We start from the raw sequence: 51,940 nt of genomic DNA on the forward strand, positions 1-51,940 counted from the left end.
TAAACTCGTAATAGAGGTCCGCTCCATTTAGCTTGAGGCGTTCGACCTCAGCGGCAATACGATCATAGAAAGGCTGCTCGGCGATATGGATCATGGGGATGAAATACAGGCTTCGCTCGCCATTGGTGAAGGTAAAGCGTTTTGCGCCACCTGCAGATCCATCGACAATGAAGTCTTCCTCGGTCAAGGTGCCAATGTCGCCAGGTGGACCCTCGGGTATAGGATCCCCCGCAGCGTTGTTCCCGATCACAGCTGCAGCCAATAGTGAGATGGCAAACGATGTTGACAACTTTTCTCTGAAAGATTTCGTTGCACTCCTCGCAGTGGCCGTGATTCTTGTAATGGTTGCCATTGTTGTGGGGACGCAAGAAAAAATGAATTGGGACGCGGACATGGATGTTTCTTACCTTCGCGGTACGCTGAAAAATGTGTAGCTGTTCGTCTGGGTCAGGATTGGCACACCAGTCTGTGCCATGAGTTCATCCATATCCGTCGAACCGGTTGAACACGCTACAAGATCGGCAGCGTCGTCTAGGAAATCGAGGGTAAAAGCGCTTTCGCCAACGAGGCGGCAATCATCAGCAGCGCTTCTGTAGCCGCGGACGAAGATCAATTCCGGATCAGGTTCGCTTATGGCAACCTCAGGAGTAGTTTCAATGCACCCCGAAACAGCCAGCACCGATGCGATAGTGCCGATATTGAGCATAATCATTTCGAGGTGTCGTTTCAAATACGCTACTCCCACTCTGCGCGCGTGCTGCGCCACACCTTTTCTTCTGCATCCCATACGCTGGCTACGATGCAGGGCGTTGGGTTGATACCTTCACACTGCGAGCCATGCACATCCGCCAGAAGCACCCGGAACGGGCCGATGTTCGCCATCTCCCAACCCTGATTGAGAAGCGAAAACGCACGATCCTCGATCAGGAAATGGGACATGCAACCGCCTGTACCACAATAGAGTGATGCAGCGGTCGAACACGAGAATCCACTTTCGTCCAGCCCCCAGTCCCGCTGGAGGTCTCCGTCCAGATCCACGCGGCGAACCGCACCGAACTCCAGGGCGAACTGTCCGTTCTCGAATTCAGAACAAGCCCTTTGGGCGGCTTCGACCTTTTCGGCCAACCGCGCCGGCAGCGCAGACCAATCTTGTGCAATTGCTGGACCAGTGTTGAATGCCGTCAAGATTGCACAGAGAAAGAACGCCCATTTCCGGGCATCGTCGCGGTTGCTCTTTCTGGCTATCTTAGTCTCCATTTTCGATTCTCCATCATGTACCTAAGGTTCCGCTGCATGGTTCGCCGGTGTTGTCACCGAATTCGATTTAGTTTCGTCACCATCACTGAAGACAAGGAATTTCGACCGTTCTTCGCCAAACAGCCCGAACTGGAACCCTGTCGGCGGCTGTGATCGAAAAAGCTGTGCGACGTCATCGCGCGAATGGTATCGCCATCAAAAGCAACGCTTACACTCCAAGGGTCGTCTGGCTCTCTCACGAAAGCGTTGTCGATGACCTTCTCTGCGGCACCATTTCCGCAGCAGACTATGCCTTCAGACGCTTCCATGATCCGAGATTTCGACACGCCGGAGTTGCAGGCTAAGCGCTGGGAATTGACCGCCGTGGACGAGCCTTTGAGCGTGGCGAAACCGATATCCAGTCCAACTTTCCGCACTTCCACCTTGGGGCTCCTTTCCCTGCAGAAGAGTACATCTGCAGTTCGCCGCGACGCGTGACAGTTGGGAGCAAACATCATCCGCGCAATCCATAATTCGAACACTGGCATTCGACAACTCGCTGCACTTTGCTTGAACGGCCGCTTTAAGCGCTTCGTCGCAGCAGACGGACGTAACTGGTGTGCTTTCTGCATGCGCGAATACTCCGGGCAGAGTTCTTGCAGTTTCGTGAGTAAATTCTATCGCGAGGCGAATAATCTTCAAGCGGCACTGTTGCACCGCGGCCCCCCATCAAAAACCATTTGCCATAGCGGTCTTTCATTCGAATATTTTTTTGTGCTCAAATATTCTCCGGATGATCGCAAAAGGTTGTGGCCGCGTTTGTGAAGTTAGTGGGGAGAGCTTATGGAAACAAAGGATCGAGTTCAGGCAAGCGTAGCGCCGTACGTTGATCGCGCACTTTTCACTAAGCTCACACTCGGAGCCTTGGCGTACTTCTTACTGCCCGGCATTGCCCAGGCCCAAAGTTCGCAATCTTGCGCTGAAGTTGGTGCTCCGCGTCAAGAATACACTGCTGGAACAGAGACCATTCTTAGCGGGCAGACGATATCTTCTACTGTTAAAACCTGCCTGCCAATTCCAAACGGGCCCATCACGGCGCTTCTGATTGGTAATTCCACCATAACGCCTTCTGGGGAAATTGAGCTGTATGTCCCGGGGCAGAGTCAAAATCCAGACAGAGCATCGGTACTGACTTTGTTGAACGTCGATGTCGCGGCAGGGAGCGGCGACTTTGTTTCACGGGAGGCCCTGACGACGCAAATCAACGGCAGACTACGAGTCAATATTGTAGGGACTTCGATAGGATCAGGACGGTCCATGACATTTGCGCCCGCAAATGGGAGTGATGTTGACCCAACCGAGGTATTTTTCCAATCAGACACGCCGTTAACTTACGATAATTTGACAGTAACAAACGCGACGGAAATCGCGTTTGGTGTGATCAACATTCAGACAAGAAGCGCTCAAGCGTCTGATTTTACACTGACCAACAGTTCAATGTCGGCCACCAGCAATATGGTGATCGGTGCTGGTTCAACACTTCGGCTTGACGCGTCCAGCAGCTTAACCACGGTCGATTTTGATAACTTTGGTACTCTGGCCGGCAACGGCACCGTGAACGCATTCAATTTCAACGTGAGAAATGGCGCTGTTCTTTCACCGGGCTCCTCGATTGGGACGTTGAATATTAATAGTGCAATTTCCTTCGCTGCGGGGTCGACGATTTTGTCGGAAGTCGACCCCGCAGCGGCACAAAAAGCGGATCTGGTTTCGTCAACAGACGCAGTCACTGGTATCAACAACGCCACCATACAAGTCGAAGCCGCTCGTCCAGGCTTGACTGCGCAGGACTATGCTGCTGGCAACGACTACACGGTTTTTCAAGCCTCGCGTTTCGATGGAAACTCCCCAACTCTTGTTGCCGGAGGATCTCTGCCCGCCCTATCCAGTCTGAGTATCTCAAACACGCCAACCGCAGACGGTAGAATTGATATTGCGTTTTCGACCCTCCCCGTTTCGAGTTTACCGCAACATCCATCAGTTGTTGGATCTCCCAATGCAAGCAACCTTGCTGGTGCGGTGGCCAACACCACAAACACGTCTCCAGGAACCAACCTGACCAACGGCACAACCTTGGGCAACACCGTTAACACGCTTACCAATTCAGGCCTGGCTGGGTTTAACCGTGTGCACGCAGAACCCTATTCCTCCAATTTGACCGTTGGGCTTGAGCAACTTGACCTGATAACCAACACTGTGCTGAGCCACGCTGACTGCCGCAAGTATCAAGCGGTTGGCTTCAGCAATGCGGATCAACCCGTTGCAGCAGGCGAAATCGACACGGCCCTGAGCCCGAGTGGCGCAATTGACTGCTCTGATCGGCGCTGGTGGATCGACACGGCCTATGTGAGCGGGGACGTTGATGGAAGTAACGGCCTTGGGACATTCGACTATTCGCTGGGCACCATTTTGGTTGGAGCGGACGTCGCAAGTACGGATCGAGGTGTGGTCGGCGTTTACGCAGGCTTCGGGACATCCTCCATGGATGAGCACGATCAAGTCGATCAGGACTTTTCGACCGACAGCTATCACGTGGGCGTCTATGGGCGTACGACAACCGGAACATGGGAGTTCTCTGGGCTGATCGGTTACATGTTCGGTGAAACCGACGCCAAGCGGCGAAACCCTTCTGTTGATGGCTTTACGGGCGGCGAAGCAAAGTCAGATTTGGACCAAGAGGGAATCCACGCCGGTATCCAGGCACGGAAGCTGTTTAGCCTGGACAACGGTGCTAGGGTTTCTACGGTTTTTGGATTGAACTACGGACGCATCAGACAAGGCTCAGGCACAGAAACCGGCGGTGGCGATTTCAACTATTCCATTGAAAAAGCGAACGCAGAGTCTCTGGTCGCTTCCATTGGAGTTGACTATCAACAGGACTTCTTGACAGCGAATGGCTTGCTAACCCCAATCGCCTTTGCCCGGTATGAATATGACTTCTTTGCCAACAAGGACAATGAGCACGAAATCACTGTAACAAGCCCGATATTTGGCACGTTCACGCAAGTCGGTCAAAACCGAGGAGCAAACGGCTTCGTTCTTGGTCTGGGGCTAGGGTATCAGATCTCTGATCTGGCCAGACTAACGGCAGGATATGGCTATTCAGTTCGCTCCAACGGCCAAGAACATGGCCTCGGTGCAAACTTAAGCGTTCGGTTCTGATTAGGGCGGACCGACGAAGAGGAGTGGTAAGCTAGCTGCAACAACTTGCGGAAGCTATCGTGGCGGTGTGAACTTCATTCTCTAGCGATCAAAATTTGGGGATATTAAAAACATAAAGCCGCGATTTCTTGGCATCGTCTGTCAGGATATAGAGAAGCCCTTTGGTCTCATCGAGAGCGATTCCTTCGGGATGTTTAACTTCCTTTTGTTTGCCATCTTCTGTGAACGTCAAACTGATAGACTTTACGGACTTGAACTCTGGATTGTAGATGAAGATTTGACGTCCTTTGTCGCTCAAAATCCAAAGAGAACGTGAGGACGGGGACCAGGCTAAGCCGCTCAAATCCAGTTCATCGTCATTCACGCGATCAGACACAAAACCAGATTCGCGATACAAAGGGATGATTTCATCAATCTCAGTTAGCTCTGGTGACAATACTAACAACAGCCGCGGCTGCCCTTCGATAACCACGAATACTCGCCCTGAGCAGCCTCATCTGACTGGTCCAAGTTGATTGTTAGTGCATCGTCGGCCTGTAATCCATTGGGATAATGGTTTCAGGTGCTGGCGGGCGATAGCCCAATGCACTGTGGGGCCGCTTTGTGTTGTAGTGTCTCCTCCATTGTTCGATCAGAATTTGAGCTTCGCGTAGGCTGTAGAAGACTTCACCGTTGAGTAGCTCATCCCTGAACCTGCCATTGAAACTTTCACAGTATCCGTTCTCCCACGGGCTCCCAGGTTCAATGTAAGCCGTCTGGGCGCCAACTGCGGTGATCCAGTCTCGGACGGCCTGGGCGATGAATTCTGGCCCATTGTCTGAACGTATGAAGCGGGGTGCACCCCGCAGTATGAACAGATCCGTCAGGGCATCGATCACATCGACCGAGTTCAGCTTGCGCTTCACTCTAATCGCCAGGCACTCCCGGCTGTGCTCATCAATGATGTTCAGCGTCCGAAAAGCTTTGCCATCGTCAGTTCGACAATGAACGAAGTCATAGCTCCATACATGATTGCGATACTCCGGCCTCAGCCGAACACACGAGCCATCGTTCAGCCAGAGCCGTCCTTTCTTCGGTTGTTTCACTGGCACTTTCAGCCCCTCTCGTCGCCAAAGCCGTTCAATTCGCCCATCGCTGACAGACCATCCAGCCTCTCTCAGCAGTGCAGCGATCCTGCGATAGCCATATCGGCCATATTGACGGGTCAGCTCGATCATGTCGGCCACCAATCGGTCTTCGTCTGCGCGACCTTGTGGGACACGCCGTTGCGTGGACCGGTGTTGTCCAAGCACGCGGCAGGCGCGTCTCTCGGAAACGTTCAGCTGGTTGCGTACATGGTTAATACAAGCACGACGACGAGCGGGGCTCAGTAGTTTCCCTTGGCCGCCTCCGCGAGGATCAGTTTGTCCAAAGTCAGATCTGAAACCGCGCGTCTCAACCGCTCGTTCTCTTTCTGAAGCCGCTTGAGTTCTTTCAACTGATCTACACCCATTCCGCCGTACTTCTTTCGCCAGCGGTAATAGGTTTGTTCAACAACGCCGATCTGTCTGATCGCATCAAGACGGGACATGCCTTGCCCCATCAGAACTTCAACCTGCCGTAACTTCAAGACAATCTCTTCGGGCTTCGGTCTCTTGTCTGCCATTCTTAGTCCTCCGTTTCCTGAACATAACGGTGGACCCGTTCAGTTGGGGACGCTCAGATCGTCTCACTCAAAGCAGCATCCGCTAAAGAGCCCTGGAGTGCCAACGCTTGAGCGGCGAGTGTTCGGGCATTGGTAGAAAGCGAGGATTTAGAAACGAAGTTTCGTGCGAAATGGCGGGCGGCTTCCGCTCCAACTACCTCGATGTAAGCATTGGCATAGGCACCAAATGCTGCGCCTGCTTCATCAGATTGCTCGTCGAGACCACTTTTTAGAAGCGCGCCCCAATCGGAACCACCTGTCATACCCAGCATCAGAATTTGAATGGGTTGCAGATAAGGGTCGGAAAGTACCACCATTCTCAACATGATAGCTTCGACGGAAATATTGAGCTCAAGTTGGCGCAGTTGGGCGTAGTCGATCCGGTCTAGTTCACGGAGCGCAAGACGGTGAACCCGGATGTCCTGATGACCAAGTTTTGTTGCAAAATAAACCATCCTGTCCGCATCGTCGCCCGCTCGCCATCGGTCGAGGCGGGAGAGAATGTCATCGAAGACCTCTACCATGTCGCCATCGACATTGGCCATGCGAGTCCATTTCCCGTAGCTCTCGCGTGCAAAAAGAACGTAGCCGTCAGGGTTTTGGGAAAACTTCTCTATAGTCGCGGCGTCAACGCGCTGAGGGATTTCGACGTCCTCTAAATCCGACCCAATCGATGCAAGGGGGTCGTATCGCAACGCGTCGTCGAAAGTCGGATAGGCAAGTGCGATTTCCTCACTGGCTAGAAGTTGATCTACGACAGTGATCTGCGGTTCAAAATTGTGGAACGCGCAAGCGAGTGCGGTCGATGCACTCAGCGATGCTGCGAACAGCGTCAGCAGTGCACTCGAGAGCTTGCAAAACTTCATCATCGCGTTTTCCTTTACTTGGACCTAGCGTTAAACGTTCGACCTGATGGGCTAGCAAAGCAGGCCCGTCAGCTTGGTTCGAACATAAGGATTTAGGAAACGTCCTGCCTTTCGCCCTCAAGCCAAGTCTCGCTGACGACGATGTTCTCGATTTGCATCGGGTCAACTGCCGTAGGATCGTCTTCCAGTATTGTCAGATCGGCATATTTTCCCGTTTCCAGGCTTCCCGCGATATCGTCCATGTGAAGTTGCCAAGCCGCGTAAGTGGTCACACCTTTCAACGCCTCTTCGACAGGGATGCGCTGATCGGGAGCGAAGACCTCCCCGCCGTCTGCCATCACGCGTGTCACCATGTCCTGAACGCAGCGCAATGGCCCCAAAGGCGAAACGGAATAGTCGCTGTGCATCGAGAACGGTATTCCCATTTCCACCGCTGTTCCGGCAGCATCGTAATATTCGACACGTTCGGGACCTAAAAGGTCGTCGCGGAAGGCCTTGCCCCACCACCGGATGTGCCCGGACAGGTATGTCGGCGATACGCCAAGCTCTTTCATTTTGACATACTGGTCCGGGTGGCCGACGCTGCAATGCTCAATTCGGTGTCGGTGATCTTGGCGCGGGTTTTCTGTTAACACACGCTCATACACTTTCAGAACCAAATCGATAGCCGCATCGCCATTGCCATGAACGGCAAGCGAGAAGCCGTCACCGTGAGCGCGTTTGACCACTTCGTAAAGTTGATCCTCAGTGTAGTTGAGCGCCCCCTGACTATCGGTTCCAAGATAAGGTTCCCGCAAATAAGAACTGTATGCTTGGGTCGCACCGTCCGACCAAGCCTTCATTTTGGCGACACGGAATTTATCGTCTCCGTATCCCATTCCAATGCCATGTTCGGCCCACAGATCCATTTCAGTAGAAACGAGAAAAGCCCTATGACGGGTTGGAGCGCGGTCCCTGATACGTTCAAGCAGCCTGACATCTTCTAACCCCTTGTTTTGCCCTACACTCGGATCGCCGATGCAAGTGATACCCACCCGCGCCGCGGTGTTTAGCATTCGCAAGGTCCGCAATTCCATTTCTTCATCGGTGATTGTCTGCGCTAGATTGACCACCGGCGCGAATGCGCCTGCTTCTTCGAGACGTCCAGTTAACTCTCCGTTTTCATCCTTCACAAAACGCGACGCCACCGGATCTGGCGTATTCTTGTCAATACCAGCCAGCTGCAAGGCAATTGAGTTGACGTATGCAACGTGTCCGCTGCCTTCCAAGATTAAGAAGGGATTATTGGGCGCGATGCCGTCAAGGTCCTGAAGTGTAAATTGCCGGCCACCCGGAGTGACTACGCCGTCATAGTCGGCGGCAAGCAACCATTCGCCGTCCTGCAACTGAGCGGCTCCCTCGTTCAGCTTTTGCAGCACTTCATCAAAGGAACTCACTTCAGTTGGACTAATGACAATGTAGTCGTCTTTAACCACTGACCACGTATGTGCATGACTGTCGATCATGCCCGGCATGAGCGTACGACCATCCAGATCAATAACACGCGTGCTGTTCGAGATTAGAGCATCAACTTCTTCCTGAGCCCCAACCGCGACTATCTTTCCGCCGCGCACTGCGAGAGCGTCGGCGTTCGGCTTGGTCGCGTCCATAGTCAGGATTTTGCCCCCTGTGAAAACTGTGTCGGCGGCGTCTGACTGAGCCAAAGCCATTCGGTATGGCAACATCAAGCCACCCGCGGCAAGCGATCCGGACCTTATGACATCTCGTCTGCTTGGGCGCTTTGCGGAAAAACCTGTGCCGTATGTGTATTTCATTTTCCAAATCCTCAATTCGAAATGACAATGCGCACATGGTGCTTTTGGGGCTACCACGCTTGCCATGCAGGTTAATTGAGTCTTCGAAAATCTCGCGATAAAACAGTATTCGAATTATCCGGTTCTGAGGTATTAAACTGTAGATCTACTTTGGTTTTGCTACTTTGCACGGCATATCGTTTGGAGGACCTGATGCAGTTGAAACCGCTGAAGAGTTTCGCACAACACTTTGCGAGAGCGCCTGCCCGGGAGTTCGAACTTGTGCAGCTCGGGAGTGGTGATCTTTCTCTGAAGGATTGCTGGCTGTACGGCAACGACAGTTTTGTCAATCTCGCGTCGAGTAAGGCGCGATCTTCTTGGACTGTGCTCGGTGATCAAGACATGATGGCTCTTATGGTGCCTCTTTCTTGGACCGGTGACTACTGCGTAAATGGTTGGAGCTCAAATCCAGGCGATGTCTATTTGCTCAACGGTAAACATGATTACTGCAATATCGGCCAAGACCGAAGGGTGCTTTTTATCGCGTTTAATCGCGAAAGACTGACGGATGAAATTTGGTCTCTGAGCGGCGCAAGCATCGCTGAACTGCCCAACGCGCACAAAAAACTCAACGTTGGAACAAATCTCGCAAACGAACTCACATTTATGGTCAGTCGAGCTTTCGAGGCGGCAATGCCCTGGGACCAAGCTCATCGGCAATTTGCAATGACGCCATATGGTGAGTGCGCATTGTTTGCCGAGTTGGCGAAGTGGCTTATATCATTGGATCTGTTTTCGACCGGAAAGACAATTCAGGACAATGCAGCATTTCATTGTGTCAGATCTGCGAGAGAGGCATTCAGTGCGACCCCTATAGAGAAACTAACAATTTCGGAAATGTGTAAAGCGGCAGGTGTGGGGCGGAGCCAGCTTCATGAGAATTTCGTTGAGATATTCAAGGAGTCGCCGTGGCAATTCATTCTGAAGCGGCGCTTGACTTCTGTCCGTGAACACTTGCTCAGCTTCGAGGAACCCGCTGCATCTGTGAAGGATTCAGCACTTGCACACGGTTTTATTTCCGGAGGACATTTCGCCAAAGAATACCGGAAATTGTTTGGCGAACTACCTTCTCAGACTTTGAAACGAGCTCAGACGCAAGTTCCTTAGGTTCTTCAATATTGTGTCCCAAAGCGTTAAGCATGCGATTGCATTTGATGACGTCGATAAAGAGCGCTGCAAACAGTTAGATCGCGTTGATATTTGACGTACAGTGAAATCCAATACAACCGACAGGTTTGCCCCCAACTCATACGTCAGTTCTCCAAAACTCGCTGCGTATTGCATGAGCGGCCGCCTATTTTTCTGCGACGCAGCTGTTGGCCAGACTCGGAAAGGTTGCTGCATATGCGTGCTATTTTACTCAACTACTCCGGCTTTGGGCTCGCAGCCGACATCCGATCATTTCACTTAGACAATGACGGGCATCTAGGCGACCAAGGTCGACAATGCGCGGAGAGCAGACCAATGCACCCGCAGCACTCAGTTCTCATAGCAATCGCGGCTCCGGGCTCTTTCGATCTGTTGATGCCTACCGCAGAGACACGTCTTTCGGAAAATGCGCACCCTTAAATGAGGTCGTCACGGCCTGCTCCTGTCATATTCCAGTCCGCGTTAACAGAACTGCGTTCGATCTGACCGGTGGGGACAGAGTTTGCGACAGATCCGTTGGAGGCAAAGGGTTTGTCGAAAACTCGGGGTCGCAGATTTCATTACAAAACGTTTGAACCTAACGTCCCTACCTTCTTTACGTGCAAAAAGTTTGCTTTTTGCACGTTACTTTTGGCACTCGACTTAATCTCTATTACATCCGATAAGTATCCCTTATCAAGTATAATTGATTTTGCGGGAAAATGGGCGCAGAGTGGGCCGTATGAGCACCCCTGAGCCCTATCTCCCCGCCCCCTCCCCTGCCCTGTCGCAGTCTGACCAGGACGCCCTGACCGATCTCTATGTCCGCGGCACACCCGCCAACACGCTCAGGGCCTATGAGCGCGATTTGCTCTATGTAACGGCCTGGAAGGCAGCACGGTTCGGAGTGCCGTTGGACTGGCCCGAGAGCGAGGCCACAGCGCTGGCCTTCATTCTCGATCACGCCCGCGATCTGGGAGATGCCGCGCCCGAGGATGTCGCGCGTCAGAGTGCCGAGATGTTGATCGCGCAAGGGCTACGCAAGTCCCTCGCCTGCCCGGCCCCTTCTACGCTGGACCGGCGCATCGCCTCCTGGCTGGCCTTTCATCGAATGAAGAACCTGACCAGCCCTTTTGATGCGCCGCAGGTGAAGCAGGCCCGTGCCAAGGCGCGCCGCGCCGCCGCCCGGCCCCCTGCCCCAAAATCGCAGCAACCGATTACCCGCGATGTGCTCGAGCAGTTGCTGTCCACTTGTCGGGGGTCCCGGCGGGATTGCCGCGACCGCGCCATCTTGATGCTGGGTTGGGCTTCGGGTGGTAGACGGCGCTCGGAGATCACCGGGTTGATGTTTGAAGACGTCTCGCTGAAGGAGTTCGACGAGAAAAGCCTGGTTTGGATTTCACTGCTGGAGACCAAGACGACAACCAAAGGTGAAACGCCGCGGCTGGTGTTGAAAGGCCGCGCAGCCCAAGCGCTGGCCCATTGGATCGAGGTGGGTGAGATTCAGGACGGCCCCTTGTTCCGGCCTGTTTCAAAAGCCGATCGGGTGTTAACCCGCCGCCTCAGCCCGGATGCCATCGCGCAGATCGTCAAGCGTCGGGCGAAACTGGCGGGCCTGCCGGACGGGTTCGCTTCCCCCCATGGGCTGCGCTCGGGCTTCCTGACCCAGGCCGCGCTGGACGGCGCCCCGATCCAGGCCGCGATGCGCCTCTCCCTGCATCGCTCCATGGCCCAGGCGCAGAAATACTACGACGATGTGGACATCGCGGATAACCCGGCGACTGATCTACTGGGGTGAGTAGTTACTGACTATTTAATAATCCCCGCTTGAGGGAAACTCCGGCTGCTGTGCCTATGTCTTGTTTCCTGTCGCATCTGTTAACGTGGCCAGCGCGGAAACATGTCGCGGCAGATCGCAACGGGAATGCAGGATATCAACAATGATCACCGCGTCCGGCTGATCCAGATAAACCAGGAAATGCTCTCCTGCGCGCACATATCTGAGATCCGCCGCCTCTTCGACCAATATAGAACAACTTCGGCTGGCCACCCTGCCCTCTGTGATGGCCTGACAGCGCGCTATTAGTTCTTGTTCATAAAGATCGGCTTGATGCGATCCAAACTTGTCGATGGTCCATCGGGCAATTTCCACCAGGCTGGATTCAGCGCGGCGTGTCAGTCGAAAGGGTCTGGTCACGCCTTGGCTCGTGCCCTTGCAAAGGCACGACGGATCGCATCCGAACCCCTGCCTTCTGCCAAATCTCCGGCCTGAGCCTGCGCTACACCCTCCTGCAAGCCTTGTTTGAGAGACTCCAGCCCCGCTTCTTCCCGCTCCAAAAGCCGAAGGCCGGCGCGCAACGCTTCACTGGCGTTCTGATATCGACCGGACGCAACCAGATTCTGCACCAGTTGATCCTGCGATTCTGTAAGTACAACATTGCGGGTTACCATGGCGTAAGCCTCCTTTTTGGCAATATATGCCAACGAGACCGTCTGTTCAACGATTGAGGAGCCCAAAATCACTAATTCGAGCAAGCTGGTTTTATGGACGCTAATGGGACGTGAACACACGGATCATGTCTGTGATCCCATATGAATCCAATGACGGTAGAGACTTGCGTCAAAAGCCGCGCCGCGCAAGCACAGCTGCACTGGATCGAGGACAGTTCCGTGTTCCGTCGCAACTTACAGGCGCACAATTCCCGAAACCCCGCCCTCACGGTATGCCATTTCTTGGGCAATTGGCGAGCGGCTGACTCTAGCCGGAATGTTCGCGTGTTTTCCTCTGCGCACGGGCTGAGCTCGGTGTATCTGACCCAGATCGCCATGCCATTCTCACCGCATCGTACTCCCGTACTGGCGCAGAAGTATTGTTACGAAGTTGGTATCGCAGAAAACTCGATAACGAAATTGTTGGTGAGAGAATTTGACCAATCAGCTCAACTAGCTCCCTGCCCTTCCCAATTGCGCAATTTGCGCCAAAAGCCGTTCGGCCTTCACTCCAACTCCATGCTAGAGGCGTTCTACTCAAAGCGGAGCATAGGGAGGAGTTTTACAGGAATGCCTTCGCATGCCTACGTTAGAACTTCATCGACTGAAAGAACCCATGATCCCGCTCAACCGAGTTTACAACTGTAAACCACCCTGCTCTGATGCAAAGCGTATGTAGTCCTCCGCGTTGGAAAACCTACAATATAGGCGAAAATCCTTGACTTAGTGCTATGAATCACGGCTGTTTATCTCAAGTGGCGCAAAAATGACCACATTCTTTAATTTGAGGCAACTACATGATTCCCGTGACACCACTTGCGGCAGAAAGACCATCGGCACTCGCCACGGAAATATCTGAGAGATTAAACTCGGCTATCCGGGAACATCTACTTGCTGCATTTGCCCCCGACAACACCAAATCACTGCGAAATTTTGCAGCGCCAGAAGCTGCTGAACTCTTAGGAGTCTCAGGTCAATTCATGCGCAAAGTCCACGCAGAGGGAACGATTCCTGAACCGAATGACGTACGCAGCGGTAGGCGTTACTATACTGCCCAAGAACTTTGGGAGGCTCGCGAAACGCTTGAGAAAACCTCACGCAAAAAAGGGCGCTATGTCCCTCGCCGGACTGAAGGAGAAAAGCTCCAAGTCTGGCAGTTGATGAACTTCAAAGGCGGCAGCAGTAAGAGCACCACAACAATTCACTTGGCTCACTATTTTGCGCTTCGCGGTTACCGTGTGCTGGCTGTTGATCTGGATCCTCAAGGCTCTCTTACATCCATGTGCGGCATAAGCCCCGAAATAGAGTTTGACGGGCTGACGATTTACGATGCTATTCGATATGAAGATCCGGTAGATATGGCGGACGTCGTGCTTCCGACGTACTTCCCCGGTCTCTCTGTGGCTCCGTCACGGCTTGTTCTTTCCGAATTTGAGACAGAATCTGCCGTTCACTCCAACCCAGACCATCCGTTCTTTACAAGAATACGGAATGCCCTGGCCCAGGTGGAAGGAGATTTTGACCTTGTTCTGATTGATAGCCCACCTCAGCTAGGATTCTTGACAATTGCTGGGATGGCGGCCGCCAGTTCATTGCTTGTGCCACTTACACCTTCGATGCTGGACGTGTCTTCGACGGCTCAATTTCTCGAACTCGCTGGTGCTTACATGGCAGTCATTGAAGATGCCGGCGCTACGCTCGAATACGACAACTTCAAATTCCTGATAACGCGTGACGAGCCAACAGACGTACCGTCTCAACAACTGGCTTCGTTCATGCGGGCACTGTTTCAGGATCGCGTTATGTCAGCCACAGCCCTCAAAAGCACCGCGGTCAGTGACGCCACAATGCTCAAACAATCAATTTACGAAGTCGTGCGGTCAGAAATGACACGCGCAACTTATGATCGGGCAAAGAACTCAATGGATGCGATCGGCTCTGAGGTAGAGCAAATGATCCATCAAGCATGGGGACGCAGCTAATGGCTAGAAAGTCGCTTCAGGAGATGTCGGGGATCGCAAACACCATCGCGCGCTCTGGCCCCAAGGCCATCGATAAAACTCCAAAACCCAATGCCCCTGCTCTTGGTGCGCTTCAGGGCTCTCTTGCCGCAATCAGGGAAATTGACCCTGCTCTGATCGACGACTGGGGGCCTGCCGATAGGCTCGGTGAGTTTACAGCTGTAAACATTGACGAAGAAGACGATAGTTTTGAAAGCTTGATGTCGAGTATACAAGACGGTGGCCAACAAGTTCCCATTCTTGTCAGAAGATCGAAATCCGACGGTCGATACGAGGCAATTTATGGACGGAGGAGGCTCAAAGCCTGTCGTGAACTTGGTATTAAAGTCCGCGCCAATGTTCAGGATATCGACGATGCTTCAGCGCTTCTCGCCAAAGGGCTTGAGAATGCTGCGAGGCGCAATCTTTCCTTCTACGAGAAAGCACGTTTCGCCGAGGCGATCCTGACTTCCGGGCATGACACGGCAACGGTGCGGCAAGTATTGAACGTTTCGAAATCAGGGCTGTCTCACCTGACAAAAATTACGCAACATGTTCCTGCAAAGATTGGTGACATGATCGGCGCAGCCCCAAAATCAGGCCGCCCAAAATGGACCGTGCTTGCAGAGCACTTCGTTGCAGGCAAGCTAGCGGAAGATGAAGCTGCAAATCTTCTTGCAACCATTGAGCCATCGATGTCGTCAGATGATCGGCTGGAAATGCTCCTAAAAGCAGCTGCCAAACGCGGTGCAAGACAAAGAGAAGGTGCAGCCGAACTCAACCCAATCGAAGGCGTTACAATCAAATCTACCAACGGATCACTAACTGTTTCGGTCAAAAGGACCGGAGCTAACGCTGGCTTCGCTAGCTGGTTGGACGAAAACATGGCTGAAATCATTAAGCGCTCACACGCTGAGTTTACAGCTGTAAACGCCAAGAAAAAGAACTGAGGACGAGCAGAAAGGAGGAAGGCAAACAAACAAAACCCCCGAAACCGGAGCTTCGAGGGCTGCTGCGCAAAGCGCAATTCTTAGATTAGACACCTAGAATCTAGCAGCACCCGAATCGCCACACAAGAAAAAACGCTCTTGAGCGAACGGGTAATTTTTGTCTGCCGATAGATAATCATGAAAACACTAACAGCATTGGCTCCAATTGGAGCGACCTTGTCGGGAACGGCAGGGCAGGGGAACAGTACGCCCAAAAAATGGATACTTCTTCGCGCCGTTGAAGAGGCCAGAGAACCTCTTGGGTTAAAATCCACAACTCTCAATGTCCTGAGAGCGATGGTTTCCTTTATGGGCGGTGATCAGATTGCTGCGGACCAGGATGATCATCACATCTGTTTCGCGTCCAACGCGGCGATAGCCAAACGAACTCATGTCAGCGTGCAGACAGTTGAGCGTCATATCTCGACGCTGGTGGACCTTGGACTTATCCGCCGCGTCATGAGCGCAAACGGTAAGCGATGGGCGCGCCGGGATCGCCAGGGCAGGGTGGTCACCGCAACTGGGCTCTCCTTGATGCCTTTGTCTGAACGGCACGCTGAGTTCATTCAGGAAGCCCAGAGGCATGCTGATCGCGTTCTCGAGTTCACTGTACTCCGTGACAAAGTTTCCGCCGCTCTGGCGCGCCTTAAGGAACTCGTAGCAAATGACACCGCGATCTCTGATTTGGTGACCACCGTACGCAATGCTCTGCGTCGCAAACCAGATGCGAATGTACTCAGCGAGCTGTTGGCAGAAATCTCTGTGGAAATCTCCGAGATAACACAGACTGATACAGAAAATTTGAGGGCCAGTGACAGTGAAATTGAGGGGCACAAAGAGGACTCTTTGAATCCGGAAGTTAAGAAAGAAAAGCTTTCTCAGATTCAGGTTTCTCCAGACCAAATGGAGCGCAGTTTTCCACGGCTATGCTCAGAACTACGCTTTGCAAAAGATCAGCACCACTGTGATCGGCTTATGGATGATATCGCCGAGTATCTACGGCTTGGCCAAACCTGGTATGCAATGAAATCAACTTTTGGCCCAGCTATTCGCTTCATTGTTCTCGGATACATCTTTCAACGTGCTGAGAACATACAATCTCCAGGGGCTTACCTGATTTCGTTGCTGGCCAAGATCGAAAAGGGCGAATTGTCTCCAAAGGCAATGCTCTCGCGGACATCCAATGCTACGTAAATTTGGGGAAACAGGATGAAATTTACCGTTTTCAGATTACACCTCCAAGTGATGACTGGATCGAAGGGTCTGAAAAAGGTGAGCTATAGGATTGACCTCTATAAATCACGCAACCATAAATAGTGAGTTATAGAAAGGAAGCTTATACCTCACGATGTGGAACTGGCAGAACCCTGACTGGCCTACCTTTCGTTACGACGCCGCAAGACTCGAACCATACGAGCAACAGTTCCTGTTGTCCTCAGGGGAAGTTCTTGGAGCGGTTCATCATGTGAACACATCGGATCGAGATCAATTGCGTATCGACCTGCTAAGCGAAGAAGCAATGAAGACCAGCGCGATCGAAGGTGAGATGCTGGATCGTCTCAGCGTGCAATCTTCCTTGCGCCGACATCTTGGACTGGCTCCCGACAGCTATCCATCCAAACCGCGCGAGCAGGGCGTTTCTGAAATGATGGTGGATGTTTATTCCAACTATTCGGAACCACTGTCACACGACACCCTGTTTCGGTGGCATGACATGCTTCTGTCCCATGACAGGCATCTGGAAACGATTGGATCATACCGGAGCCATGAGGATGCGATGCAAATCGTCTCAGGCAGGCTCGACCGCCCAACGGTGCATTTCGAAGCTCCACCTTCACATCAGGTTCCGGCTGAAATGGACCAGTTCGTAGCCTGGTTCAACCGGACCGCACCGGATGGTCCCGAACCATTGCGCGCACTGATCCGGGCCGGTTTGAGCCATCTGTATTTCGAGAGCATTCATCCCTTTGAGGACGGCAATGGCCGGTTGGGTAGGGCGCTGGCTGAAAAGTCCTTGGCCCAGAATATCGGTCAGCCAAGTCTGATTGCCCTTGCTTTCACGATCGAGCGAGAGCGGAAGGCTTACTACGACCAACTCGAACGCCATCAAAAGACGCTGGAAGTCACACCGTGGCTCGTCTGGTTTGCCGAAACTGTCCTTACAGCACAGCAGGTGACGCTTGAGCGGGTTGGTTTCTTTATTTCCAAGACGCACTTCTATGATCGGTACCGTGATCAGTTCAACACTCGCCAAAGCAAGGTAATCGCCCGTTTGTTCAAGGCTGGGCCGGATGGGTTCACAGGGGGATTGAGCGCTGAGAACTATATCTCGATCACGGGAACATCGCGCGCCACAGCAACGCGGGATCTCCAGAACCTGGTAGAGAAGGGCGCTTTGATCCGAACGGGTGAACTCCGGTACACGCGATATTGGTTAAAGCTAGATCGGGACGGGTAGGGGGCTGAAGTACGGCACGAAGCGCGGGAAGTGGAAGTTCGCTGCAGTCGCTACGCATGCTCGCAGGAAATGCGGAAGCTGACGTTTAGATAGCTTCCCAAGCGAGCATCTTTCTGTCCCGCCGCAAGGCGGCTCCGAGTTCGTACTTCATATGAATGGTCCATGCCGAAACTGGCGCAATGGGCGGGAAACGAACCTTCGTCGTGTCAATCCCGAACTCCGCTATGCGGCCTAAGCCGAGCTAGAGCTTGTCCACGCCGGTCATATTGATTGAATTCCGAAAGTGTGGAAACGTTCATATGGTAGACGCGTTAACGGCGATATTTCACATGAAGCGTATCCTGTTCTCAGTTGTGTTTTGTTTTCTGCCTGCGATGGTGCTGGCGGACAAAGTTGCCTTGGTAATTGGCAATGCGAACTACCAACATGTCAGCAATCTCAAAAACCCGTCGAATGATGCGATCGACATTGCAGAGGCATTGCGCAGGATCGGGTTTGAGGTCACAACAGGTCTTGATCTGGATTACCGCGACATGCGCCTTGCCATACGTGACTTTGGAGAAAAGGCAAAAAACGCCGAGTCGGTCATCGTATACTTCGCCGGCCACGGCATCGAGTTGGACAACACGAACTTCCTGATCCCTGTCAGTGCGGAACTGCGGAGCGACCGTGACATCGAACTCGAGGCAATCCGCCTCAACACATTGATTAGCTCCATCGCGGGCGCACCCGGCTTGAAGATCGTGTTGGTTGACGCCTGCCGCAACAATCCATTCCTCGCGACTATGGAGCGCACAAACAGCACCCGCTCAATTGGACGCGGACTTGCACGTATCGATCCGGGAGGTGTGTTGGTTGGATATGCTGCAAGGAGCGGAACGCTGGCGCTTGACGGCGATGGCCGCAACAGCCCCTATGCTCAGGCTCTGCTCAACCACATCGAGGAACCCGGACTTGAGATTGGCAAGTTGTTTCGGCGAGTCCGCGACAGGGTTTACACTCTGACAGAAGGCTATCAGGAGCCATTTACTTATGGCTCGCTTCCCGCCAGAGACATTTTTCTTGTTCCAGATGCGGCTGCAGGCTCGACGCCAGAGGAAGAAATTGAGCGTGTCGAAGACCAGATTTATGCGGACTTTGAACTTGCGCGTTCGCTCGGAAGGCTTGATGCGATCGAGATGTTTCTGGAGCGATACGAAGGCGAAAGGGATCATTTTGCAGTCGCGCTCGCCCTTTCGTTGCGGGACGACTTGCTTGCTGAGCACCAGAAGGACGAAGTGCCGGGCAACAGTAGTACTGCGCGAGACAAAGTAGCAGCTCTTGTGCCGACATCGCCTCAAAGCGCGAAGGATGATACAGAGACGCGCAGCCTGATCCGTGATATACAAACTGAGCTAAATCGCGTTGGCTGCAGCGCTGGCACAGCGGACGGTGTTGCGGGCCCACGCACGAGATCTGCTTTCTCTCGGTATATCAGCGCTAGAGAGAATCTTGGACTGACGCCTGAGAGCCTCGAGACCAGTGAAACTCTTGCCGCACTTCGAGGAGAGCAAGGAAGAGTCTGTAATCAGTTGGTCGCGCCGTCTTTCGCGACTTTTGATGGTGACTACATTGTCTTAATCAGACGCAGATGGGACGATGATTATTGGCAAACAACCAGTCGGCCCGACAAGGCCTATTTCCCCGGAAAAATCGAGCCACTTGCAGCCTTGCGCATCAATCGCAATGGAGACAAGCTGACCTTGCTATCTGCCCAAGGCTTTGCGGCCGAAGGGCCTTGGTTTAGGGACTTCACTGGCAAATTCGATGACTCCGGTCAGTTGAAATTGCGCTTCACATTGAGTTCGCATTTCGGGCAGGCGACACCCTATAAGGTCAATATAAGCGTCAAACTGCCCGAAGGACTTTCGCCAGGAAGAAGGCTTGTCTACGAGCCGCGCAGGATTGACGGGCAGTTTTTTCTGAATTTTCTAATACGCCGTGTCAGTTGAAACTTTAAAGCGATGTCCTTGCCTGCTCCGCAAGAAGACCGTCGCTCTGGGCTCCTCGTCGCTGTTCGCCGCAGATTTCGCCAAGGTCTTGTTTGGGCCGTCCGCGAAGACGGCCCAAGTTGTTAGATTTCAATGGCCTCTGCGATCGCAAGCGCATCTTCCAGCTCAACACCGAGATACCGGACGGTGCTGTCCATCTTGGTGTGCCCAAGTAGCAGCTGGACCGCCCGCAGGTTGCCGGTCTTCTTGTAGATCTGTGTGACTTTTGTCCTCCGCATCGAATGCGTTCCGTATGCACTGGCCTCCAGACCGATCGACGTGACCCAATCCCGGACGATCCGGGCGTACTGGCGTGTCGAGATGTGCAAGCGTTCATGGAAACGACCCGGCCATAGGTACTCCGAGCCGACCATGAGCTCATCTTCCATCCACTTTTCAACCGAGGCGCGTGTGCCTTCGGAGATTTCAAAACGAACCGGCTTCTGCGTTTTGCTTTGCAACACCGAAGCTCGTTCCTTGATCTGGCCGGACGCCATCACGTCGACGACTTTCATCTTCACGAGATCGCAGCCACGCAGTTTGCTGTCGATTGCCATATTGAACAGCGCCAGGTCCCGATGGTTCTCGGCGAGTTCAAGTCGAACACGGATTGCCCAGACGTGTTTTGGTTTCAGTGGCCGTTTTTGCCCAACGATGCGCCCTTTGTTCCAAGCCGGGCGAAGCGCACGAATGGCCGGTAAGTTTGGTGTTTCCATGACTGATCCTCCGATCCGCCATGCCCTCCCACAACGACAACCTGACGTTGACGATGCCTCCATATCACGGGATGCTGCGTCGCATCCGAGGTCGGGGCTGAGCCCAAATTGACCAATTCTGTCGTCAGGATCAATTGGCGCATACTGTCAAGAAGCTGCCACTCAAATTCGCGGATCAACGCAAAGCGAGTGAGAGTTTGCGGTCCGCACGTTCCACCAAATGCTTCAATCGGTGGCAGTTAACTTCGGGTCAGACGAAGATCGCTTCAGACGCCATATGTGCAAGATCGAACCCAGATGAATGCTGCACCAATGCGCGAATTGCGAGATTTTCCAGGCTCTGATGCTCAGGAAACGGGAGTGTGAATCCTACGGGGCAAAAGAATCCTTGACCAATTCCAACATCAGCTCTAGTAAAACTGAAATGACGTTTTGCTAGATGAAACGATTGCGAATGATTATGTGGAGCCGCGCATGTCGCGAAGCCACAAACCAACCAACAGTTCGGGAGGAGCCTGACATGATGAAAGATAACCAAAAACTGAAGCTCACCACGGCGCTAGTGGCAGGTGGCCTGGCCATTGCTTCGCCTGCCTTTGCCGAGGGAGAGGTCGTGTTTGCGTCCTGGGGAGGCTCGTTTCAGGATGCCTTGCGCTCAGCCATGCTGGAACCTGCCGCTGGTGCGCTGAATATCACTGTCAAGGAAGATACGACAAACGGCATTCAGGACGTGCGCGCGCAGATCACGGCGGGTGCCGTTGCATGGGACGTTACAGAACAGGATTTGCCTTCGTGTGAAACCCTGAGCCGGGAAGGCAGCCTTGAGCCGATCGACTATTCGATTGTTGACACCACAGGCATTCCGAAAGAGCTGATCCATGACAATTACATCGGCTTCATCAACTTCACCAAGGTGATTGCCTATCGCAAGGATGCATTTGGCGACAATGGCCCGTCCAATTGGGCAGAGTTCTGGGATCTGGAAAACTTCCCCGGCAAGCGCGGTATGCACGGCAAGGTGAACTATAACCTCGAAGCCGCGCTCATGGCGGATGGTGTGCCGATGGCCGAGATCTATGACACGTTGGCCACGAATGAGGGCAAGGCGCGCGCATGGGACAAGCTGGGTGAGATTGCCCCCGAAGTTACCGTTTGGTATCGCGGCGGGTCGCAATCGGCGCAGTTGCTGCGTGACGGCGAAGTGGACGTGATCCATATGGGCCATAACCGCGTAGAAAGCGTGATCGCGTCGGGCATTGATGTGGCCTATGCCTTTGATGGCGGCACGATGGACGTGGACTGCTTGTTGGTTCCCAAGGGGGCTCCGAATAAAGACAACGCGATGCGCCTTATCAACGAATTGCTGAGCGCCGAAGCACAGGCGAGGCTGGCGGTGACCATGCCGTTGGGTCCGGTGAATTCGGGTGCCTTCGGCACCGGGATAATCTCGGATGAGATGGCAGTGAAGGTCAACACACATCCCGACAACTATGGCAAGCAGCTTCTGGTCGATCCGAACTTTTACATCGGCCAGCTGGGCGAGTTGACCGAAGAGTTTGACACGCTGATCCAACAGTAAAAAATATCTGGGCGCGGCACATCTTGTGCTGCGCCCATTTTTGTCAGGTTAGGAGCCCCCATGTCACCTGCAGCCCACTCCCTTCCCATCGATATATCCAACCTGTGCAAGGCCTACGGATCGGTCAAAGCGCTGAATGACGTGTCTTTGAACATCGCCGCGGGCGAGTTCCTGACATTGCTGGGGCCATCAGGCTCCGGCAAGACGACGCTTTTGATGGCGCTGGCCGGATTTGTGCGTCCTGATGGCGGGTCGATCCGGTTTGGCGAACAGGAAATGATTGCAACGCCGCCCCACAAGCGCGGCCTTGGCATGGTGTTCCAAAGCTATGCGTTGTTTCCGTTCATGACGGTCGCAGAAAACGTGGCTTATCCGTTGAAAATTCGCGGGGTGTCCAAAAGCGATCAGAAGGCCCGCGCCGAGCGCGCGCTGGAGACCGTGCAGCTGGGCGGTTATGGCGACCGGCGCATCACGCAATTATCCGGGGGACAAAGACAGCGCGTGGCCCTTGCCCGCGCCATGGTTTTTGAGCCGCAGATCATTCTGATGGATGAGCCGTTGTCAGCGCTCGACAAGAAGTTGCGCGAACATATGCAAATCGAATTGAAGGCGCTGCATGAAAAGCTGGATGCAACTGTCGTTTACGTGACCCATGACCAGCGCGAAGCCCTGACGATGTCGGACCGGATTGCAGTGGTCAATCATGGGCGGATCGAACAGATCGCGACGCCTGAGCGGCTCTATCGCCAGCCGCATAGTTTCTTTGTGGCGGATTTTATCGGGGAATCCATTTCCCTGCCGGTTAGTGTAGCGAATGACACGGCGCAGCTTGGCGAGCGCGTTCTGAAATCCAATACGCCTATTGCGCTGGGCAGCGGAGGCCATCGTCTGATCATCCGGCCCGAGTTGCTGGAAGTCACAGCAGGCGCGGTGCCAGACGCCGCCAATGACCTGTCCGGCCAAGTGCATGACATCATTTATCAGGGCGACAGCGTTCTAGTGATCGTTCAGCACGACAGCGCTGGTCAGATCAATGTGCGTGTGCCTGCCAATCGCGCGGGCCAAACCGGGTTGCCGTCGAAGGGAGAGCAAATCGGCCTTGCCCTGCATCCCGAAGATACGATCATCGTACCGGAACATGTGGCATGAGTATCGCCGAGACGTATGAAGGTGCTGGGACTCTTCAGAATGCCAGCACGCTCAAATCCGAAGAACGCCGCGAAAAACTGACGTTTCTTGGGCTTTCGATGCCTGCGGTTTTGACGATCTTGATCGTCGTCTTCCTGCCGATTTTCTGGCTGTCTTCGCTGTCGTTTTTCAATGCGGCAGGCGAACTGAGCACGGAAAATTACACGCGCATCTTTAGTAGTGCTCTCTATCGGCGAACCTTTGTCGTCACGTTTCAGATCAGCATTGCCGTGACGGTGATTTGCGTCCTTCTCGGCTACCCGCTGTGCTACTGGCTGACAAAGATGCCGAACAAAACAGCGGCCATTCTGATGGTGTTTGTGCTGGTCCCCTTCTGGACCTCGGTTCTGGTGCGGACCTATGCGTGGCTGGTGCTTTTGCAGCGCAATGGGATCATCAATTCGTCGCTGATGTCACTTGGCATTATCGAAGAACCGCTGCAACTGGCGCACAATCTGACCGGCTCCATCATTGGCATGGTGCATATCATGCTGCCTTTTTTGGTTCTGCCGCTCTACGCCACTATGCGCAATATTGACGGCGACCTGGTCCGAGCCGCCGTGGGCCTTGGTTCCAGCCCGCGCGGGGCCTTTTGGCGGGTATTTTTCCCAATGTCCCTGCCGGGCCTTTTTGCCGGCATCGTGCTGGTTTTCATCCTGTCGCTTGGGTTCTTTGTCACACCGGCTTTGCTGGGCGGTGGCCGGGTTCAGATGCTGGCGCAGCGTATCGAAAGCACCATCACAGTCTATTCGAACTGGGGGGCCGCATCAGCCCTGGGCGTGGTCCTGCTGTTGCTGGCGCTGGCGATGATCTGGCTGATGAACCGTGTCTTCGGGCTCGACAAACTGTTTATGCGCTGAGGATCTGAAAATGGAACAAGTCGGACAACGTAAAATCGACGGCCTGTGGCTGACAGTGGTCGGCATTGCTGTGCTGTTCTTTCTCATCCTGCCCACGCTGATCGTTATCCCGATGTCGTTTTCGGGGGCATCCTATCTGGAATTCCCGCCGACATCGCTCTCGTTTCGCTGGTACGTGGCCTATGTCACGTCGCCGGAATGGATGAGCGCAACAAAGACCTCGCTGATCGCGGCGGCGCTGACCACGGCAATCGCGACGCCCCTGGGCTCACTTTGTGCCTATGGTCTGCATTGCTCTGCGCCTCGTATCAGGAGCGCGGCTCAAATCCTTGTGATCATGCCGATTGTCGTGCCAGTGATCCTGATCGCTGTTGGAGTGTTCAGCCTCTATGCCAAGCTGGGGCTCAATTACACACTGACCGGGATCGTGATCGCCCATACTGCGCTGGCGCTGCCATTCGTGATCGTGACGGTGATGTCGGGATTGCAGAATTATGATTTCGATCAGGAGCTTGCAGCGCGCAGCTTAGGGGCGTCCCGTGCATACGCATTGTGGACAATCACCGTACCGCAGGTGAAATTCTCGATCCAGACAGGGGCTTTTCTGGCATTTATCACGTCGCTGGACGAGGTTGTGATCTCGATGCTGGTCTCGGGCGGGGAAAACGCCACAATCACCCGGCGCATGTTCAATTCACTGCGTGATCAGCTTGATCCGACAATCGCGGCGATCTCGACCTGTCTGATTGTCGTGTCCATCACGGCGCTTATCGGTGTGCAGATGATCGGGCGTCGGAAAGACAAGGCACAATGATGCGGGTCTTATTTTTCGCCAAACTCCACCCGAATCTGGCGGGCGGCATCAAGGACCGCCGCGCGATACTTTTCGACGGCTGTGTCATTGAAGCGGACGCGCAGGCCGGACAAGCTGATCGCGCCCAGCAATTCATCTTCGAACCCAAGAACAGGAACCGACAGTCCGGCGACGTCAGGATCGCGTTCACCAAGGCTGAGATAATACCCGGCCTTTCGGATGCTGGCCGCCTGTTTTCCCTGCCGGATGGAATAAGCATCCAGCACCTGACCCGAAGAGCCCATGCTCAGCGGAATGATCTCGCCCTCCTGAACGTGATCCCGCGCAAGCCTTGGCGAATTGACCCGGTAGAGGCACACGCCAGAGTTGCCGCGTTGCACATAAAACGACGCACTTTCGCCGGTCGCATTCACCAAATTCGCAAGCACCGGTCGCACAATTGGCCCCATCCGCAGGTTTTGGCGAAACACGGATCCAAGACGCCACAAAGACGGCCCGAGGTGAAACAGACCCTCGGCGTCTCGCGTAATATGACCAAACTTTTCAAGCGACACGCTCAGACGCAGAATTGTCGCCTTGTTGACCCCGCTGCGGTCCGCAACCTCCTTCAAAGAGAGGCCTGCATCGCCCGGCTCAAAGATGTCCAGCACACGCAATGCGCGCTCTACCGCTTCGACACCACCATTGGCGTCAGGGGATCGGGGCTTGTCGGGCATAGGCAGACCTTTCGACGCAAATCCGTCGCTTTTTATAGCCGGTTTGAGCGCAATTGGAAATCGCAAATAACGAAGGCGTCTGGCAATGAATAGCGCGCGGAAACAAATGATAACAGCTGGTTATGCGGACCTTCCTTTTGGCATTCATTCGCAATGTAAGGCTGATTGTGTTGGGGTTATGGGCGTTCCGAGCGAAGTTAACACCGGGCCCCGATCCGGCACCTCTCTGGCACCCGATGCGCTGCGCAAAATGACTGCCCAACTTGGGATCGGACTGCCTGTAGATGGTCGGGATCTTGGCAATCTGGACCTGTCAGGGGATTGGCCTGCCGCGTTGGAACAACTTGTGACGCAAATGGTGGATCACGGTGTTGTACCCGTTGTCTTGGGTGGCGCGTCTGATGTCGCCTCGGGTGTGCTGGGGGCCTTGCCTGATCTGCCAGTTGTCGCGGCCATGCCGTTGGCCCGGCGTGATATCGCGACGCGAACAGCCAACACGATCTGGGTGGGATTGAACGGCGATCAACCTGCTGGTGTCTGGGATCTGATCAGCCAGCGCAAGATGGATTGGCGCACCGCGCGGCAGTTGGATGAAGGGCACGGCGACTATTCTGACACGCCCGAGCGCGCTGTCTTGTGGATCGACATATCGGTCATTGATCTGGGGCATGCAGCTGGCAGCGTCGGCCTAAATCCCGGCGGGATGAAACCTGAAACGCTGGTTTCCGTCATTGGTGCCATGTCCTGTAAATGGCAGGCGATTGTGATCACCGGCCTTGCGCCTGCGCGCGACACCAGGGGAATGTCGGAACTGGCGGCGATCGAAACCCTGAACGCGGCGTTGCACAATGAGTGAAGCGGCGCAAATACAGTTTGACGCGATCCCCAGTTTTCTGGGCGCATCCATTGGCGATCTGGAAGATCTCGTGCCCGGTCAGGTCGCGATTGCAGGCTATTTTTGTGACAATCTCGCCCGGCCATCGGCAGGGCAACGCTATCTCGCGCGCCAGCTTCGGTATGCGTCCTGCCCCACAGTAACACCCGCGAATGCAATTGACCTTGGGGACGTGAACGTCTTTCCGCTAGAACCTGACAAGCATTTTCTCGCAGTTGCCTCGCAATGTGAATCGGTTCTTGAAACCGGTGCCCGCATGGTGTTGGTAGGCGGCGATTCCAGCGGTTTGGAAGCGCTTGACGTCGCCGCAAGACAGGTCACAGGTGCGGATGTTCCCATCATTGGGGTCAATGGCGGCGCAGTGAGCCATTTGCCCCGCACCCAACCGGTCATCCTGTCTGTGGATTTACAAGAGCTTGCGGGCAAATGGGTATCGCACCCGCATCGCCTGACGGGAATGTCACCAGCACAAATGATCGCGCAAATTGACGCCACCCCGGGCGATACCATCGCGGCTGCGGTTTTTGGGCTTGCCCCGGAACTGGACAACCGTGGCAAGGCTGAAACCCGCGCTGCACTGGCGATCCTGCAAGCGGTCACAGCTCGTCTTGAGAAAGGAGCAGGCTGATGCCTCTACGTTCGGCCCCGTTGCCGCGCATGGCAGGGCATCTGTCGTTCATGCGCTCTCAGACCAAAGCAATCGGCGACGTCCGGTCTGGAGATCTGGCCGTACTGGGCATCCCGTTTGAAGATACAAACGCACCTCATGCAGGGCAATCTCTGGCGCCGCGTGCATTACGCGAAACCTCGGTCTATTTCGGTTGGCACGCAAATCCACAATTCAGTCACCCCGTAGATATCGATGCGCGTCAGGATATCAGTACCGATGGCCTGCACGAGCGGCTTTGTGATCTCGGAGATATTGCACCGGGGTCCGAAGATGCGATCCACGCGGCCTTGAAGGCGGCCATGCGTCAGATCAGCGACAATGGCGCCTGTGCAATCTTTTTGGGCGGATCAGATCGCATGTCCGAGACGGCGCGGAGCGCGCTCCCTCATTGTCAGACAGTGCAGCTTGGCGGTACACCAGCCGATGCGCGCGATTTTCATATTGCGCCCTTGCCGAACGGAACGACCACGCCGGTAAATAGAGATACTGCCGCGCAGCGTGCCGCGTTTTCAGAGTGGCGGGATCCATCAAAGCCGTTGTTTGTTCGGTTTGATCTCTCGGTGTTTGAAACATCGCTCAGTGCGCTTTGTGATCGGCCCCGTTTGGGGGGCTGCGATCTTGCGACGGTGGTGCAATGGCTTGAGCTTTTGGGACGGCACGAGGTCAGCGCCATTATGTTGACCGGTCTGAATCCGAACCGTCCCGGAATGGGTGTCGTGAAGGTTGGCCAACGCCTGATGGTCACGGCTCTTCTGGCGTTTATCTATGCGCGCCTCGGCTTTGGGATTGATTTTCCGCGCCGCCAAACTTCCAAGGAAAAAGTACTGACATGACTGCAGCGATAACGACATTTCTCCCGCCTCTGGCACAACCGGGGTATCGGCTGTTTGATGGGCCTCTGCTCGATGCCGCCGACGTCCGTCCGGGCCAAATCGGTGTGGTGGGTATGCCCAGCGATTGGACACATTCAAGCCGGCTCGGAACCAGGTTTGGTCCCGAGGCGCTGCGTAAGGCAACGACGGTATTGCAATCCATGCGACCGCAGGGGGTCAGTTTTGATCCAGATACGGGCCAAAGAAGCGCAACGGCCAGCGACTGGCTCGTGGATTGCGGGGATGCAGTGATCACCCCTGAGGATGTAGACGCAACCACCGAGGCCATTGCCGCAATGACCGAGGCGCTGAGCGTTGGAGGGGCGATCCCTCTGGCACTGGGCGGTGATCACTATAATAGCTTCCCGGCCTGCCTTGGCTATTCCCGTGGGTTGGCCAAACGCGCACCAAATGCACGTTTTGGGTATATCCAGATCGACGGTCATCTGGATTTCTCTGACCGGCTTGGCGCGTGGGGCAGCCATAACCACGCAACCAATGCCCGTCGGATTTCCGAACTGCCCAATGTCGACGTGTCCAATATGGTTTGGGTCGGGATCACCGGTTGGGTCGACAGCGGTGAACTCGCCTTGATCGAAGAGCAGGGCGGTCGGGTGTTTTCGGCTGGCGACGTACATAAATTGGGGACGGCAGAGGCAATTCGTCAGGCGTTGGAGCATGCCATGAAGGGATGTGACGAACTGTATCTGTCAATCGACATCGATGCGATGGACGCTGGCTACCTCCCCGGCACCGGCTCAATCGTTCATAGCGGTATTACACCGCGTCAGTATTACGATCTGCTGGATGGGCTGGCCGAGGCCCCGTTGGGTGGACTGGATATTGTTGAGGTGTCCCCTCCTCTTGATCCGTCGGAGCGTACCGAATTTCTGGCTGCAGAAATGTTGTTCCGGATCCTGCGTCGCTTCCGCACACAACCTGTGACCGGGGCGGTGACAGAGCAATGATGGACTACAAAGGAACAGAGCAGCTGGGTGGGTTTTCCCATGCAGGAAAAACACTTGCGCCCGCGACACGGCCCTGGATCACAGACCTGTCAGCGCTTTGCCCTTACGAGGGCCTGCAACCCGGGAACCTACCGGAATTTGAACGCGACCCGAATTGGGACAACTGGGCGCTCACCGACAGTCCCAAAGACCCGAACCTGCGCCTGAACTGGCATCTATTTGAGGACGGTGGAAGAAGATTGATGGTCGCCGACCGGATGCTTATGAGCCGCGTCAGCTGGCAGGATCTGGATGATGCGGGGTATGTCCATGGCACAGAGCTGTCGATTGATGGACGCCTGTTTCGCTGCCGGTTGCTTACGGGGGGGGATACGCCCTGTAGTGACCCTTTTCAGGGGGCGACGCGCCCCAATGAATGGGATGCGCTGGTGGGGGGCAGCGGGGCGTTGAACGCTCCGCAACCGGACCCGGCCAATAGTACAGCACCGCTTTGCCCGGATCATCTGACCTCGCCTCATAACCGTTTGTGGAACTGGTTCGGCGCGGTCAGCTGGACCGCCGAACCGGTTGCCAGACGGGCCGATGGGCGGGTGTGCAGGGGCTATCATGGCCCGACCTATTTTTACGTGAATACTGTGGACCACCGGCATGAAGATATCGGGTGGCGACCAGTTCTTGAGGAAGCGCTATGACTGCAAACCCCTTTGCCAACTTTATCGCCGGATCATGGGTTGCTAGCAGCGACGCGGCCCCCAATGTCAACCCGTCCGACCTGAACGACACGATCGGCGAGTATGCCCGGGCAAGCGCCGATCAAACGGTTGACGCAATCGAGGCCGCGGCCGCGGCCCTGCCGAATTGGCGCAAGACATCGCCTCTGGTCCGGTTCGAAGCGCTCGACCGGATCGGGTCGGAAATCCTCGCCCGTGTAGACGAGCTGGGCGATATGCTGGCCCGCGAAGAGGGCAAAACCTTGCCCGAAGCCAAGGCCGAAGCGCATCGCGCCGGGCATTTGTTCAAATATTTCGCGGCTGAGGCGTATCGTGCGACCGGCGACACCTACCAATCTCTGCGCGAAGGTGTGTCGCTAAATGTTGTACGCGAGCCAATCGGCGTTGTGGGCGTAATCACGCCCTGGAATTTCCCACTGGCGATCCCCGCATGGAAAATCGCACCCGCTCTGGCCTATGGCAATACGGTTGTGTTCAAACCTGCCGAACTGGTGCCCGGATCGGCATGGATGTTGTCCGATATTATTGCCCGTGCGGGCGTGCCTGAGGGGGTGTTCAACCTTGTGATGGGAAAAGGCCGTGAGGTTGGGGAGGCAATCGTTACGCACCCCAAGGTGTCCGGGGTCACATTCACCGGTTCCACACCCGTCGGTCGCCATATGGGGGCGGCGCTGTTTGCGCGAGGAGCGAAAATGCAGCTGGAGATGGGGGGGAAGAACCCCTTGATCGTGCTGGATGACGCCGATCTGGATCTGGCGGTGCACTGCGCCGTTCAGGGCAGCTTTTTCTCAACCGGACAACGCTGCACAGCGTCTTCCCGCCTGATTGTGACCGAGGGCATTCACGACGCATTTGTTGACCGTCTTTGCGCGGCAATGAAAGACCTTCGGATCGGTGATGCGCGCGCTCCGGAAACCCAGATTGGTCCGGTCGCCAGTGAAGCGCAGCTCGCCATCGACAAACGATACGTGTCTCAGGCTGTGGATGACGGTGCAACGCTTGCCGCAGGTGGTGGCGAGGTCAAATCCAAAACAACCGGCCATTACTTTGCGCCTGCGTTGTTTACGGATGTGTCACCCGACGCAGCCGTGGCACGAGACGAAATCTTTGGGCCCATCGCCGCCGTGTTACGCGTGCCGGATTACGACGCCGCCCTGGCCACGTCCAACGACTGCGAATTTGGATTGTCCGCAGGAATTGTCACGCGGGATCCCGCCAAAATCGATCACTTCTCGCAGAACGCCGAAGCAGGCATGATACAAGTCAATCTGCCCACCGCCGGCATGGATTTCCACGCACCCTTTACGGGCCGAAAGGGATCCTCTTATGGTGCACCGGAAAAAGGCAGCTATTGCCGCGAGTTTTTCACGGCGGCCAAGGTTGTACACGCGGGGCGCGGATAATGTCGCAGACACCTTTGAAGGGCATTCGTGTTCTTGATCTGACCAATGTCCTTGCCGGTCCGTTCTGTTGTCATCATCTGGCGCATCTGGGCGGCGAGGTTATCAAGGTCGAAGCCGTCGGTCGGGGCGATCTCGCCCGCCAACTGGGGGCCGACCCAGAGCTGAACAAAGTCAACATGGGCGTGTCCTTTCTCGCCCAGAACGCGGGCAAGAAATCGGTCACGGTCAACCTCAAGAACCCACGGGGTCGAGAGATTTTTCTGAAACTGGTCGAAACTGCAGATGTCGTGGTTGAAAACTTCCGGCCCGGCGTCATGACGCGCCTCGGCGTGGGCTACCAGACCCTGAAAGAGGCCAATCCGACCCTCATCTATTGTGCTATCTCCGGCTTTGGCCAAGAGGGCCCGTGGATACGCCGCCCGGCTTATGACCAGATCATACAGGGAACCTCGGGTGTGATGTCGATCACCGGGGATAGCGACAGCGCGCCGCTGCGCGTTGGATATCCGGTGGCAGACACTGTGGGGGGCATCACCGCAGCCTTTGCGATTTCATCTGCTCTGAACGCCAATCCGCGCGGCACCTTTATTGATGTGTCGATGCTGGAATCGGTGCTGGCGACAATGGGCTGGGTGGTGTCGAACTATCTGATCGCCGGCGTCAATCCGACTGCCAATGGCAATGAAAACCCCACTTCGGCGCCTTCCGGTGCGTTTGAAGCGAAGGGCGGGTTGATCAACATTGCCGCAAACAAAGACCAGCAATGGGAGCTACTGACGGACCACCTGGGATTGGCCGCGCTGCGCGAGCGGCCTGAATATGCCACGCGCGAGGATCGCAAACGCAATAGGCTGGCTCTGAAAACTGAGCTGGAGACCGTGTTGAAGACCCGGTCACCGCGCGACTGGGCCAAGGAACTCAATAGCATTGGTGTGCCATCAGGAGCGGTTTTGACAGTGCCGGAAGTATTGGAAATGCCGCAGGTTGCAGACCGCGGTTTCCTCGACCAGTTTGAAAACGTCCCCGGCGTCGGACGCGACATTCAGGTTGCCACGACCGGGATCAAATTGGACGGCAGCGCGCCCACCGTCGATGCACCACCGCCCACATTGGGGCAGCACAACTCTCAAATCTGGAGCGAGTTAGGTCTTTCACCGGAAGACATTGAAAAACTGGCAAAGGATGGCGCGATATGACGGACCCCGCAGGACGCAATGACGCCGATGCCATTTGCCACTGGTGGCGCACCGAAATTATCGACATGGCTCCGGGGCGGATCGCCTTTCGCGGCCACCCGATCCAGGACCTGATCGGAAACGTCAGCTTTGCTCAGATGATCTGGCTCATGGTGCGCGGCAATTTGCCCACGCCAGAACAGGCGGCGCTTTTTGAATGCGCGCTGGTGGCGGGCGTGGATCATGGTCCGCAGGCGCCATCGATAGCCGCAGCGCGTATGGCCGCGACCTGTGGGCTGGGGCTCAACAACGTCATGGCCACCGGGGTCAACATGTTGGGTGACGTGCATGGCGGCGCCGGTGAACAATGCGCCGAGCTTTATTTCGACGTCGCCAAACGGATGGATGACGGCGCTGAACAGGAAGTTGCCGTCCGCGACGGTATCGCCGCCTGGTGTGAGGAAAATGGCAAGATCGTCTCGGGTTTTGGCCACCGTTTCCACAAGCCCGTCGATCCCCGCGCACCGCGATTGATGGCGTTGGTACGCGAGGCCGCGATGTCAGGCACTGTAGAAGGGCGATTTGCCGATATCGGTGAAGCTATACAGACGGAAATCGGACGTAAGCGCGGTGCCGATATCGCGATGAATATCGATGGGGCCACGGCTGTTATCTTTTGCGAATTGGGGTTCCCGGCACCGCTTTCCCGGGGATTGTTCTGTCTTTCCCGCTCGGTTGGCGTCTTGTCTCATGGCTGGGAACAGATTCAACAGGGCGGGCGGAACAAGGGGCCAATGCCGCCGCGTTATCTGCCGGAATATATTGGTGTCAAATCGGAGCGCTAACCCGATGACCATTGATGGTGCGAACGCCTAAATTCACACCGAACTTGGCATTGAAGCGCCACTGGCGTGTGGACTGTTTTGCCGGTCTCGGTCATTGGGCATCCCCCCCTAGAAGCAGACCCAACATGTTAGTCTGAACAAAGATTCACTTCTTTGGTGTTGTCTTTGAAGGTATTTCAATCCAGGCGAGAATCGATACATTTTCACGCTTGTTCTGACGTCAGCGAAGCGCACCGAGCTGCCATCGCGACAAGCGCGGCGAATTCACACTTGGTCCGCGATGCGTGAGTTTGTCGATCGCTGGATTTCGCAGTCGCAGCTAAAGTCCGGTCTGGTGGGCCGCACCGCAGCGATGCGCGCCCTCGGTCAACGGCAGCAAAGGGCCGATCTCCTAACAAGTTGTGGAAAGAAATTACGGGATCACCTTAGATCTCAGCGTTATCGCTCAGATTGAACCAAGTTGGCTATGCTAGTTCGCTGATCATCGATTTCAGATGGCGCATGTCGGTACCGCAGCATCCTCCAAATACTTGGATCGACGGATTCTGCCTCGCAATCGCGGCAATCTGTTTACCAAGTTCAGCTGGATCGCCTTCGTCCAGCTCATCTGCTTCGTCAAGTTCCGCATGCGAGCAACTCGAAGCGTTCGCCACAAGGCCTCTCAGCCGGGGGTGGTTGCCAAGCGCTCCGGCGAAATGGGTAGGGTGAGCGCAGTTGACCATAAAAAACAGCGCCGCCGAGTCGGTTGCTGCGTCGATCTGGTCAATTCCGTCCACAAGTTTGGTCCCGTCTGCCAGGCACCCGTCTGTCTCAACAACCAGAGACATGATGATCGGCAGTTCAGCGTCCCGGGCGGCGAGGATGCATCCCGCTGCCTCGCTTGGGCGGTTGAATGTATAAGCGGTGACCAGATCGAGGCTTGTGTCTTTCAGGCTGTGCATTTGAGCGGCGTGGTATTGACGTGCATCTTCGACGGGTACCGGCGGGATGTCGGCGTAAGGATCATGGCGCGGGCCGATGCAGGCCGACACCAGTACATCATCGCGAGCGGCAGCTTGGCGCACGTCTTCCATTAGACTGACCGCATCTTTGTTTACTTCGGCGAGCCGCTCTGCATCGTACCCCAAGGGCGCTGCCCGGTCGGCGTTCGCCATCCATGTGGGCGCATCAAGGATGCATCCGACATTCATTTCACGGGCCAGATCGACAAGAGCCTGCATTTGACCGGCCAGTATCACCCTGGTGCCAGGTTCTTCCAGCAATGGAAACGACGCGAAACCGGGAAGCTCAATTCCATGATTGAAAATCAGGTCGGTGCCAGTGCCGGCGTAAACCAGAAAGGGCTTGTTACCTTCGAGTGGGAGCTGTCGCGCCATTCTGATCCACGCCTATTGCCGTTACCTCTACACAAGAAACCTACTTTGTCTCGGGCCTCCTGTGAACCTTAGGACTGCGACAGGGTGTATTCCGTCACTCTGATCCCCACGCCAGGCCAAACACCAGGTCATGTCTCGGTCGAAATCACCAGTGGCGACCGGCGCGCTCTGATTACAGGTGATGCAATCCATACAACCGCCCAGTGCTGGCATCCCGAGTGGCATTTTATGTTTGATTCCGATGCTGAGATGGCCGTGACATCCCGTCGGAAACTGTTGGAAAGCGCCTCGGAAACGGGATGTATTGTGCTGGGAAACCACTTCGCTTTGCCGTCTATTGGTCGGGTGAAGGCGGACAACGACGCGTTTCGCTGGGAGGACTAGCCCAGGTTGTATTTTGATGTGCGCGGGTCTGTTGTGGGATGGCGGCTGACGTGAAAGTTCGACGCGCCGCGCAGCTTACAGGCAATGATCGGCGAAACTAAATCTCGAACCCATTGGGCTATGTCACATTCCCTTGAATTCTTGTTTCACAAGCTTTCTCTCTTCACCATTTTGTGAAAGCCTGAAGCAGTTATGAGTGACAGAGTGTGCAATTTTCAGAAAACAGTGGTTCTTTCTGAACTCCAATCAGCTCTCTTGGACGGAATTTGTGATCACTGCGAGGTGACAAGTTCGGAACTGGCCAAGAGTGGAGAGGTGCTGGAAATATGTGGACAAGAGTACTGTTTCGATTATGAAACCGGTGTGTCCACGGAGACTGAAATTTTGTTGTGCCCCAGCTGTCACGAGGCAAACCATCTGGACGCGCAGCGACAGCATAACCCTTGCCACATCTCTGCAAGACGCAGCCGGGAAAACATGGGTTAGTCGATGGGTTCAGGAGGCGAAGCTTTGGAACGGTTTTTGCAAGAACCATCGCTGGTCCAATTTCGGTAGTCTGACAGACCAAGCTCGTCCCACATCCAGCCGAAATCATACTCAGCCACCGGAGAGCCGGTCTGGCGCGCGCTGCGGTTTTCGATTGTCTTCAGCCAGTCTATGACTTTCTTCCTGCCCGCCGTGCTGCGAACGGCCTGGCGCGGGGTCTTGCCATCCAGGGCAGGAATCGGCTGGTCAAGCGTATCGCGGTAATGCTGTTCGAGATATTCGTGGGCCATCTGACGGGCAAGGGCACGGGGGATGTCCTCTTCTTCTGCCACTCCGTTACTCGTGCTGTCATCCGCCATCATCTGTTCGGCGGTCTGGATTGATGTCAGCGGAGATTTCACCAGGTCGCCCAGGAGGTCCCGGACCAGGGCTTCGCCGCGTTCAGCGCGCGCTGTAGAGCTCACAGAAAGTGTGAGTGTCCGACCTTTCAGATCTAGGGACCCAAGCACGGAGGCCCCTGACATTGATTTGTCCAACACGAGGCCGGTGCCGTGCTTGGTGCCGGACGGGGTGTCGAGGTCAAGCCAGGTCCAATCCTTCTGGCCTGAGATCACGAGTTCTGCGGACTGTGTTAGCTTTTCAGATACCTGGCTTTGCGTCACTTTGCTGGCGAGGGGGAAGCGCATGTCGTGAAAGAGCAGGTTGTCGCCATCGCTGTTGCTGATTTGTGGTGGTTCCGGATCCAGTAGGTTCGGCAGATGTGCGAAGAGCCAGGCATTGGTGAAGAGGGGTGCGGAACGGTGTAGCTGATCCTGTGTCAGCCTCAGTTCAACGTCGGGGTTCAATTTCAACACGGAGCGGAGCCCGTCTTCAAAAAACGCGACGGTGTCGGGGTCGAATGGGAGCAGCGCCCCCGAGATCACGTTATAATCCCCCTGTGCGACAACCCGAGCTGCGATGCGATCCCATCGCTGCAGCATCTGCGTCGCGCTGTGTTCCCGGACGGTAACCGGCTCTGCGTCCGAAAGCATGTTGCGCAAGACCATGGATCTGCCGGGGTCTACCTCGCTCACCTCATAAAGGCTGACCGACGCGTCCCGCAATCCTTTGATATAGGCGCGGGTCTGCGCACTCTCCTTGGAACCGCTCCCTTTCAGATAAGCATCCGCAGCGTTTTCGGCGTCCGCTCCGAATGTCCTGCCCAGCAAATCTTCCAGGCCACCACCCCACAGGACCATCGGCCAATCCTCGCCCAGCAAGTCGCCCAGATCCTCGAACTCAAGATCGAAGGCCTCGAGCGCTGGCAGAAAATGCTCGTCCAACACATCAGCGAGCCGCTCATGCCAAATCTCGTCACGGGTGATAAACCCGATGAGCCCACCAAGATCGTTCCCCGTTGTCATCTTCAGCTTCTCCCTGTTTGCCGGACAGGGGCGATTTAGCGCAGATTGCAACCGCCAGCCAGCCCACACGCGTATGCAGACCTGCGTTACATGGAGGGACTTGTCATGGCGAATGCTATGTCTTTGGCTCCCGCCCAAAAAGCTCTGTGAAAAGCTTTTCGGAGCGGCGCAGGCCTTCATCGGTCAGTACCACCGATTTTGCCTTTCCAACCGGGTCCAGGATCAATCCGTTACGGTGCAGGCGATCAAGCGCTCCCCAGTCAAAGCCTTAGGGCCGTCCTGAACCCAGCGAATTCGGGGATGTTGCGAGCCGCTTCGACGACGGGTGTGAGCCCAACTAGTGGATTCGTCAGGGCGTTTCCGCCGGTATTCTATGATTGCTAAAAGATGGTGGTGCTGATCGCTGTCGTATTAGATTTTCCGCAAATATGCCCAAGAGACGTATCCCTTAAGCTTGCGCGCGCGCTCCAAAGAGACGCGGCACCAACGGGTGCCACCGGTCTGCTCACAGCCGTGAACTCGTAGTGCGGTTCCATTTGGAAGACCAACGATCACATTGAACCCTGTTCCAGGCCCACTGCGCATTTTTAGCATGTCACCGTCTTCGACGCCAAAAACCTCATATGTTCCGAGTGACGCGGCCGCCGCCGGTTTAACGTCCATGACGACCCCCAGGAACAAAGCCATTAGGGGTAAAAAGATTGCATTGCGCATCGCGATGTCCTGCTTATTGCCTCAACGACAATCGTAGCAACTCGGGTCACCAAGAGGAACAACTCCAAGACAGAAATGTAGGTGATACCAAAGCTTCAAACGCTACATTTCTTCCAAATGGTGGGGAACCCTGGCCCAGTTGGGGGCATCTTTCACAAAAACCTTGCTCGTTGGCTTGAAGTTGTTTGGCTCATCCAATGTCCCAGCCGCAATGCTCGTCAATCCGAAGGCTGTCACGCCCCACAGGCCTGATCCGCAGGTGCCACAAAAATGCTTGATGACAGGTCGACCTTCCTTTGAGGTCTTCTCAAAGGTCCGTGGTTTGCCTTTCAGCAGCTGCAGGTCTTCCGACTTTATCATGTACCCGGCATAACCGTCCGTTCCGGTCATCGATAGGCAATCACTGCAAAAACACATGAGTTGCATTACTGCGCTGCCAGTGACCTGGTATCGAACCTCACCGCAAAAACATCCGCCTTCCAAGATTTCAGCCACGTTGCCTTCATCCTTCTATTTCGTTTTGCAAGATATGAGAAAACCGTACCTACTCTGGCCAGTGGTCACAACGGTTCCAGCAGCGGAATGTGGAATGGTGCCAATATGAGCTCCTGTACCTGGATGGGTACGAGGCAAGCATCAGACAGATTGAGTTGTCGAATGTTTTCATCACGGTTCTGAATCCTTGCCAATTGACTGTTCCAGCAAAGTCATTGGACAGACGAGCTTTATTGATCGACAATCGCGTCATGGAGCTGACAGACACCACACCTGTGCACCTGATCCATGTGGACCCTGAGATCAACATGGCGCGGTTCTATGGCATCGAGTTGCAGCCGACGTTGTTTGGGGAGGTTTCAGTGCTTCGTACCTGGGGGCGTATTGGCACGAACGGGCAAGCCATGATGGTGACGTATGATGACGAAGCCCTGGCTAGTGAAGCGCTCCACAATCTCGAAAAGCAAAAGCTCCGTCGAGGGTATGTTCCGGTCGGTGAGTGACTTCGGGCTGCAGTCTGTTTCTGTGGCAAATCCCGAGCCTTTCGGCTCGTGAGCAGGCTCTAGGTTTCAGCCGACGTATCGGCTTCCACCCAGAACACCCCAGAATGATCTCCCTGTCCCAGTAGCCCCTGACCCGTCTCTTGCGAGCCGGGGCAGGGGCTTTGGGTCATGGTCGGTCCATGCCGTGGTGATCTGCCCATTCGGGTGACGGTCCCTTTTGCGCTCACGCAGGATCAGAGATCCTTTGTCCTTTCCTTGTGGGTCAGGCGGGATTTGGACAAGCCAAACGCTACCTTCCGTAAGGGGGAAGGCGCGGCCTCCCCCCTCGGACAAGACAAATAGACAATACCGTGTCCTCGCGCGCCTGCGCTGCGGGCCGCACCACTCTTGTCGATTGGTCCTGTCTCGCCCCTCTCCGCGTTCGCCACGGGGCAGGTTTTAGAGACGACGCCCTTTCAGGGCTCGGCTCAAAACCAGCACCAAAGGGGATCAACCCCAGAGGTCGCACCACAAAAGGAGAGACGGTTTTGGACATTGAAAAGACAAAAGACATCGACACTGACACCAGCCTGCAGGCGGCAGAGATTGCGACCCAGAATGACCTATTTCGGAAAGCGCTGATCGATCCGACTGCGGCAATCGAGATGCATTCTAAGGGAATTCAGGGTCAGGTATTTGTCACGCCCGGCGTGTCAGGTGAAGGGATGGAGTTCCAGACTGCAGCTTTGGCAGCGGTGGCGTCGGATGACCAGTTTGACGAGGGCAATGACCCCTATGGCGATCACACCTTTGGGGCGGTGACAGTCCGTGACCAGAAGCTGTTCTGGAAGATCGATCTTTACGACACGGACTACACGTATGGGTCCGACCGGCCGTTTGACACGTCAGTGACGCGCCGCGTTCTGACCATCATGTGCCCCAGCGAATACTGATCTCAATCCCAAACCGGAAAGGAGGTGAACACCATGAGCAATGAAATCTTGCAGCAACGTATCGCAGAAGCGTGGGCGCTAATCAGGAAGGGCGACAATTTCCACATCGCGCGCCGCTTCCTGATCCAACACGCAGCCATCTAAACGGCTCCGCTCTACCCCGGAAGGGGTAGGGCACCCTTAACACGATCTCAAACACTCAAACAAGGATTTGCCCCATGAGCAAAGTCGAAACATTCACCGCACCGGAAACCATCGAAACCGTATCCCTGTCCGATCTCTACCTGTCTGACATCAACCCACGACAGGAGGTTGGTGAGGAAGGTATTGCACTTCTGGCCGACAGTTTGGTTATGTGTGGCTTGATCCAGAACCTCAGCGGGTTGCGCGATACCGATGGCAAAGTCGCAATCGTTGCCGGTGGTCGCCGCCTACGGGCTCTGAACATCGCCGTGACTGAGCGCGCTGATCTGGCACAGGTTCCCGTTAAGGTCACGGACAATCCCTTCGTGGCTGAGCAATGGGCCAATGCGGAGAACACCGCCCGTGAAGAACTGGACCCTGTGGACGAGGTCCGTGCTTATGGCAAAATGGCCGAGAAATCTCTGTCTATTGCCAAGATCAGCAATGCGTTTGGCGTGACCGAATCCCATGTGCGCCGCCGCCTCGCGCTTGCCAGTCTGCCCGCCGCCGTTCTGGATGCGCTCAAAGCCGGTGAGATCAGCATGGGGCTGGCCAAGGCCATGACCGTCAGCACCGAAGAAGAGAAAATTCTGGAGGTTCTGGAACGGGCCAAAGAATGTCGGTGGTTCAGTGAGCATGATGTCAAACAGGCACTGACGTCGGAGGCTGTTAGCAGCACTAGCCGCAAGGCCGTATTTGTCGGGCAGAAGGCTTATGTTGAGGCGGGCGGCACCGTCACCGCTGATCTGTTTGCCGATGAAACCCTATTCAATGAAGGCGCGTTACTGGATCGTCTGTTTGCCGAGAAACTGGCGGTAGAAGCGGAAAAACTGCGCGACGCGGAAGGCTGGGACTGGGTGGACACCCATGAGGAAAGCTACATTCCCTATGGGTTCTCGGGTACGAAAGACATGCACCGTTTGGACATGGTGAGCCGGGACTTCACCGAAGGACAGGCCGAACGGTATGACGAACTTGCCGAACTCTATGAGGGTGAGGCTCTGGACGCGGATGGTGAAAAGGAGCTGGCCGCGCTTGAGGACTATACGGCGCCGTTCTATTCTGACGCGCAGCGCAAGCTGTCCGGCGTGTTTGTCTATGTCACCAACAATGGCGAGATCAAAACATCCCCGGCCTATGTCGCGGCGGAACATGTTCAGGCTGCCATTGAGGCTGGTGTTCTGGCCCCGGTCAAAGAACCGGAGATCAAGGAAGAACCAAAACCAGTTTATTCGCAGAAGTTCATCGACGACATGGTGGCGATCCGGCTGGCAGCGGTTCAAACGGCCCTGCTGGACAAGCCTGATTATGTGTTGAGCCTGTTTGCTTTCTTTGCCACCCCGGCCTCCGGTCTGAGCAGCAATCTGTTTGGGTTTGGCTATGGTGGTGCCGAGCGGAACACACCCGAGATCGATGACCAGTTCATCCTCGACCCGCGTCTTGGCGGAGAACGGGATGAAGCGGCACAGGCAGCCTATGACCAGTTCCACGAGATTGCCGCACAAGGCAGCGTGGAAGCGTTCAAAGCGTTTCGCGATCTGGGCAAGAAGACCCGCAATGGTGAGATCACGGGTTTTCTGGCCCGGCGGTTTCTGACCCAACGCCCGGAGTTCATGGCGGAGATCGAGGCTGAGATCGAGGCTGACATGCGCGCGATCTGGACCCCTTCGGCTGAAAACTGCTTCAAGCGTCTGAAAGGCTGGCAGCTGGATGATCTCTACAAAGACCTGCTGGACCTGCACATCGACGCCGACATGTTCAAAGCCTTCGCGAAATCCAAAAAGGGTGCCAAGAACGAGGCGCTGCACAAGCTCTTCAATGATCCAGAGCATCAAAAGGCACTGGGCGTGACCGAGGCACAGAAAGCCCGGATCGATGCATGGGTGCCGGATTGCTTCTGAAACTGGCAGGGCAGGGCGCAACGCGCCCTGCTTTTCAGCAATGATTTTTGATTTTAGTTCAATGGTATAGGTTGTTTTGACTTGAAAGGTTGTAGCCTGTAGGCTACATATAGGTATGATAGAAATTCGTAAGACGGACCTGTTCGACAAGTGGCTCAAGGGCCTGAAGGACCAAAGGGCGAGAGCCAGGATCTTGGTTCGCATCACGCGGTTGAGCCTGGGCAATCCCGGTGATGTGAAACCGGTTGGTGAAGGTGTGAGTGAACTGCGTATCTCCGAAGGGAAGGGGTATCGCGTTTACTATGTGTCGCGCGGTGACGTTTTGATCGTTTTGCTGTGCGGGGGAGACAAGTCATCCCAGCAAGCCGACATCAAAACCGCCAAGGCGATGGCAAGAGAGTTGGAGTGAAAAACATGGGTGTCAAAACAACGAAGTTTGAAGCGGCTGACTATCTGGACAGCCCGGAAGCCATTCAAGCCTATCTTGAAGCGGCTTTTGAAACCAGCGACACGGCGCTGATCGCGTCGGCACTTGGCGATGTTGCCAAGGCCAAAGGTATGTCGAGTGTGGCCGACAAATCTGGTCTGTCTCGGGAAAGCCTCTACCGCGCACTTAGCGAAAATGGCAATCCCGAGTTTGGCACGGTGCTGAAAGTGCTGAGCGCTGTGGGTGTGACGCTCACCCCGAAAATGCACGTGAATTAACCCACTTTAAAGGCTATCCACCATGTCCACCGATGCAGCTCCGTCTACGGTTGAAAAAGCCGCCCGCCGCGTCTGGAAATCCGCGCAGATGTTCGTCGGGTTTCATACAGACCAGAAGGGCAAGCCGCGCACACAGCCGAAGCTCTGGCCGCCAAAAAACGGGAGCGCGTCGATCCATGGTGATCCCAGCGCGCAGGAGGCCATCGTGGTCGTCAAAGCCGCTGATCCGGACGAGGTACAGGACGTGCAGATCAAGCTGCACCCAAACCGCATTGTTGTGCGCCGCGATGCAGATGCCTGGTGGCAGGGTGTCGCTGTAGATGAGCATACCGTGACGGTCCGAATGGCCGACAACACGATCATCGAAATCCGCCATGACGGATCGGTGAAGCGGCGCTCGGCAGAGGACGAAACCCATGTTGAAGCAGATGGCAGCATCTTCAAGTTCACGGAATTTGCCGAGGCGCATATGACGGGTGACGGGGTGGAAATGACCCGCCGCACAGAGGATCGCATTGCCACGATCACAGCTGACGGTGTTGTCGATCGCGCGCGCAAGCGTTAGCCTGTAAAGAATACCTCCAGATTTTCCTTTGGTTAAACTCGTGGCCCGCTTCGGTGGGCCTTTTTCTTGGCGTACTCATCACTGTATCTGCCCGTGCGCCGGTCTCGCCCCGCGACAGCGCTTGAGAGAGTTCTTGCGGATTACCGGGGCGTCCTACCGAACCCGCCAATCCAAATTGAGTCCGGCTGTTTACCTGATCCGCACAAGCACGGACCAGGGCCGGACCGTCCGGTCTTTGGCCTCCGCCAGTTGGATAGGGCGGTTTGCACCGTCCGTCATTCTTCATCCTTTGCGACGACGGTCATACCGACCCAGAAGGGCAACCCCCAACTTAGAACTGAGCGCCGCGCCTGTGTCGGATCGAGGTGATGTTGCCGCCATCAAAGACATCGTTTTGTTCAGATGTTCCGCGCGCAGCGATCCCAGAAAGCCTTGCCTTTCACCAGGTCTGACAGTTTCAAGTACGTTGCCGGAGAAGATCCTCGGCTGCGGTGTTTCTGAAGGGATGAACATAAGCGGGCAGTCGGGGAAGACGCGCGGCGCCCGGGCCGGGCGCCGCGCTTCAACAAGGAATGTCCCCTGCGCCTGCGGCGCATTCCGCGCGGATCAAATTCCCTGCTGACATCCCCTTGATGCCCGCTTTTCCCTTGTTCATCGAAACACGCCATAGCGAGGATCAAACAATGGCAACTCAAACTCTGAAACTGAGCGTCAAGACCGGTGAAAAAGAAGGCAAGACATTCTGGGATCGATGCGGGGTGCTCTTCGTCAATACCGATGAGACCGGCACCATCACCTCGATCCAGGTCAAGCACAGCATGTTCCCTGGCGTTGAGATGGTGGCCTTCCCGAAGCGCACCGATGACGATCCCGTCACCGAATGACGGGAGGGCAGGGCGGCGCAAGCCGCCCTTTCTTCTGCTCCGGCCGCAGGCCGGACCACATATGCGCCACAGGTGGCGCGCGGTCCTAAGACCGGGCAGGGGTGCCGACCTGCCCCAATGCGGCAGCAGACAACCCTGCCACACCCGCCGCGAAAGCGGCGGGACATTGAGCGCGCTGAGGCGCGCGGAAAATGCCATACTGACCTTGAACGTGCCGGTATGTGACGGGCGCTGTTCGGGCAGCTCCCGCTTTGCGTGATTGCCCTGCGCCGGTCCACCGGCACCCACGCCTGCTGGCTGGAAAAGGGGCAGGACCCTTTTCCCGGCGTGGAGATTGCCTCCAAGAGCAAAACTGTTCCGGGGGCAATTTGAGAAAATACGGATTTCTAAAATCACCCCCGGTTTCCTCTTGGAGAGTATGACAGGATAAGGTAGTTGTGTTACAAGTCATAAAAACAACCAGAGGTATACATTGAGCAAGCCCGGCGACACCACTGTCTTTTCCGTTCGATTGCCGTCAGATGCGTTGGTGCGTTTGGAGGAGGCCGTGCAGTCGCTTGGGGCCAAGAGCCGCAACCAGATCATCCAACGACTGATCTATCGTCTGATCGGGTATCTCGATCCTGACCCGGCCGTTGTCGATCTCTGGCAGACGCACTTGCGGCAGGTTCAGGGTGGATACACCAACCTCAATCAGCTCGCAAAATCGGCCAAACGCGGTTCGGTGATCTGGACCGATGACGACCGGCGCGATGTCGAAAACCTCCATCGTGCGATCATCCAGCACCGGCAAGACCTGAAGGCGCTGATCACCGCGGCCCGCCGAAACCGAGAGCCAGACTCCGCCATTCGCCGAATCTTGCGCGACGATGAGAGGACATCTGAAGCATGAACGTCGCGGCTCACAATTTGACGGCAGGGGACTTTCTGGAGCTAGCCTTCCGGGAAGCGCAGAAGGGTATCGATCGGTCCAAGCAGATCAGCCAGCAGCTGCAAACCGCCAAGCGCATGAAGTTCATGATCTCGCGGGCCTCATCCATCAAGGCGCGGCTTGGTGCTGTGGTTGGAAAGCCCGAGGCGGTTGTGAAACACGTCCGCAAAGGTGGGGTGAAAAAAGCGCATGAGCTGCGCCGCCAGATCAATTACCTGACCGTCAGGGCAGAGGGCGTGTTGGACATCCGCGACAATGGTGTGACCCCGCTCGATGCCGATCAGGTGAGTGATCTGATCGAGACCTGGGCCGAGGATTTCAACGGGAAAACCAACTATGGTTATACCCGTCACATGATCGTTTCTTTTCCCGAAGGCACCTATCCGGATGCCGCGCATGAGGCCGGTTTGGACTTCGCGGATCGCCTGTTTGGGAGCGGTGATTTTGGCGATACCTGGGACTATCTGACCGTGTTCCACAACGACACTGACAACCCCCATGTCCACATCGTTGTGAATAACCGAGGCGTGGAACATGGGCAGTGGTTGGCTATGGGTATGAGCAGCGACATGAACATCGACGTTCAGCGCTCTATCCAGGTTGAGGTTGCCGAAGGATACGGAATTGAGCTGACCGCAACGACCCGCCTTGAGCGCGGTTTGCGGCAGGAAGTTGAGACCGACACGTGGAAGGTTCAGGCCGGACTGTCTGTTGTTGAAAGCACTCCGGAGGTTGAAGTTACGGCCCGCGACATGGCCGGTGATGTGATGACACTCTCCATCGCAAGAATGTCGGATCTGTTTGATGAGCGCGCCAACGCTGTCAAAGACCGGATCGAAGAGTTTGCCATCCAACTCGTTGAAAGTGAGGAACCTATGGTATCGAGAATGGAACATCTGCTGGATCAAGCCCATCATTTTGATGATTACGGCGAGCCAGGAGACCCGTCTTATGTGTCGCCCGAAGTCATGAGCAACTTGCGGCGACACATCGAATTAGGCGGTTCTGAGGAAACAATCGCACCCGAGCTGAAGGCTCAGGTTGTTGCCCATATCAGCGACGTTCGGGACAACGAACAGAGCCATCCGTATCTGTCTGCCCTTGCTGATATTGTCGATGACAAGGCGTTCCAGTCGTCCGCTGATTATGCCCCGGCAGCACGCCGGTACGAGGTCTATATACAGGACACCTTGGGCAAGGGGGCCTATGAGGACTTCCAGACTCAGACCAAAGAATTGCTGCAATCCATCGACAAGATGGAAGGGCTGGCCCGTGAGGTTGACGACCCTCATCTGCGTGTCGCTATGGATATTCAAATTGGCGAGTTGAAGGGCGACGTTGCGGACCTGCGCACCAACGATCCGGACCTTCAAGCCTTCATCATCGAGGACCGCCGCTATTCAACGATGATGGGAATGGGCACTGCCGAAATGGATGTCTTGGATTATTCAGAGGCCGGCAAGTGGGCAGCGATCCGCAAAGAAGTCACCGACACGGCCAGCAGCTACGGCCTCGATGGCGAGGCGTTCGTTGCCCGCTTTGGCGATCATCAGAACGTCACCCTGGGTACAACAATGGGATGGCGCAGCGACGACATTTCGACCGCCGCGGCCCACTTCCAGGCGCAAGGATTACCCGACAGCCACGACCGCGCTGAGGCCGTTGTTGACGAGCTGCACCAGCTTGCGTCTTCCAGGATCATCGCAATCTCAGAAGAACTTTCAGACGTTCACGCCCACGCAACGCACCCGCTCTTGCAGGGGCGCGGTGACGATGACGGGCACAGCTTGTAAGGACTTTAACCGGTCTGCCTGATGCGCGCGCCAACGCCCCAGGCAGACCCATCACAGAGTTTTCCATCAACTCGCAAAGGAAAAACTATGGTTTCGCGTACAGACTATCTTTTGAACGAAGTCGAACACTTCGCACCCTATTCCAGATTTGATCAATCCGCCCCGCGTGAAGATCGCGTTTCAGAGCAGATCGACATCATCAGGAAAGAACAGCAGGCGATGGGCTTTGATCGTGCAGCCATCGCCTCAAACAGCTTCGACATCGAGGACCAGGCCAACCGCCGTGTTGACGAACATACTGCGCAACAAGATCTGGTCGAAGAATTCAAAATCGAATTTGAAGCTGCGGAGCGGTCAGGGGAGCCGGTTGATCTGAACGATATGCAGGCTTTGGTTTCTCAGCACATGAGTGATGCTCAGGAATACGATCTGTATCACCCTTACTATTCGTCCCTTGCGGATCTGAGTGGTGACAAGGATTTTCAGGAGTCCGACGACTACCAGTCGCCCGGTGATCGCTATGTTCAGTATATGCAATCCGCTTTGGGGGAGGCCATCTTTGAGAACTACGAGCAGCAGACCAAGGACATCGTGAACTCCATCGAGAACATGGAGGCTCTTGCACGAGAGGTCGAAGATCCACACTTGCGTGCCGCAATGGACGTTCAGATCGGGGAGTTGAAAGGCGATGTTGCCGAACTGCGCCCATATGACACCGACCTGCAGGCATACACTTTGGCTGATGACAGCTACACCACATCCATGAATGCGGCCGAGTTGGACAACCTGGACCCCACGGAAGCCGAAAAATGGCTGGCTGTGCGTGATGACATTGTGGCGACCGCGCACAGCTTCGGTCTCGACGGAAGCAAGTTCCTGGCCCGCTACAACGATCATGACAGCGTTTCAATCGGCACAACGGCGACTTGGAAAGACGCGGACATTTCCACCGCTGCCGCCCATTTCAACAGCCAAGGCGTTCCGGACAGCTACGAGCGCGCGGAGGCCGTTGTTGGTGAGCTGCACCAAGTTTCATCCAGCAAGATTGCCGCCGTGGTGCAAGAGATTGCCCATACCCGCGAACAGGCTACCCACGTCCATGAGTATGATGGACACAGTCTTTAACCACGGAGGACATGATAGATGATTGTTCGCGCCGGTGAATGTGTTGCCGGGAACAGCGAGACCACCGGGTTGGAGTAATGTGGGGTCTGTTCCGATTGGGACGGACTCTTGTCCTTGGACATTCCGGGCATTCGCTGCACCACGTTTGAATAGGCAAGAAGCGGACAAAACAGTCTTTCGCTGGGACTAAAGCAATGTCCGCTCATAGTTTAGTGATCGTGGTGACAGAGTTTATGATCGGCAAGAGACGCGAGCACATAGCAGTTCTCTGACACTCCTTCGTCATCACAGCCCTTCGAAATCCGAACCAGCTCTTTTTCAAGAGCCCGTAGTCGTTTGATCTTTGCTCTTACTTCGGAAAGTTGTGAGACGGCGATGTCCGTTGCGGCTTGGCATGAACGATCCGGGTGGCCTTGAAGCACAATCAATTCGGAGATCGCTTCAATTGAGAAACCAAGATCGCGTGCATGCTTGATGAAACTGAGACGCTCTAGCCCTGCCACATCGTAGCGCCGTTGGTTGCCTTCGGTGCGTTCTGGTGCGGCAAGCAGGCCCATTTCCTCATAGTAGCGGATAGTCGGAACTTTGACCTTCGTGCGCTTGGAAAGCTCCCCGATAGAAAACATGAAAATACCTCTTGAACCTCTAGTAACTAGAGACACTACACTATGGTCACGACAGATACAAAAAGGGCTTCCCAATGTCAGCATGTTGCGGACACAACGCCAAATTCGACGGCGTATCAGACGACTACAAAAGGAGGCTGTGGATTGTCATTGCTCTGAACGCGGTGATGTTCGTCGTCGAGATGACTGCCGGTCACTATGCAAAGTCTCAGGCACTTCAGGCCGACGCTCTAGACTTCCTTGGGGATGCTTTGACCTACGGTATCTCGCTGGCAGTGATCGGGGCTTCAATCCGTGCACGCACCAATGCCGCTCTGGCGAAAGGGGTGAGCTTGCTGCTGATGGGTCTTTGGGTGTTTGGATCGACCGTGTACCGGGTGTTCTATGTCGGAGTGCCGGAGGCCGAGATCATGGGCATCGTTGGCTTTTTCGCTCTTATGACCAATCTCGCAAGTGTTCTCTTGCTCGTCCGTTACAAGGACGGCGATGCAAATGTGCGCTCTGTCTGGCTATGTTCGCGTAATGACGCCATTGGCAATGTGGCCGTTATGTTTGCAGCTTTAGGCGTCTGGGGCACAGCTAGCGGTTGGCCTGACCTGATTGTTGCGGCGGTCATGGCAACGTTGTTTCTTTCCTCTGCTTTCCAGATCGTGCGCCAAGCGCTCGCCGAGCGTCGGGAAGTTGGCGAACATGAGCATGTTTGACGTGGATTATGACCTTTGATCTCGAATGATACGAAATCGGCTCAATTTAGTTGGAAATACCAAGGACTCTCGCCATGAACCTGAAACGCCGCCAAGTACTGACTTACGCCGCTGGCTTTGCCAGCACAGTACCATTTGCCGCGTTTGCGCAAGACACGCCTTCCGTCCGTGTTCTCAAGGATCCGAACTGCGGCTGTTGCCAGGTTTGGATCGACATCCTGCGGCAGGAAGGCTTTCGCATTACCGAGGAGCGCAGCTTTGGAACACAGCTTGTCCGCCACAAATTGGACAACGGCATTCCCGAAGAAATGATGTCCTGCCACACAGGCGAGATCGATGGCTATATGATCGAGGGGCATGTGCCGGTTGCAGACATTCGTCGTCTGCTGGAGGAGCAACCCAGTGCTGTTGGACTTGCTGTTCCTGGCATGCCCTACGGTTCCCCTGGGATGGGGCCGGAAGATCGTCGTGAGGCCTACGACGTGTTTTTGATCCTCAAGGACGGTAGCACCGAGGTGTTCAAGAGTTACGAAGCGGCCTGAGGCGACGTTCATCGAGCGGAAACAGTAAGGAGGAGAAGATGACGAAGCTTGGATTACGCACTCTTACCTTAAGCGTTCTGTCTATCACCATTGCTACAGTGGGTTGCGCACAACAACAACGAGGAGATTGGTGGGGTCACGGGCCAATGGGATCTAACCACATGAGGTCTGAGCACATGCGTGGTTGGGGGCACGGCAATATGGGGCCTGGCCAGCAGCAGCGCATGCAACGACATTGGACGTATATGAACGAGGACGTGCCCGCAGCCTACCGCGGGGCTCGGAGCACCATTCGTGCAACGCCCGAGAATGTTTCGGAGGGCAAGACGCTATATACGGAAAACTGCGCAAGCTGTCATGGAGCTGAGGGTTTGGGCGATGGTGAAGCCGGACGTTCGCTCGCGCCCTCTCCCGCTCTCCTACGATGGTTCGTTCAGATGCCGATGTCGGGGGACGAGTACCTTCTTTGGGCAATTTCCGAGGGCGGCGAACGCTTCGGAACAGACATGCCAGCCTTCAAGGAAGCGCTGAGCGAAGAAGACCTTTGGAAGATCATCGTTTATATGCGTGCGGGGTTCCCTTGATCTGTCGTCAATCTGTTGGTTTTTGATGAGTGTTTTTGCTGTCGATACTATGACGACAATTCTCAGCAGGCATAAAGCTGACAATGCGCCATTCTAGTAAGCTTCACGGAAGCGGACATATATGTAAGTCGCAGCACGAGCAGGTTAGGGCTCTCTCCTGCCGTTCTCTGCATATTGAAGTAAGGTCCGGTTCGGCCGCGTCCTGTTACCCCCGTCAAGTGAAGGCGCTACTTTCAGCCCGTTTGGCTTTCATTTTCTCCATCGCCATATCTTTCGCTGACCGACTTTTCCGCTTTGCGACCGTGCGCTGCGCATCAAATGCCGCCTGAAGTTCCTGGTCTTTTTCAGAAACCTCTTTCACCGGGGCAGGGGCCGGTTTCGCATCAGCCACTGCCTTTGCCGTATCCTTGGCCTGCTCTTCAGCAAGATCCAGGTGTGTCCCTTTGATCTTTGGCGTGTCGCCACCAAGGAACTGCATGAAATAAGGATCTTCGAAATATCGAATCTTGTTCGCAATCACGGGCATCTTGCCTTCGCGGATCAGCACAACCTCGTTTTCCGGCAGACGACCAACGTGCTCTGGCCGGAGCAGCCGAATGCCTTCTTCACGCTCTGATATGCTGCCCATTTCCATCTTGCCGAGTGCTCGAGACTTCGACTTGCTTATGACCGTTTTGTCCCCGATGGACCTGGACACATGTTCGCGTACTTCGGAATCCTCTGAGGCGGCAAACATCTGGGTTCCAGCGTTTGCCAGCATCGCCCGCACACCCTCGTGCCCATAAATGTCCTGTAGGCGCGACAGTGTTTGCGAAATCACCACGAGCCTGCCCCCGAACGATCGCATGGTGTCATAGGCTTCAACAACGCGCTCAAGATGGCCGAGGCGTTGGAACTCATCGAGCAGCATCAAAACCTTGAACGGCTCATCTTCGCCCGGCTCAACAGTTTCGATGGTGTTCACCAGATCGAGGAAGAACAGGCGAATGAGCGTCCGGAACTCTTTGACCTTTTTCCCTGGCACGGAAAAGTAGATCGAGCTGGGGCGCCGACGCAGATCTTCAAAGTTGATGTCATTGCCCTGCGTGGCTCTTGCTACCGACGGGTTGCGCCAGAGCTGCAGGCCGGAGTTCAACATAACCGAAATCGTTGACCGCAGGATTTTGGATTCTTCGGCTGCAAGATTCAGAAACTCATCTGCAGCTCGCGCATATCCAACTTCTTCAGCCATTTTCTCATAGTCCTTTTGCTTGGTCGTTTTGACCAGGCGCAGGACTTCGGAAATGTATGGCCGCTTTCTTTTGATCGCCAGCATCGCCATTGCGCAGAACATGCCTTCAACACCACCCATAAAGCCCTGCGCGGACGAGCTGGGCGTGTCGAACATCTGAGTTGCAACCTGAATCACTTCTTCCCATCGCCGGTCCAGATTGTCGGCACGTGCTGCGCGGCGCAGAGGGTTGTAGCTGTGGCTTTTGTCGGGGTTCTCGGGGTCGAACATAAAAACCTCATCGCCCATTGCTGCCCGACGCGCGCCGGTTGTCTGGAAAATCTCGCCCTTGATGTCCAGGACGACGCAAGACCCATTGAAACGCAGGACATTCGGGATCACAAAGCCGCTGGTTTTGCCCGAACCAGACGGGGCAATGAACATCGCGTGCGGCTTTTGGACACCGGGGCCGGGCTTATAGTAGATCGCGTTTTTGTCCTTTGGCT

53 protein-coding genes (1 of these 53 only partly in view) are annotated in these 51,940 nt (G+C 55.2%); 34 read left to right on the forward strand and 19 right to left on the reverse strand.

What is annotated here, in order from left to right; genetic code table 11:
- The 4 genes from ACR0J4_RS20470 to ACR0J4_RS20485 all read right to left on the reverse strand — a co-directional run.
- A protein-coding gene (locus tag ACR0J4_RS20470) for a hypothetical protein (RefSeq protein WP_010443788.1) crosses the window boundary here: on the reverse strand, nucleotides 1-289 show its start. 446 nt of this gene lie to the left of the window's left edge; only the first 289 of its 735 coding nucleotides appear in the window; it begins with the start codon at nucleotides 287-289; the stop codon falls past the left edge of the window.
- A gap of 114 nt (nucleotides 290-403) precedes the next feature.
- Nucleotides 404-730, reverse strand: coding sequence for a hypothetical protein (locus ACR0J4_RS20475; RefSeq protein WP_170418283.1), 327 nt, complete (start codon nucleotides 728-730; stop codon nucleotides 404-406).
- Between the two features lie 5 nt (nucleotides 731-735).
- Nucleotides 736-1,257: a hypothetical protein gene (locus ACR0J4_RS20480; protein WP_010443783.1), complete on the reverse strand. Its 522-nt coding sequence runs from the start codon at nucleotides 1,255-1,257 to the stop codon at nucleotides 736-738.
- A 53-nt stretch (nucleotides 1,258-1,310) separates the two neighbouring features.
- Complete coding sequence (locus tag ACR0J4_RS20485) at nucleotides 1,311-1,868, reverse strand: hypothetical protein (protein WP_010443781.1); 558 nt, start codon at nucleotides 1,866-1,868, stop codon at nucleotides 1,311-1,313.
- Between the two features lie 211 nt (nucleotides 1,869-2,079).
- On the opposite strand from ACR0J4_RS20485, the gene ACR0J4_RS20490 reads away from it, so the two are divergent.
- On the forward strand, nucleotides 2,080-4,458 hold the full coding sequence (locus ACR0J4_RS20490; RefSeq protein ID WP_480668807.1) for an autotransporter family protein: 2,379 nt from the start codon (nucleotides 2,080-2,082) through the stop codon (nucleotides 4,456-4,458).
- A gap of 88 nt (nucleotides 4,459-4,546) precedes the next feature.
- On the opposite strand, the gene ACR0J4_RS20495 is transcribed toward ACR0J4_RS20490, so the two are convergent.
- From ACR0J4_RS20495 to ACR0J4_RS20510, 4 genes are all read right to left on the reverse strand, one after another.
- Complete coding sequence (locus ACR0J4_RS20495; protein WP_170667840.1) at nucleotides 4,547-4,930, reverse strand: SdiA-regulated domain-containing protein; 384 nt, start codon at nucleotides 4,928-4,930, stop codon at nucleotides 4,547-4,549.
- Between the two features lie 46 nt (nucleotides 4,931-4,976).
- Nucleotides 4,977-6,103, reverse strand: a protein-coding gene (locus tag ACR0J4_RS20500) for an IS3 family transposase (RefSeq protein WP_170747426.1) whose coding sequence is annotated in 2 segments (ribosomal slippage) — nucleotides 4,977-5,839 and nucleotides 5,839-6,103 — 1,128 coding nt in all. Because the reading frame shifts where the segments join, the coding sequence is not laid out codon by codon here.
- A gap of 53 nt (nucleotides 6,104-6,156) precedes the next feature.
- Nucleotides 6,157-7,011, reverse strand: a complete 855-nt coding sequence (locus ACR0J4_RS20505; RefSeq protein WP_170667819.1) for a hypothetical protein — start codon at nucleotides 7,009-7,011, stop codon at nucleotides 6,157-6,159.
- An 89-nt stretch (nucleotides 7,012-7,100) separates the two neighbouring features.
- Entirely contained in the window at nucleotides 7,101-8,717 is a 1,617-nt protein-coding gene (locus ACR0J4_RS20510; protein WP_480668808.1) for an amidohydrolase, read from the reverse strand.
- Between the two features lie 297 nt (nucleotides 8,718-9,014).
- On the opposite strand from ACR0J4_RS20510, the gene ACR0J4_RS20515 reads away from it, so the two are divergent.
- Both ACR0J4_RS20515 and ACR0J4_RS20520 read left to right on the forward strand, forming a co-directional pair.
- Nucleotides 9,015-9,968, forward strand: a complete 954-nt coding sequence (locus tag ACR0J4_RS20515) for a helix-turn-helix domain-containing protein (RefSeq protein WP_170667821.1) — start codon at nucleotides 9,015-9,017, stop codon at nucleotides 9,966-9,968.
- 763 nt (nucleotides 9,969-10,731) lie between these two features.
- Nucleotides 10,732-11,787, forward strand: a complete 1,056-nt coding sequence (locus ACR0J4_RS20520) for a tyrosine-type recombinase/integrase (protein ID WP_170417862.1) — start codon at nucleotides 10,732-10,734, stop codon at nucleotides 11,785-11,787.
- 54 nt (nucleotides 11,788-11,841) lie between these two features.
- Here the strand turns inward: ACR0J4_RS20520 and ACR0J4_RS20525 are convergent, their stop codons facing one another.
- Nucleotides 11,842-12,186 (reverse strand): type II toxin-antitoxin system RelE/ParE family toxin, encoded by a 345-nt coding sequence (locus tag ACR0J4_RS20525; protein WP_170417859.1) that lies wholly within the window; start codon nucleotides 12,184-12,186, stop codon nucleotides 11,842-11,844.
- On the reverse strand, nucleotides 12,183-12,440 hold the full coding sequence (locus ACR0J4_RS20530) for a type II toxin-antitoxin system ParD family antitoxin (RefSeq protein WP_170417856.1): 258 nt from the start codon (nucleotides 12,438-12,440) through the stop codon (nucleotides 12,183-12,185). Before ACR0J4_RS20530 ends, ACR0J4_RS20525 begins: the two co-directional genes overlap by 4 nt.
- Nucleotides 12,441-13,276: 836 nt before the next feature.
- Between ACR0J4_RS20530 and repA the strand changes: the two genes are divergently transcribed.
- The 5 genes from repA (at nucleotide 13,277) to ACR0J4_RS20555 (ending at nucleotide 19,917) form a co-directional block, all read left to right on the forward strand.
- Nucleotides 13,277-14,461 carry a plasmid partitioning protein RepA gene (gene repA, locus ACR0J4_RS20535; RefSeq protein ID WP_170417853.1) on the forward strand — a complete coding sequence of 395 codons (1,185 nt, stop codon included), beginning with the start codon at nucleotides 13,277-13,279 and terminating at the stop codon, nucleotides 14,459-14,461.
- Nucleotides 14,461-15,429, forward strand: coding sequence for a plasmid partitioning protein RepB (gene repB / locus ACR0J4_RS20540; protein ID WP_170417850.1), 969 nt, complete (start codon nucleotides 14,461-14,463; stop codon nucleotides 15,427-15,429). Before repA ends, repB begins: the two co-directional genes overlap by 1 nt.
- Before the next feature lie 177 nt (nucleotides 15,430-15,606).
- Nucleotides 15,607-16,662 (forward strand): helix-turn-helix domain-containing protein, encoded by a 1,056-nt coding sequence (locus tag ACR0J4_RS20545; RefSeq protein ID WP_170417847.1) that lies wholly within the window; start codon nucleotides 15,607-15,609, stop codon nucleotides 16,660-16,662.
- Between the two features lie 154 nt (nucleotides 16,663-16,816).
- On the forward strand, nucleotides 16,817-17,926 hold the full coding sequence (locus ACR0J4_RS20550; protein ID WP_170417844.1) for a Fic family protein: 1,110 nt from the start codon (nucleotides 16,817-16,819) through the stop codon (nucleotides 17,924-17,926).
- Between the two features lie 329 nt (nucleotides 17,927-18,255).
- Entirely contained in the window at nucleotides 18,256-19,917 is a 1,662-nt protein-coding gene (locus ACR0J4_RS20555) for a caspase family protein (protein ID WP_170417841.1), read from the forward strand.
- 122 nt (nucleotides 19,918-20,039) lie between these two features.
- On the opposite strand, the gene ACR0J4_RS20560 is transcribed toward ACR0J4_RS20555, so the two are convergent.
- Nucleotides 20,040-20,672, reverse strand: coding sequence for a tyrosine-type recombinase/integrase (locus ACR0J4_RS20560; RefSeq protein ID WP_093037018.1), 633 nt, complete (start codon nucleotides 20,670-20,672; stop codon nucleotides 20,040-20,042).
- Nucleotides 20,673-21,195: 523 nt separating this feature from the next.
- Here ACR0J4_RS20560 and ACR0J4_RS20565 point away from each other — a divergent pair.
- The 4 genes from ACR0J4_RS20565 to ACR0J4_RS20580 are packed head-to-tail and all read left to right on the forward strand — an operon-like array spanning nucleotide 21,196 to nucleotide 25,113.
- On the forward strand, nucleotides 21,196-22,251 hold the full coding sequence (locus ACR0J4_RS20565; RefSeq protein ID WP_170602122.1) for an ABC transporter substrate-binding protein: 1,056 nt from the start codon (nucleotides 21,196-21,198) through the stop codon (nucleotides 22,249-22,251).
- A gap of 60 nt (nucleotides 22,252-22,311) precedes the next feature.
- Entirely contained in the window at nucleotides 22,312-23,400 is a 1,089-nt protein-coding gene (locus tag ACR0J4_RS20570; RefSeq protein ID WP_170417835.1) for an ABC transporter ATP-binding protein, read from the forward strand.
- Nucleotides 23,397-24,299: an ABC transporter permease gene (locus ACR0J4_RS20575; RefSeq protein ID WP_170417832.1), complete on the forward strand. Its 903-nt coding sequence runs from the start codon at nucleotides 23,397-23,399 to the stop codon at nucleotides 24,297-24,299. Before ACR0J4_RS20570 ends, ACR0J4_RS20575 begins: the two co-directional genes overlap by 4 nt.
- Nucleotides 24,300-24,309: 10 nt before the next feature.
- A complete protein-coding gene (locus ACR0J4_RS20580; RefSeq protein WP_170417829.1) occupies nucleotides 24,310-25,113 on the forward strand; it encodes an ABC transporter permease in 804 nt (267 codons plus the stop codon).
- A gap of 8 nt (nucleotides 25,114-25,121) precedes the next feature.
- Here ACR0J4_RS20580 and ACR0J4_RS20585 read toward each other — a convergent pair whose 3' ends face one another.
- Entirely contained in the window at nucleotides 25,122-25,829 is a 708-nt protein-coding gene (locus tag ACR0J4_RS20585) for an IclR family transcriptional regulator (RefSeq protein ID WP_170417827.1), read from the reverse strand.
- Between the two features lie 178 nt (nucleotides 25,830-26,007).
- On the opposite strand from ACR0J4_RS20585, the gene ACR0J4_RS20590 reads away from it, so the two are divergent.
- The 8 genes from ACR0J4_RS20590 to ACR0J4_RS20625 are packed head-to-tail and all read left to right on the forward strand — an operon-like array spanning nucleotide 26,008 to nucleotide 33,388.
- Nucleotides 26,008-26,685, forward strand: coding sequence for an arginase family protein (locus ACR0J4_RS20590; protein WP_170474326.1), 678 nt, complete (start codon nucleotides 26,008-26,010; stop codon nucleotides 26,683-26,685).
- A complete protein-coding gene (locus ACR0J4_RS20595) occupies nucleotides 26,678-27,352 on the forward strand; it encodes a hypothetical protein (protein ID WP_170417821.1) in 675 nt (224 codons plus the stop codon). Before ACR0J4_RS20590 ends, ACR0J4_RS20595 begins: the two co-directional genes overlap by 8 nt.
- Complete coding sequence (locus ACR0J4_RS20600; RefSeq protein ID WP_170417818.1) at nucleotides 27,352-28,227, forward strand: arginase family protein; 876 nt, start codon at nucleotides 27,352-27,354, stop codon at nucleotides 28,225-28,227. The genes ACR0J4_RS20595 and ACR0J4_RS20600 overlap by 1 nt, the downstream gene beginning before the upstream one ends.
- Nucleotides 28,224-29,234, forward strand: a complete 1,011-nt coding sequence (locus ACR0J4_RS20605) for an agmatinase family protein (protein WP_170417815.1) — start codon at nucleotides 28,224-28,226, stop codon at nucleotides 29,232-29,234. Before ACR0J4_RS20600 ends, ACR0J4_RS20605 begins: the two co-directional genes overlap by 4 nt.
- Nucleotides 29,231-29,926 carry a hypothetical protein gene (locus ACR0J4_RS20610; protein WP_170417812.1) on the forward strand — a complete coding sequence of 232 codons (696 nt, stop codon included), beginning with the start codon at nucleotides 29,231-29,233 and terminating at the stop codon, nucleotides 29,924-29,926. The genes ACR0J4_RS20605 and ACR0J4_RS20610 overlap by 4 nt, the downstream gene beginning before the upstream one ends.
- Nucleotides 29,923-31,368 carry an aldehyde dehydrogenase family protein gene (locus ACR0J4_RS20615; protein WP_170417809.1) on the forward strand — a complete coding sequence of 482 codons (1,446 nt, stop codon included), beginning with the start codon at nucleotides 29,923-29,925 and terminating at the stop codon, nucleotides 31,366-31,368. Before ACR0J4_RS20610 ends, ACR0J4_RS20615 begins: the two co-directional genes overlap by 4 nt.
- Complete coding sequence (locus ACR0J4_RS20620) at nucleotides 31,368-32,564, forward strand: CaiB/BaiF CoA transferase family protein (RefSeq protein ID WP_170417806.1); 1,197 nt, start codon at nucleotides 31,368-31,370, stop codon at nucleotides 32,562-32,564. Before ACR0J4_RS20615 ends, ACR0J4_RS20620 begins: the two co-directional genes overlap by 1 nt.
- Complete coding sequence (locus ACR0J4_RS20625) at nucleotides 32,561-33,388, forward strand: citryl-CoA lyase (RefSeq protein WP_170417803.1); 828 nt, start codon at nucleotides 32,561-32,563, stop codon at nucleotides 33,386-33,388. Before ACR0J4_RS20620 ends, ACR0J4_RS20625 begins: the two co-directional genes overlap by 4 nt.
- A 464-nt stretch (nucleotides 33,389-33,852) precedes the next feature.
- On the opposite strand, the gene ACR0J4_RS20630 is transcribed toward ACR0J4_RS20625, so the two are convergent.
- Complete coding sequence (locus tag ACR0J4_RS20630; protein ID WP_170417800.1) at nucleotides 33,853-34,764, reverse strand: homocysteine S-methyltransferase family protein; 912 nt, start codon at nucleotides 34,762-34,764, stop codon at nucleotides 33,853-33,855.
- An 84-nt stretch (nucleotides 34,765-34,848) separates the two neighbouring features.
- On the opposite strand from ACR0J4_RS20630, the gene ACR0J4_RS20635 reads away from it, so the two are divergent.
- On the forward strand, nucleotides 34,849-35,148 hold the full coding sequence (locus tag ACR0J4_RS20635) for an MBL fold metallo-hydrolase (RefSeq protein ID WP_170417797.1): 300 nt from the start codon (nucleotides 34,849-34,851) through the stop codon (nucleotides 35,146-35,148).
- 482 nt (nucleotides 35,149-35,630) lie between these two features.
- Here ACR0J4_RS20635 and ACR0J4_RS20640 read toward each other — a convergent pair whose 3' ends face one another.
- The 4 genes from ACR0J4_RS20640 to ACR0J4_RS20655 all read right to left on the reverse strand — a co-directional run bounded on the left by ACR0J4_RS20640 (nucleotide 35,631) and on the right by ACR0J4_RS20655 (nucleotide 38,246).
- Nucleotides 35,631-37,037: a DUF7986 domain-containing protein gene (locus ACR0J4_RS20640; protein ID WP_174819503.1), complete on the reverse strand. Its 1,407-nt coding sequence runs from the start codon at nucleotides 37,035-37,037 to the stop codon at nucleotides 35,631-35,633.
- Nucleotides 37,038-37,152: 115 nt separating this feature from the next.
- A complete protein-coding gene (locus tag ACR0J4_RS20645; RefSeq protein WP_371732129.1) occupies nucleotides 37,153-37,263 on the reverse strand; it encodes a DUF6429 family protein in 111 nt (36 codons plus the stop codon).
- Between the two features lie 185 nt (nucleotides 37,264-37,448).
- Nucleotides 37,449-37,700 carry an SH3 domain-containing protein gene (locus tag ACR0J4_RS20650; RefSeq protein ID WP_408015525.1) on the reverse strand — a complete coding sequence of 84 codons (252 nt, stop codon included), beginning with the start codon at nucleotides 37,698-37,700 and terminating at the stop codon, nucleotides 37,449-37,451.
- Between the two features lie 153 nt (nucleotides 37,701-37,853).
- The gene (locus ACR0J4_RS20655; protein ID WP_152460663.1) at nucleotides 37,854-38,246 is read right to left on the reverse strand and encodes a GFA family protein; all 393 of its coding nucleotides are present in this window, start codon (nucleotides 38,244-38,246) and stop codon (nucleotides 37,854-37,856) included.
- Nucleotides 38,247-38,497: 251 nt separating this feature from the next.
- Between ACR0J4_RS20655 and ACR0J4_RS20660 the strand changes: the two genes are divergently transcribed.
- From ACR0J4_RS20660 to ACR0J4_RS20705, 10 genes are all read left to right on the forward strand, one after another.
- Entirely contained in the window at nucleotides 38,498-38,749 is a 252-nt protein-coding gene (locus tag ACR0J4_RS20660; protein WP_170418006.1) for a WGR domain-containing protein, read from the forward strand.
- A 527-nt stretch (nucleotides 38,750-39,276) separates the two neighbouring features.
- Nucleotides 39,277-39,681, forward strand: coding sequence for a DUF3768 domain-containing protein (locus ACR0J4_RS20665; protein ID WP_152460664.1), 405 nt, complete (start codon nucleotides 39,277-39,279; stop codon nucleotides 39,679-39,681).
- 218 nt (nucleotides 39,682-39,899) lie between these two features.
- Entirely contained in the window at nucleotides 39,900-41,765 is a 1,866-nt protein-coding gene (locus tag ACR0J4_RS20670) for a ParB/RepB/Spo0J family partition protein (protein ID WP_170417794.1), read from the forward strand.
- Between the two features lie 115 nt (nucleotides 41,766-41,880).
- Complete coding sequence (locus tag ACR0J4_RS20675) at nucleotides 41,881-42,174, forward strand: type II toxin-antitoxin system RelE/ParE family toxin (RefSeq protein WP_170417791.1); 294 nt, start codon at nucleotides 41,881-41,883, stop codon at nucleotides 42,172-42,174.
- Between the two features lie 5 nt (nucleotides 42,175-42,179).
- A complete protein-coding gene (locus ACR0J4_RS20680) occupies nucleotides 42,180-42,470 on the forward strand; it encodes an addiction module antidote protein (RefSeq protein ID WP_152460667.1) in 291 nt (96 codons plus the stop codon).
- Between the two features lie 22 nt (nucleotides 42,471-42,492).
- The gene (locus ACR0J4_RS20685) at nucleotides 42,493-43,035 is read left to right on the forward strand and encodes a hypothetical protein (protein WP_170417788.1); all 543 of its coding nucleotides are present in this window, start codon (nucleotides 42,493-42,495) and stop codon (nucleotides 43,033-43,035) included.
- A gap of 683 nt (nucleotides 43,036-43,718) precedes the next feature.
- A complete protein-coding gene (locus ACR0J4_RS20690; protein ID WP_170417785.1) occupies nucleotides 43,719-43,919 on the forward strand; it encodes a hypothetical protein in 201 nt (66 codons plus the stop codon).
- 472 nt (nucleotides 43,920-44,391) lie between these two features.
- Nucleotides 44,392-44,811 (forward strand): hypothetical protein, encoded by a 420-nt coding sequence (locus ACR0J4_RS20695; RefSeq protein WP_170417782.1) that lies wholly within the window; start codon nucleotides 44,392-44,394, stop codon nucleotides 44,809-44,811.
- Nucleotides 44,808-46,643, forward strand: a complete 1,836-nt coding sequence (locus tag ACR0J4_RS20700) for a relaxase/mobilization nuclease domain-containing protein (protein WP_170417779.1) — start codon at nucleotides 44,808-44,810, stop codon at nucleotides 46,641-46,643. Before ACR0J4_RS20695 ends, ACR0J4_RS20700 begins: the two co-directional genes overlap by 4 nt.
- A gap of 87 nt (nucleotides 46,644-46,730) precedes the next feature.
- A complete protein-coding gene (locus ACR0J4_RS20705; RefSeq protein ID WP_170417776.1) occupies nucleotides 46,731-47,768 on the forward strand; it encodes a hypothetical protein in 1,038 nt (345 codons plus the stop codon).
- A 209-nt stretch (nucleotides 47,769-47,977) separates the two neighbouring features.
- Here the strand turns inward: ACR0J4_RS20705 and ACR0J4_RS20710 are convergent, their stop codons facing one another.
- The gene (locus tag ACR0J4_RS20710) at nucleotides 47,978-48,394 is read right to left on the reverse strand and encodes a MerR family transcriptional regulator (protein ID WP_170417773.1); all 417 of its coding nucleotides are present in this window, start codon (nucleotides 48,392-48,394) and stop codon (nucleotides 47,978-47,980) included.
- A gap of 74 nt (nucleotides 48,395-48,468) precedes the next feature.
- On the opposite strand from ACR0J4_RS20710, the gene ACR0J4_RS20715 reads away from it, so the two are divergent.
- From ACR0J4_RS20715 to ACR0J4_RS20725, 3 genes are all read left to right on the forward strand, one after another.
- Nucleotides 48,469-49,098 carry a cation efflux transmembrane domain-containing protein gene (locus ACR0J4_RS20715; RefSeq protein ID WP_170417770.1) on the forward strand — a complete coding sequence of 210 codons (630 nt, stop codon included), beginning with the start codon at nucleotides 48,469-48,471 and terminating at the stop codon, nucleotides 49,096-49,098.
- Nucleotides 49,099-49,172: 74 nt separating this feature from the next.
- Entirely contained in the window at nucleotides 49,173-49,640 is a 468-nt protein-coding gene (locus ACR0J4_RS20720) for a DUF411 domain-containing protein (RefSeq protein WP_170417767.1), read from the forward strand.
- Between the two features lie 161 nt (nucleotides 49,641-49,801).
- Nucleotides 49,802-50,224, forward strand: coding sequence for a c-type cytochrome (locus ACR0J4_RS20725; protein ID WP_170474328.1), 423 nt, complete (start codon nucleotides 49,802-49,804; stop codon nucleotides 50,222-50,224).
- Between the two features lie 214 nt (nucleotides 50,225-50,438).
- On the opposite strand, the gene ACR0J4_RS20730 is transcribed toward ACR0J4_RS20725, so the two are convergent.
- Nucleotides 50,439-51,940, reverse strand: a 1,502-nt coding sequence (locus tag ACR0J4_RS20730; protein WP_480668809.1) for a type IV secretory system conjugative DNA transfer family protein, incomplete at its 5' end; no start/stop codon positions are given.

It is taken from the genome of Ruegeria sp. B10 (assembly GCF_056539825.1).

Coding starts and splice junctions, on each gene's coding strand:
- ACR0J4_RS20700 (WP_170417779.1), top strand. CDS start 44,808: ATGAACGTCGCGGCTCACAATTTGACGGCAGGGGACTTTCTGGAGCTA.
- ACR0J4_RS20630 (WP_170417800.1), bottom strand. CDS start 34,764: ATGGCGCGACAGCTCCCACTCGAAGGTAACAAGCCCTTTCTGGTTTAC.
- repB (WP_170417850.1), top strand. CDS start 14,461: ATGGCTAGAAAGTCGCTTCAGGAGATGTCGGGGATCGCAAACACCATC.
- ACR0J4_RS20600 (WP_170417818.1), top strand. CDS start 27,352: ATGCCTCTACGTTCGGCCCCGTTGCCGCGCATGGCAGGGCATCTGTCG.
- ACR0J4_RS20690 (WP_170417785.1), top strand. CDS start 43,719: ATGGCAACTCAAACTCTGAAACTGAGCGTCAAGACCGGTGAAAAAGAA.
- ACR0J4_RS20485 (WP_010443781.1), bottom strand. CDS start 1,868: ATGCAGAAAGCACACCAGTTACGTCCGTCTGCTGCGACGAAGCGCTTA.
- ACR0J4_RS20480 (WP_010443783.1), bottom strand. CDS start 1,257: ATGGAGACTAAGATAGCCAGAAAGAGCAACCGCGACGATGCCCGGAAA.
- ACR0J4_RS20675 (WP_170417791.1), top strand. CDS start 41,881: ATGATAGAAATTCGTAAGACGGACCTGTTCGACAAGTGGCTCAAGGGC.
- ACR0J4_RS20575 (WP_170417832.1), top strand. CDS start 23,397: ATGAGTATCGCCGAGACGTATGAAGGTGCTGGGACTCTTCAGAATGCC.
- ACR0J4_RS20680 (WP_152460667.1), top strand. CDS start 42,180: ATGGGTGTCAAAACAACGAAGTTTGAAGCGGCTGACTATCTGGACAGC.
- ACR0J4_RS20585 (WP_170417827.1), bottom strand. CDS start 25,829: ATGCCCGACAAGCCCCGATCCCCTGACGCCAATGGTGGTGTCGAAGCG.
- ACR0J4_RS20555 (WP_170417841.1), top strand. CDS start 18,256: ATGAAGCGTATCCTGTTCTCAGTTGTGTTTTGTTTTCTGCCTGCGATG.
- ACR0J4_RS20725 (WP_170474328.1), top strand. CDS start 49,802: ATGAGGTCTGAGCACATGCGTGGTTGGGGGCACGGCAATATGGGGCCT.
- ACR0J4_RS20510 (WP_480668808.1), bottom strand. CDS start 8,717: ATGGCTTTGGCTCAGTCAGACGCCGCCGACACAGTTTTCACAGGGGGC.
- ACR0J4_RS20550 (WP_170417844.1), top strand. CDS start 16,817: ATGTGGAACTGGCAGAACCCTGACTGGCCTACCTTTCGTTACGACGCC.
- repA (WP_170417853.1), top strand. CDS start 13,277: ATGATTCCCGTGACACCACTTGCGGCAGAAAGACCATCGGCACTCGCC.
- ACR0J4_RS20620 (WP_170417806.1), top strand. CDS start 31,368: ATGTCGCAGACACCTTTGAAGGGCATTCGTGTTCTTGATCTGACCAAT.
- ACR0J4_RS20660 (WP_170418006.1), top strand. CDS start 38,498: ATGGAGCTGACAGACACCACACCTGTGCACCTGATCCATGTGGACCCT.
- ACR0J4_RS20520 (WP_170417862.1), top strand. CDS start 10,732: ATGAGCACCCCTGAGCCCTATCTCCCCGCCCCCTCCCCTGCCCTGTCG.
- ACR0J4_RS20545 (WP_170417847.1), top strand. CDS start 15,607: ATGAAAACACTAACAGCATTGGCTCCAATTGGAGCGACCTTGTCGGGA.
- ACR0J4_RS20580 (WP_170417829.1), top strand. CDS start 24,310: ATGGAACAAGTCGGACAACGTAAAATCGACGGCCTGTGGCTGACAGTG.
- ACR0J4_RS20615 (WP_170417809.1), top strand. CDS start 29,923: ATGACTGCAAACCCCTTTGCCAACTTTATCGCCGGATCATGGGTTGCT.
- ACR0J4_RS20670 (WP_170417794.1), top strand. CDS start 39,900: ATGAGCAAAGTCGAAACATTCACCGCACCGGAAACCATCGAAACCGTA.
- ACR0J4_RS20560 (WP_093037018.1), bottom strand. CDS start 20,672: ATGGAAACACCAAACTTACCGGCCATTCGTGCGCTTCGCCCGGCTTGG.
- ACR0J4_RS20715 (WP_170417770.1), top strand. CDS start 48,469: ATGTCAGCATGTTGCGGACACAACGCCAAATTCGACGGCGTATCAGAC.
- ACR0J4_RS20565 (WP_170602122.1), top strand. CDS start 21,196: ATGAAAGATAACCAAAAACTGAAGCTCACCACGGCGCTAGTGGCAGGT.
- ACR0J4_RS20595 (WP_170417821.1), top strand. CDS start 26,678: ATGAGTGAAGCGGCGCAAATACAGTTTGACGCGATCCCCAGTTTTCTG.
- ACR0J4_RS20530 (WP_170417856.1), bottom strand. CDS start 12,440: ATGGTAACCCGCAATGTTGTACTTACAGAATCGCAGGATCAACTGGTG.
- ACR0J4_RS20490 (WP_480668807.1), top strand. CDS start 2,080: ATGGAAACAAAGGATCGAGTTCAGGCAAGCGTAGCGCCGTACGTTGAT.
- ACR0J4_RS20505 (WP_170667819.1), bottom strand. CDS start 7,011: ATGATGAAGTTTTGCAAGCTCTCGAGTGCACTGCTGACGCTGTTCGCA.
- ACR0J4_RS20650 (WP_408015525.1), bottom strand. CDS start 37,700: ATGGACGTTAAACCGGCGGCGGCCGCGTCACTCGGAACATATGAGGTT.
- ACR0J4_RS20685 (WP_170417788.1), top strand. CDS start 42,493: ATGTCCACCGATGCAGCTCCGTCTACGGTTGAAAAAGCCGCCCGCCGC.
- ACR0J4_RS20605 (WP_170417815.1), top strand. CDS start 28,224: ATGACTGCAGCGATAACGACATTTCTCCCGCCTCTGGCACAACCGGGG.
- ACR0J4_RS20570 (WP_170417835.1), top strand. CDS start 22,312: ATGTCACCTGCAGCCCACTCCCTTCCCATCGATATATCCAACCTGTGC.
- ACR0J4_RS20720 (WP_170417767.1), top strand. CDS start 49,173: ATGAACCTGAAACGCCGCCAAGTACTGACTTACGCCGCTGGCTTTGCC.
- ACR0J4_RS20705 (WP_170417776.1), top strand. CDS start 46,731: ATGGTTTCGCGTACAGACTATCTTTTGAACGAAGTCGAACACTTCGCA.
- ACR0J4_RS20610 (WP_170417812.1), top strand. CDS start 29,231: ATGATGGACTACAAAGGAACAGAGCAGCTGGGTGGGTTTTCCCATGCA.
- ACR0J4_RS20515 (WP_170667821.1), top strand. CDS start 9,015: ATGCAGTTGAAACCGCTGAAGAGTTTCGCACAACACTTTGCGAGAGCG.
- ACR0J4_RS20710 (WP_170417773.1), bottom strand. CDS start 48,394: ATGTTTTCTATCGGGGAGCTTTCCAAGCGCACGAAGGTCAAAGTTCCG.
- ACR0J4_RS20590 (WP_170474326.1), top strand. CDS start 26,008: ATGGGCGTTCCGAGCGAAGTTAACACCGGGCCCCGATCCGGCACCTCT.
- ACR0J4_RS20625 (WP_170417803.1), top strand. CDS start 32,561: ATGACGGACCCCGCAGGACGCAATGACGCCGATGCCATTTGCCACTGG.
- ACR0J4_RS20640 (WP_174819503.1), bottom strand. CDS start 37,037: ATGACAACGGGGAACGATCTTGGTGGGCTCATCGGGTTTATCACCCGT.